Origin of the sequence: [Clostridium] ammoniilyticum (assembly GCF_025566905.1) — a bacterium.
GTDB classification, from domain to species: domain Bacteria; phylum Bacillota_I; class Bacilli_A; order Erysipelotrichales; family Coprobacillaceae; genus Faecalibacillus; species Faecalibacillus intestinalis.
This window is the reverse complement of the sequence record NZ_JAOQJR010000018.1, coordinates 1-48,274: the sequence shown is the minus strand read 5'-3', so window position 1 is coordinate 48,274 and position 48,274 is coordinate 1. Positions and strand designations below refer to the sequence as shown.

50 protein-coding genes are annotated in these 48,274 nt (G+C 28.0%); 6 read left to right on the top strand and 44 right to left on the bottom strand.

The annotated features are described in order from the left end of the window. Window positions 1-364 (bottom strand): PLP-dependent cysteine synthase family protein (locus OCV55_RS12865; RefSeq protein WP_147580819.1); only part of this gene is annotated, 364 nt, incomplete at its 3' end. 163 nt (window positions 365-527) lie between these two features. On the opposite strand from OCV55_RS12865, the gene OCV55_RS12860 reads away from it, so the two are divergent. Further along, window positions 528-1,433, top strand: coding sequence for a serine O-acetyltransferase (locus OCV55_RS12860; protein WP_032089919.1), 906 nt, complete (start codon window positions 528-530; stop codon window positions 1,431-1,433). A 27-nt stretch (window positions 1,434-1,460) separates the two neighbouring features. On the opposite strand, the gene OCV55_RS12855 is transcribed toward OCV55_RS12860, so the two are convergent. The 23 genes from OCV55_RS12855 to OCV55_RS12745 form a co-directional block, all read right to left on the bottom strand. Beyond that, window positions 1,461-1,970, bottom strand: coding sequence for a GNAT family N-acetyltransferase (locus tag OCV55_RS12855; protein WP_052010845.1), 510 nt, complete (start codon window positions 1,968-1,970; stop codon window positions 1,461-1,463). Window positions 1,971-1,979: 9 nt separating this feature from the next. After that, the gene (locus tag OCV55_RS12850; RefSeq protein ID WP_147580818.1) at window positions 1,980-3,338 is read right to left on the bottom strand and encodes a sodium-dependent transporter; all 1,359 of its coding nucleotides are present in this window, start codon (window positions 3,336-3,338) and stop codon (window positions 1,980-1,982) included. Window positions 3,339-3,425: 87 nt separating this feature from the next. Next, window positions 3,426-4,790, bottom strand: a complete 1,365-nt coding sequence (locus OCV55_RS12845) for an aminopeptidase (protein ID WP_032089917.1) — start codon at window positions 4,788-4,790, stop codon at window positions 3,426-3,428. A gap of 43 nt (window positions 4,791-4,833) precedes the next feature. Further along, complete coding sequence (locus OCV55_RS12840; protein ID WP_147580817.1) at window positions 4,834-5,988, bottom strand: hypothetical protein; 1,155 nt, start codon at window positions 5,986-5,988, stop codon at window positions 4,834-4,836. Between the two features lie 50 nt (window positions 5,989-6,038). Further along, window positions 6,039-7,724 carry a phospho-sugar mutase gene (locus OCV55_RS12835; RefSeq protein WP_032089915.1) on the bottom strand — a complete coding sequence of 562 codons (1,686 nt, stop codon included), beginning with the start codon at window positions 7,722-7,724 and terminating at the stop codon, window positions 6,039-6,041. Between the two features lie 73 nt (window positions 7,725-7,797). Then, window positions 7,798-8,280, bottom strand: a complete 483-nt coding sequence (gene ybaK, locus OCV55_RS12830; protein ID WP_032089914.1) for a Cys-tRNA(Pro) deacylase — start codon at window positions 8,278-8,280, stop codon at window positions 7,798-7,800. 70 nt (window positions 8,281-8,350) lie between these two features. Next, window positions 8,351-8,620, bottom strand: a complete 270-nt coding sequence (locus tag OCV55_RS12825) for a phosphocarrier protein HPr (RefSeq protein WP_032089913.1) — start codon at window positions 8,618-8,620, stop codon at window positions 8,351-8,353. Window positions 8,621-8,784: 164 nt separating this feature from the next. Beyond that, window positions 8,785-9,843 (bottom strand): class I SAM-dependent methyltransferase, encoded by a 1,059-nt coding sequence (locus tag OCV55_RS12820; RefSeq protein ID WP_032089912.1) that lies wholly within the window; start codon window positions 9,841-9,843, stop codon window positions 8,785-8,787. A 3-nt stretch (window positions 9,844-9,846) separates the two neighbouring features. Beyond that, window positions 9,847-11,286: a hypothetical protein gene (locus tag OCV55_RS12815; RefSeq protein WP_147580816.1), complete on the bottom strand. Its 1,440-nt coding sequence runs from the start codon at window positions 11,284-11,286 to the stop codon at window positions 9,847-9,849. Window positions 11,287-11,385: 99 nt separating this feature from the next. After that, window positions 11,386-12,573, bottom strand: a complete 1,188-nt coding sequence (locus OCV55_RS12810) for an ATP-grasp domain-containing protein (RefSeq protein WP_147580815.1) — start codon at window positions 12,571-12,573, stop codon at window positions 11,386-11,388. A gap of 18 nt (window positions 12,574-12,591) precedes the next feature. Further along, window positions 12,592-13,329 carry an esterase family protein gene (locus OCV55_RS12805; protein ID WP_032089909.1) on the bottom strand — a complete coding sequence of 246 codons (738 nt, stop codon included), beginning with the start codon at window positions 13,327-13,329 and terminating at the stop codon, window positions 12,592-12,594. A gap of 46 nt (window positions 13,330-13,375) precedes the next feature. After that, window positions 13,376-14,524: a hypothetical protein gene (locus OCV55_RS12800; protein WP_147580814.1), complete on the bottom strand. Its 1,149-nt coding sequence runs from the start codon at window positions 14,522-14,524 to the stop codon at window positions 13,376-13,378. A gap of 85 nt (window positions 14,525-14,609) precedes the next feature. Beyond that, on the bottom strand, window positions 14,610-15,098 hold the full coding sequence (locus OCV55_RS12795) for a GNAT family N-acetyltransferase (RefSeq protein WP_052010844.1): 489 nt from the start codon (window positions 15,096-15,098) through the stop codon (window positions 14,610-14,612). Between the two features lie 9 nt (window positions 15,099-15,107). Beyond that, on the bottom strand, window positions 15,108-15,806 hold the full coding sequence (locus OCV55_RS12790) for a DUF554 domain-containing protein (protein WP_032089906.1): 699 nt from the start codon (window positions 15,804-15,806) through the stop codon (window positions 15,108-15,110). A gap of 91 nt (window positions 15,807-15,897) precedes the next feature. Next, the gene (locus OCV55_RS12785) at window positions 15,898-16,293 is read right to left on the bottom strand and encodes a hypothetical protein (RefSeq protein ID WP_147580813.1); all 396 of its coding nucleotides are present in this window, start codon (window positions 16,291-16,293) and stop codon (window positions 15,898-15,900) included. A 1,614-nt stretch (window positions 16,294-17,907) separates the two neighbouring features. Next, a complete protein-coding gene (locus OCV55_RS12780; RefSeq protein ID WP_147580812.1) occupies window positions 17,908-19,230 on the bottom strand; it encodes a sensor histidine kinase in 1,323 nt (440 codons plus the stop codon). Between the two features lie 4 nt (window positions 19,231-19,234). Beyond that, the gene (locus OCV55_RS12775; RefSeq protein ID WP_032089903.1) at window positions 19,235-19,888 is read right to left on the bottom strand and encodes a response regulator transcription factor; all 654 of its coding nucleotides are present in this window, start codon (window positions 19,886-19,888) and stop codon (window positions 19,235-19,237) included. A gap of 97 nt (window positions 19,889-19,985) precedes the next feature. Then, complete coding sequence (locus tag OCV55_RS12770) at window positions 19,986-21,362, bottom strand: ABC transporter permease (RefSeq protein WP_147580811.1); 1,377 nt, start codon at window positions 21,360-21,362, stop codon at window positions 19,986-19,988. After that, window positions 21,362-22,018 (bottom strand): ABC transporter ATP-binding protein, encoded by a 657-nt coding sequence (locus OCV55_RS12765; RefSeq protein WP_032089901.1) that lies wholly within the window; start codon window positions 22,016-22,018, stop codon window positions 21,362-21,364. Before OCV55_RS12765 ends, OCV55_RS12770 begins: the two co-directional genes overlap by 1 nt. A 9-nt stretch (window positions 22,019-22,027) precedes the next feature. Beyond that, a complete protein-coding gene (locus tag OCV55_RS12760) occupies window positions 22,028-23,305 on the bottom strand; it encodes an ABC transporter permease (protein WP_147580810.1) in 1,278 nt (425 codons plus the stop codon). A 19-nt stretch (window positions 23,306-23,324) separates the two neighbouring features. After that, the gene (locus OCV55_RS14165; protein WP_227352146.1) at window positions 23,325-23,432 is read right to left on the bottom strand and encodes a 4Fe-4S binding protein; all 108 of its coding nucleotides are present in this window, start codon (window positions 23,430-23,432) and stop codon (window positions 23,325-23,327) included. A 265-nt stretch (window positions 23,433-23,697) separates the two neighbouring features. After that, window positions 23,698-23,808 carry a CD1871A family CXXC motif-containing protein gene (locus OCV55_RS12750; RefSeq protein WP_267309944.1) on the bottom strand — a complete coding sequence of 37 codons (111 nt, stop codon included), beginning with the start codon at window positions 23,806-23,808 and terminating at the stop codon, window positions 23,698-23,700. A gap of 326 nt (window positions 23,809-24,134) precedes the next feature. Next, window positions 24,135-24,542 (bottom strand): hypothetical protein, encoded by a 408-nt coding sequence (locus tag OCV55_RS12745; protein WP_227359649.1) that lies wholly within the window; start codon window positions 24,540-24,542, stop codon window positions 24,135-24,137. A 519-nt stretch (window positions 24,543-25,061) separates the two neighbouring features. Between OCV55_RS12745 and OCV55_RS12740 the strand changes: the two genes are divergently transcribed. Both OCV55_RS12740 and OCV55_RS14160 read left to right on the top strand, forming a co-directional pair. After that, a complete protein-coding gene (locus OCV55_RS12740) occupies window positions 25,062-25,352 on the top strand; it encodes a transposase (protein WP_106987888.1) in 291 nt (96 codons plus the stop codon). A 113-nt stretch (window positions 25,353-25,465) separates the two neighbouring features. Next, entirely contained in the window at window positions 25,466-25,762 is a 297-nt protein-coding gene (locus tag OCV55_RS14160) for an IS3 family transposase (protein WP_147580809.1), read from the top strand. On the opposite strand, the gene tnpB is transcribed toward OCV55_RS14160, so the two are convergent. Beyond that, window positions 25,718-25,912, bottom strand: coding sequence for an IS66 family insertion sequence element accessory protein TnpB (tnpB, locus tag OCV55_RS12735; protein WP_081918897.1), 195 nt, complete (start codon window positions 25,910-25,912; stop codon window positions 25,718-25,720). The two genes, OCV55_RS14160 and tnpB, sit on opposite strands and share 45 nt — an antisense overlap. A 53-nt stretch (window positions 25,913-25,965) precedes the next feature. On the opposite strand from tnpB, the gene OCV55_RS12730 reads away from it, so the two are divergent. After that, window positions 25,966-26,139: a hypothetical protein gene (locus OCV55_RS12730; protein WP_267309943.1), complete on the top strand. Its 174-nt coding sequence runs from the start codon at window positions 25,966-25,968 to the stop codon at window positions 26,137-26,139. A gap of 130 nt (window positions 26,140-26,269) precedes the next feature. Here the strand turns inward: OCV55_RS12730 and OCV55_RS12725 are convergent, their stop codons facing one another. From OCV55_RS12725 to gmk, 17 genes are all read right to left on the bottom strand, one after another. Continuing rightward, complete coding sequence (locus OCV55_RS12725) at window positions 26,270-26,860, bottom strand: rubredoxin-like domain-containing protein (RefSeq protein WP_022000839.1); 591 nt, start codon at window positions 26,858-26,860, stop codon at window positions 26,270-26,272. 155 nt (window positions 26,861-27,015) lie between these two features. Beyond that, window positions 27,016-27,876: a YitT family protein gene (locus tag OCV55_RS12720; protein ID WP_147580808.1), complete on the bottom strand. Its 861-nt coding sequence runs from the start codon at window positions 27,874-27,876 to the stop codon at window positions 27,016-27,018. Beyond that, window positions 27,864-28,760, bottom strand: coding sequence for an AEC family transporter (locus OCV55_RS12715; protein WP_147580807.1), 897 nt, complete (start codon window positions 28,758-28,760; stop codon window positions 27,864-27,866). The genes OCV55_RS12720 and OCV55_RS12715 overlap by 13 nt, the downstream gene beginning before the upstream one ends. Window position 28,761: 1 nt before the next feature. Continuing rightward, entirely contained in the window at window positions 28,762-29,877 is a 1,116-nt protein-coding gene (locus OCV55_RS12710; protein ID WP_147580806.1) for a M20/M25/M40 family metallo-hydrolase, read from the bottom strand. Window positions 29,878-29,907: 30 nt separating this feature from the next. Next, window positions 29,908-31,194, bottom strand: coding sequence for a PTS sugar transporter subunit IIC (locus OCV55_RS12705; protein ID WP_267309942.1), 1,287 nt, complete (start codon window positions 31,192-31,194; stop codon window positions 29,908-29,910). Between the two features lie 9 nt (window positions 31,195-31,203). Next, window positions 31,204-32,610 carry a 6-phospho-beta-glucosidase gene (locus OCV55_RS12700; protein WP_147580805.1) on the bottom strand — a complete coding sequence of 469 codons (1,407 nt, stop codon included), beginning with the start codon at window positions 32,608-32,610 and terminating at the stop codon, window positions 31,204-31,206. A 113-nt stretch (window positions 32,611-32,723) separates the two neighbouring features. Continuing rightward, on the bottom strand, window positions 32,724-33,617 hold the full coding sequence (locus OCV55_RS12695) for a MurR/RpiR family transcriptional regulator (RefSeq protein WP_147580804.1): 894 nt from the start codon (window positions 33,615-33,617) through the stop codon (window positions 32,724-32,726). A 185-nt stretch (window positions 33,618-33,802) separates the two neighbouring features. Beyond that, entirely contained in the window at window positions 33,803-34,237 is a 435-nt protein-coding gene (locus tag OCV55_RS12690; protein ID WP_267309941.1) for a hypothetical protein, read from the bottom strand. 132 nt (window positions 34,238-34,369) lie between these two features. Continuing rightward, complete coding sequence (locus OCV55_RS12685) at window positions 34,370-34,969, bottom strand: thiamine diphosphokinase (RefSeq protein WP_147580803.1); 600 nt, start codon at window positions 34,967-34,969, stop codon at window positions 34,370-34,372. Further along, window positions 34,966-35,616: a ribulose-phosphate 3-epimerase gene (gene rpe / locus OCV55_RS12680; protein ID WP_032089896.1), complete on the bottom strand. Its 651-nt coding sequence runs from the start codon at window positions 35,614-35,616 to the stop codon at window positions 34,966-34,968. The genes OCV55_RS12685 and rpe overlap by 4 nt, the downstream gene beginning before the upstream one ends. Beyond that, entirely contained in the window at window positions 35,609-36,484 is an 876-nt protein-coding gene (gene rsgA / locus OCV55_RS12675) for a ribosome small subunit-dependent GTPase A (protein ID WP_032089960.1), read from the bottom strand. Before rsgA ends, rpe begins: the two co-directional genes overlap by 8 nt. A 1-nt stretch (window position 36,485) precedes the next feature. Further along, window positions 36,486-38,387 carry a Stk1 family PASTA domain-containing Ser/Thr kinase gene (pknB, locus tag OCV55_RS12670; RefSeq protein WP_147580802.1) on the bottom strand — a complete coding sequence of 634 codons (1,902 nt, stop codon included), beginning with the start codon at window positions 38,385-38,387 and terminating at the stop codon, window positions 36,486-36,488. A gap of 3 nt (window positions 38,388-38,390) precedes the next feature. Next, window positions 38,391-39,122 (bottom strand): Stp1/IreP family PP2C-type Ser/Thr phosphatase, encoded by a 732-nt coding sequence (locus OCV55_RS12665; RefSeq protein ID WP_032089894.1) that lies wholly within the window; start codon window positions 39,120-39,122, stop codon window positions 38,391-38,393. Continuing rightward, on the bottom strand, window positions 39,122-40,144 hold the full coding sequence (rlmN, locus tag OCV55_RS12660) for a 23S rRNA (adenine(2503)-C(2))-methyltransferase RlmN (RefSeq protein ID WP_032089893.1): 1,023 nt from the start codon (window positions 40,142-40,144) through the stop codon (window positions 39,122-39,124). Before rlmN ends, OCV55_RS12665 begins: the two co-directional genes overlap by 1 nt. A 3-nt stretch (window positions 40,145-40,147) precedes the next feature. Beyond that, complete coding sequence (rsmB, locus tag OCV55_RS12655; RefSeq protein WP_147580801.1) at window positions 40,148-41,398, bottom strand: 16S rRNA (cytosine(967)-C(5))-methyltransferase RsmB; 1,251 nt, start codon at window positions 41,396-41,398, stop codon at window positions 40,148-40,150. A gap of 2 nt (window positions 41,399-41,400) precedes the next feature. Further along, window positions 41,401-43,590, bottom strand: a complete 2,190-nt coding sequence (gene priA, locus OCV55_RS12650; RefSeq protein ID WP_022001657.1) for a replication restart helicase PriA — start codon at window positions 43,588-43,590, stop codon at window positions 41,401-41,403. A gap of 99 nt (window positions 43,591-43,689) precedes the next feature. Continuing rightward, on the bottom strand, window positions 43,690-44,253 hold the full coding sequence (gmk, locus tag OCV55_RS12645; protein WP_147580800.1) for a guanylate kinase: 564 nt from the start codon (window positions 44,251-44,253) through the stop codon (window positions 43,690-43,692). 99 nt (window positions 44,254-44,352) lie between these two features. Here gmk and OCV55_RS12640 point away from each other — a divergent pair, with 99 nt between their 5' ends. Continuing rightward, window positions 44,353-45,993, top strand: coding sequence for an Rqc2 family fibronectin-binding protein (locus OCV55_RS12640; RefSeq protein ID WP_147580799.1), 1,641 nt, complete (start codon window positions 44,353-44,355; stop codon window positions 45,991-45,993). A 17-nt stretch (window positions 45,994-46,010) separates the two neighbouring features. On the opposite strand, the gene OCV55_RS12635 is transcribed toward OCV55_RS12640, so the two are convergent. Next, window positions 46,011-46,289, bottom strand: coding sequence for a hypothetical protein (locus tag OCV55_RS12635; RefSeq protein WP_147580798.1), 279 nt, complete (start codon window positions 46,287-46,289; stop codon window positions 46,011-46,013). 69 nt (window positions 46,290-46,358) lie between these two features. Here OCV55_RS12635 and pgeF point away from each other — a divergent pair, with 69 nt between their 5' ends. Next, the gene (gene pgeF, locus OCV55_RS12630; protein WP_032089887.1) at window positions 46,359-47,105 is read left to right on the top strand and encodes a peptidoglycan editing factor PgeF; all 747 of its coding nucleotides are present in this window, start codon (window positions 46,359-46,361) and stop codon (window positions 47,103-47,105) included. A gap of 29 nt (window positions 47,106-47,134) precedes the next feature. On the opposite strand, the gene OCV55_RS12625 is transcribed toward pgeF, so the two are convergent. Continuing rightward, entirely contained in the window at window positions 47,135-48,034 is a 900-nt protein-coding gene (locus OCV55_RS12625) for a hypothetical protein (RefSeq protein WP_147580797.1), read from the bottom strand. Between the last annotated feature and the right edge of the window lie 240 nt (window positions 48,035-48,274).

Genomic DNA, 48,274 nt, shown 5'->3' with positions numbered 1-48,274 from the left:
TTCCTGGTGTTAAGACTAATTCTGCTCCATATGCCTTCATAAGATTTCTTCTTTCTACCGACATTGTTTCTGGCATTGTAATAATGATCTTTAGATTCAATGCTGTCGCTACCGCTGATAGTCCAATTCCTGTATTTCCACTTGTTGGTTCAATCAATGTTGTATTTTCATTGATCAATCCTTTTTCTAGTGCATCTAGGATCATTTCTTTTGCAATTCTGTCTTTGACTGATCCTGCGGGATTGAAGTATTCTAGTTTTGCGAGTACATCTGCTTTCAATTCATCTTTCTTGATTAAGTTGTTTACTCTTACTAGTGGCGTATTCCCTACTAGGTCTAAAAAACTGTTTTTTACTTTGCTCATATTTACTTCTCCTTATTCCTATGGATTTAGTATGATTTAACTATATACTATCATTTCTTCTTTGTCAATAAAGATTGTATACATTTTTATATTTTATTATTCAATAATTTGAACATAATCCTATTTTTTGATACTATATTTATAATAAAAATGGAGGTTAACTATGAAGTTAGATACTGTTATTGATGATATTGTTGAAAGTTATCAAAAACACAATGATATTTCTAAGGTCGATACAATTAGACAGCCTGATAAAACAATTATCATTGATATTCTTGAACGTTTACAAGATATTATTTTTCCAGGCTTCTTTGGAAGAAAAGGTCTTAAAAGTGATTATGTTAAATATTATTTAGGTGATCAAATTCAAATTATTTATAATGATTTAAAAAATCAAATCTTACTTGCCTTTGACTATTGTGAAAACTGTAAAGATGCTTGTAAAGAAGAGGAAGCAAGAGATAAAACATTAGCTTTTTTGAAGACAATTCCCCAAATAAGAGAATACCTTGCTACAGATGCACAAGCAACATTTGATGGCGATCCAGCCGCTATTTCTATTTCAGAAATCGTACTTTCTTATCCAGGATATTATGCAATTATGGTCAATCGTATTGCTCATGAATTATATAAATTGAATATTCCACTAATTCCTCGTATTATGACAGAACATGCGCATAGTTTAACAGGAATTGATATTCATCCAGGAGCAACACTCGGTAAGTATTTAATGATTGATCATGGAACAGGTATTGTTATCGGTGAAACTACCGTGATTGGTGAACATGTTCAAATTTATCAAGGAGTAACATTAGGTGCTCTTTCTACTCATGGAGGACAAAGCTTAAAGAATGTTAAAAGACATCCTACTATAGAAGATAATGTTACAATTTATTCTAATGCTAGTGTATTAGGAGGAGATACTGTTGTTGGTGAAGGCTCTGTTATTGGTGGTAATACTTTTATTATTAAATCTGTACCAAGTGGTACAATTGTCAATAATAAAGCAGTTATGAGATTCAAGTATTCAAAAACATCTGAAGATTTTAATCAAAATGAATTCGAATAAAAAAAAGGTTGTCAATTGACAACCTTTTTATATAAGTCTTTCATAAAGTCCTGCAACAACAGGTTCCCCATAATCCATTGTTTGATATCCTTGTAATAAAAAACCACATTTTTCATAAAGATAAATTGCTGGCTTATTTGTACATAATACATCTAAACGAATCGCTTTTTGATTTAAGAATTTTGCTATTTCAATAGCTTGTTTAATAAGAAATTTTCCACATCCTCGATATTGAGGATGTATACATAAACGATGCAAAATTAAGACTTCATCATCATCCGCAAATATTTGCCATGATAGCTTGTTATAGCATTCATCATATTCATGATTTAATACCATTGCCCCAATAATTTTATTATCCTTTTCTAAAACATACAATTCATGATGACGAATATCTTTGACGATTTCTTTTTTTGAAGGATAAATATCCCTTCTCCACATAATATCATAAATAGTACCTGCCATTTCATCACTGACAATCCCGTATAAATCTTGAACTCTTTTTAAATCTTTAATGATTGCACGTCTTACTTTCATTTTAAACTCCTATATAATTCCATTTACAAATACAAAAATAACAACAATTGGCAAAATAATTGTAACATAAAATTTCATCCAATTTGGAACTTTCATTCCTTGACCAATATTTGCTTCTTTTTGATAATTTTCAAATCCCCAACCATATTTTGAAGTACAGAATAATAAATAAACAAGTGAGCCTAATGGCAACAATAACTGACTAACAATAAAATCTTCTAAATCTAAAATTGTAGAACCTGCACCTAATGGTTGAATATTGCTTAAAACATTGAATCCTAAAGCACAAGGTAATGAAAGTAAGGTAATTAAAACAAAATTAATGATTACAGCATTTTTTCTTTCAATATTTAATAACTCCATTGTACAAGCAATAATATTTTCAAAAACAGCAATAACTGTAGAAAGTGATGCAAAAGACATAAATAAGAAAAATAATGCACCCCAAATTTGACCACCAGTCATAGAAACAAAAACATTAGGTAATGTAATAAAAATTAAGCTTGGTCCACTATCTGGATTAATCCCAAAAGAAAAACATGCTGGAAAAATAATTAATCCTGCCACAACAGCAACAAATGTATCTAACATGGCAACATTCGTTGCCTCTTTTAATAAAGTTTGATCTTTATTTAAATAACTTCCAAAAATAGCCATAGACCCAATTCCAATGCTTAAAGTAAAGAAAGCTTGATTCATTGCTGAAACAATCACCTTCATCAAACCAATTTCAGAAATTTTTTGAAAATCAGGATATAAATAAAACTTGACCCCTGCCATTCCACCATCCAATAATAAACCATGAATAGCTAATAGCACAATCAAACCTAATAATCCCGTCATCATCACCTTGGTAATACGTTCAACACCATTTTGTAATCCTTTAGAACAAACAAACATTCCTATCGCTACAACAATAATCATCCAAAAAACATTTGTAGAAGGACTTGCTAGTACTTGTGAAAAAACATTTTGTACATCAGCAGTGGTTAAACCATTAAATTGTCCTGTTAAAAAATTATAAAAATATTTTAACATCCATCCTGAAACTGTCGTATAAAAAATCATTAAACAAATATTTCCAACCAATGACATATAACCATGTAAATGCCATTTTTGATTTGTTTTTTCTAAAGCTTGGAAAGATTTAACAACACTCTTTTTACTTGCTCTACCAACTGAAAATTCCATACTCAATATTGGAACACCAATTAAAAGAAGGAAAAACAAATAGAACAATACAAAGATTCCCCCACCATTTTCTCCTACTACATAAGGAAATCTCCAAACATTTCCTATTCCTATTGCACATCCTGCAGAAAGCAGGATAAATCCAATTCTTGATTTAAATTGTTCTCTTTCTTTCATAAAAACCTACCTTTTCTAACAACACAATCATCATATCATATTGATGAAAAAATAGATAATAAAAAATACTTCAAAATGAAGTATTTTTTAAGCATCTTTTAAGAAAGCTTTATAAGCTTGATATGTTTCATAAACATCTACTTTACTTACAATTTCCATTGGTGCATGCATATTTAAAACAGCAATTCCAGCATCAATAACATCCATATTATAATTACCTAAGATATAAGCGATTGTTCCGCCTCCACCTTGGTCAACACGTCCAAGTTCAGCAGTTTGATAGTGAATATTAGCATTATCCATCACTGCACGCACTTGTGCTACATATTCTGCAGAAGCATCGTTACTTCCACTTTTACCTCTTGAACCAGTATATTTATTAAAAACAATACCATTTCCAAGATATGCTGCATTTTTCTTATCATTAACATTTACAAATAATGGATCAACACCAGCTGAAACATCACTTGATAACATTTTTGAACGAGACATTGTAAGTCTTGTTTGTACAAAACTATCAATTCCCATTTTTAATAATAATTCTGCAACTGTATTTTCAAAGAATAATGAATGCGCTCCAGTAGCTCCTACTGAACCAATTTCTTCTTTATCTACTAAAATAGCACAACTTGTATATTCACTGACATCACTATCTAAAATAGCTGTAAGTGAAGTATAAGCACAAACACGATCATCATGACCATATCCAGCAACCATTGAACGATCCAAACCATAGTCTCTTGCTTTACCACTTGGTACAACTTCAATTTCAGCAGACACGAAATCTTCTTCTTCAATATCATATTTTTCTTTTAATAATTTTAAAACATTCGCTTTAACAGCATCTTTTTCTTCACCAAATAATGGCATATTTCCTAAAGTAACATCTAAGTTTTCTCCTTCAATTACTTTAGCTGCTTTTTTATCTAATTGATCTGCAGATAAATGAATTAATAAATCACTGATTCCTACAACTGGATCATTTTCATCTTCACCAATGACAACATCAACAACTGTTCCATCTTTTTTACAAACAACACCATATAAAGATAAAGGAATTGTTACCCATTGGTATTTTTTTATTCCACCATAATAATGTGTATCAGCTAAAGTAAAACCTTCTGATTCATATAAAGGATTTTGTTTTAAATCCATTCTTGGTGAATCAATATGAGCCCCTAAAATTCTCATACCTTCAGTAAGAGGTTTTTTCCCAATAATAAATAAAGCAATATTTTTTCCTCTATTTGTTACATAAACCTTGTCCCCTGATTTTAAGGTATCAAATGATTCTAATGGTTTAAAACCTTTTTCTTCAGCTAATTTAATAGAATCTTTAACACAGGCACGTTCAGTTTTATTTTTTGAAATATAATGTTTATAATCTTCATTATAATCAAATACTTCATTTAATTGATCTTTATACTTTTCCCAAGTATTTTTAGCGTACATAATCTCCATCCTCTCTTTAATACTCAAAAATTATAACACTTATTTATTCAAAATGTTCAATTATTTTTATTTTTAATAGATGTAGATTTTGATCCGTTATCATTTGATAATGACAATCAAATTCATAATCACGGTTCACAATCTCTTTTACTTGATTTTCATCAACAAAATCATATTCTGCACTTATTTGTATAAGTTTAACAAAACCATCTTCTTTTATTAATAAACTTACATCTTTTGATTCAATCAAATCTAACAATGATAAAACAAACTCAATAAATTGAATATGATTATAAAATTCATCTTTACTAATCATAATACACATATTGACTTTAGATGACATTTGACTCAAATGCGTTGTAAGTGATAAATCAAATAAATCATTTCCTGTATAAATGACAATATTCACATTAGATACGCGTTCAATATACGAATCAATGATTTTATATACTTCATCTTGATTTTGTGTCTCTAAATATTTTTTTATAGATAACATATAATAAGTTAATGAATGTTCTAAACGATAGAGTTCTTCTTTTGTCCTTTTCATCATATCATATGTAATATTTTGATATTTACGTTCTTCTAACTGTTTTGTAACTTTTTCTTTTTCATTATTAGATTCTTCTAAAAAAGCAAAAAATGTTAATGATAAAAAAACAACAAATATACACAAGAAAATAGTCATAATTGTTTTAAATGTATAACTGCCTTCCATGATTATTCTACCCTGTAAATTTAAAATCAATAAACAAGCTGTCAAATTCATCATCACTAAAACCCAATATTTATTAATAAAATAACGATATCTCTTTTGATATCTTATAAAAAGAACAGATAATAATAAATGATAGATTTTAGCTTCTACGGCTGCTAATAATAGATAATAATGACTTATAAACATCAAGGGTAACAATGCACTCAAGGTAATTAAGAGTTCATTAAATATACACATAAATAAATTATATATATATTCTTTTCGAGTAAAAAATAATAATAAAATATTCCAACATATAATATAAGCAATGGCTAATGGTGCATAATTCGCATCAAAATAGTCACTTATTATTTCTATAGAAAAGGTCATTAATGTATTCAAAACAAAATAGAGTTTTTGGTTTTTAACATGACATAATCGACTTAAAGAATAAGAAACAATAAGTGCTTCTACTAAATTAATTATAAGCTTAATTAGCATTTTTATAAAAAAAGCAATTCATTTTTTATGAATTGCTTTTCTTTCATTTTCTATTCACCAATAATTTCCATCATTGCTTTATGGAATACTTCTGTTTTACTAGCGGCATCATCAGCATCGCTGCCTTTGATTGAGAAATAGAATTTACATTTAGGTTCTGTACCTGATGGTCTTGCTGCAATCCATGAGCCATCTTCTAAGTAATATTTTAATACGTTAGATTTTGGTAATTGAATAGTTGTTCCATCAGAACAAGTACTATTTCCATAGTCTTCAACTTTTACAACTTTAACACCACCAATTTCTTGAGGTGCATCTTTTCTTAAATTATCCATGATTTCTTTAATACGTGCAGCTCCTGCAGCTCCTGCTTTAGATAAAGCAATTTGAGTTTCTTTAAATGTACCATGTTTAGCATATAATTCATTTAAAACATCAACTAAATCTTTACCTTGTTTTTTATAGAAGTTACCTGCTTCTGCAGCAGTTAAAACAGCTTGCACTGCATCTTTATCTCTAACGAAATCTTTAATAACACATCCATAAGATTCCTCATAACCAAATACAAATGTTTTTTCATGAGTTTGTTCATATTTACGAATCTTATCACCAATAAATTTAAATCCAGTTAATGTTTTTTCTACATCAACACCATAACTTCTGGCTACTAATTCACCTAAATCAGAAGTTACGATTGTATTATACATAACTGCATTATCAGGCAATGTTCCTTTTTCTTTCATTTGGCTTAAAATATATTCCAAATAAACAGCTGCTGATTGGTTACCTGACATTAAAACATATTCACCATTATGTTTAGCAACAACTCCTAAACGGTCACCATCTGGATCTGTAATAACTACAACATCTGCATCTACTTCTTTAGCTTTTTTGATAGCTAATTCATAAGATGCTGGAACTTCTGGGTTTGGAGATTTTGTATTAGAAAAATCTGGATCTGGTGCACATTGAGCTAATACTGGCACAAGATCATATCCAAGTCTTGTTAGACATGTTCTAACTGCAATATTTGATGTTCCATGTTGTGGAGAGAAAACAATTTTAAAATCACTTTTATCCATTCCTGGATTAACTTCAATTGCCATAACTTCTTTATAATAAGCTTCATCTACTTCTTCACCAATCCATGTCATATATGGATAAGCTTCTTCATCAGAGAACACTTTAATATTTAATTCATCTTCTACTTCATTTACATATTGTACAACTTGATCAGCTGCTTCTGGTAATAATTGGCATCCTGTATCATCATATACTTTATATCCATTATGTTCTTTTGGATTATGACTTGCTGTAATCATGATACCACCAGCACATTTTAAATAACGCACTGCAAATGATAATTCTGGTGTTGGACGTAATGATTCAAAGATATATGATTTAATACCATATGTTGCTAATACTTTTGCTGATTCAATCGCAAATTTATAAGACATATGTCTATTATCATATCCAATAGCTACACCTCTTTCTTTACCTTCTGGTAAAGATGCAATGTATTTAGCAAAACCAACATTTGCTTTTTGAATAACATAGATATTTAATCTATTTGTACCTGCACCTAAGATACCTCTCATCCCTGCTGTTCCGAATTCAACATCTGTATAAAATGCATCTTCCTTTGCAGTTTCATCCATTGATAATAATTCTGCTTTTAAAGCAGGATCTAAATCTTCTTTACTAACCCATTTTTGATACTTTTCGTTATAATTCATTTTTACCACCTCTTAATATAAGTATATCAAAGCTCTTTGTCAAAAACTATAGAAAAATGTAACCGTTTTCAAATTATTTTCGTATAATATCTCCCGTTTCGACATTTAAGTATGTCAAAATATCTTGAACCTTGACAATCATTTGAAAACCACGCTTTCCTGCTGAAAAAGCAACTTCATCAACTTTTAAAATACTTTCATCCATATACGTTGGAAACTGTTTTTTCATTCCTACTGGGGAACATCCTCCTCGCATATAACCTGTTACAGGTAATAAGTCCTTTTGATGGATCATTTCTACATTTTTTCTACCTGCTAATTTAGCAAGCTTTTTTAAATCAATTTCTTCTAAAACAGGAACACAACATACAAGATACTCATTATGGTTATCATGTAAAACAAGTGTTTTAAAAATAGCTTCTGGCACCATATCTACCTGACTTGCTACATGTCTTCCATCTAAATGATCTTCATCATATTCATATTCCTTTATCAAATAAGCAATCTTTGCTTTATCCAACATTCTAAGCGCATTTGTTTTAAACTTCTTAGCCATGATTTACACCTCTGAATTCATTATAGCATAAAAAAAGGGAATCATGTTGATTCCCTTTTCATTAATGCTATTATTCAGCAACTTTTTGTTCTTTGATTACTTTAGCAATTGAAGCAACTACATCTTCTTCGTCATCACCTTCAGCTACGATAGTAACTGTAGCTTTAGTAGGAACACCTAAAGACATAACTCCCATGATAGATTTTAAGTTTACTTCTTTATCATTATAAACTAATTTAATATTGCTAGTGAATTTGCTAGCTTGGTTTACTAAGATAGTAGCTGGTCTAGCATGTAATCCAACTGGATCAGATACTACGAAAGATAATTCTTTTGCCATTATATGACTCCTCCTTAAAAATTTCTATGATACAATTATAGCATCATATTTTTAGAATTTCTAGAGATTTTCTAAAAAAATAAAGCGTTTACATATTTAAATCAAATTTAGTCGATATATACTACATTTTTTTAATTTATAAATTAAAAAAACAGGAAATTTTTTTAATTTTCCTGTTTCATATCATTTTTTCTTGCTATTACCATAAATTTATGAGTAGTAATTTCATAAAATTGATTCTTTTTGATTTTCTTTAATACATCGGCATAGAAGTTCATAAATTGCTCATATTTTTCCACTCTTTCAGGAGAAATACTCTTCATAAAAGCAAGAACTGCTGATAAAGAATGAAAACGAATATGTCCTACATCTTCATAACTATCAACAATATCAAATCCTATCTCTGTAAGAGTTGACTGACAAGCCTCTTTATTCCATTGTCCTTTTAATTTAAACGGAATAAACATATTAATAATTTCTTTATAATTGTCACTTCCTAATTGATCAACAACTAAATAACCACCTGGTTTTAAAATACGATACATTTCAAATTTATCATAATTAGATAACTCATTAACAACAACATCTAATTTTTCATCTTTAAAAGGCATTTTCCCTTGTGAAGTAAAAGTTGTTACTTTGACACCTTTTTCTTCTAAGGTTTCTCTTGCTTTTGTTGGATTTAATTCTACAGAATACGTAATTGGTGGTAATTTTTCAAATTGTGAAGTAAAATTTCCACCATCTACTGATATAACAGCTAAATGATTTTCTTCATTTAAATAATCTTCAATTATTCTATGTGGTTCATAACTAGGAATTGTTTGTTGCATGAGCTCTTCGCCTTGATTTAAAACAGCTTGTTCTATTTCATTTTTTAATTCTTCACTTTCAACAATATCCTTTTTAAAACGAAAATTAATATAATAATAATAAACAATTTGTGAAAGAGCATCACTAATAACTCCTACCGCAATAAAACCTAACAATTGTAAAAACCACATTGTAGAAAATGCTTTTTCCACAGAAACAATCATATAACAAAGAAATGCTACAAAAATAATTGAAAACTGATTACGATAAACAAACTTTGAATGGTATCTTAAAAAATAACGTACATTTGACATCTTTCTTGCTTGTCTACCTTCAATTTCAGCAAACACTAATCTTAAAAAGATAAGTGTAATTGCATAGAAAACTAATAATACAATATAATATTCCATAGATTACCCCTTATAAATTAAATTTCCTTCCAAATCATAATATGCTTTATGATTTTTCTTCCTTAAATATTTACCATTATATAATTGATATTCTCCTTCAAGAGAAAATACAGATTCACCTTTTTCCATATCATATAAATATGTTGTTCCACTTTTATTTAATAAAGCATAAACTTTACCATCAAATTCAAAAACTTGACTTTCACCCATGAAATAATCATGAATATCTATTTTTCCTTTAGTATTAATAATTTCATACTTACTATTTGTTTCATAGGCTGCATAATATCCTTCTCCAATAGATTCAATCTTTACATAATTTTTAGATTGTTTTGCTCCTTTAGAATTCATTAAATAATACTTTTCACCATCTTTAGAAACAACCGCCACTCCATATTGATCAAAATCTTGAGCATCTTTATAAATTGTTTTAATTGCTTCTTTACCATTAAAACCATAATATTGATATCCTTTATTTTGAACATATACTGGGAAAATATGACCGTGTACCGAAGCAACATTAGGATTTAACTGAATACCTTTAACATCTTTTTCTTTACCATCTTTAGTAAATTTATGTGGACCATAAATATAACTTGCATTTTTAGATAAATAATTATTTACATCTTTATAATAACTTGTTGCTACAACATCCTTTTTACCATCTAAAGATAACAATCTTATACCATCCTCATTTTTTAAAATAAGTGATGAATCTTTGAATTTTACAGAATCTACTTCTACATTTTTTTCAAATTTAACTTTTCCTTTTAAATTAACATAAGCTAAGTTTATTTGTTGTTGATCATATAAAACAAAACCTTTTTTATAATCATTAGCAACAACCTTATATTGTCCTTTTAATTTAATAGTTAAGCCTTCTTCATCATTTTGACTATTTGAAGAAGTATCAAAAAGTACAGTTTTATCTTTATATGCTACTGTAATAAATGAATCATGATAAATTCCAGCATAATTGATTGCTTTTTTAGAAGTAGTTACAACTTCACCTTCACTATTTAAAACAGAATATTTTTTATTCTTATAGATAACAGGTAAATCATACATATAAATTTTTACCTTTTTACTATCTTTATATAATTCCTTCCCTTGTTGATCATAAATTGTATACTTGCCTTTAGCATCTTTAGCAACAATCATATTTTCAACAACGGATAATGTTGTTCCTTTTTTATATTTAATTAATTTTTTACCAGTTGTTGAAATATATTCATATTTTTTATCATGAACGACTACGTATCCTTCATTTTCTACCTTTTTATAAGAAGAATAAATAAACTTTGTTTTTAAATCTCCTTCTGATGTACATAAAGCATATTTATTATTTTTTTCAACAAATAATGTTTGTGTTATTGATTTACTTGAACAACCTGTTATTGTAAGCATCATGATAAGCATGCATGCTAGAAACTTTTTTTTCATAACGATGACCTCCTTGGTATGTTTATTATAACATAATAATGAGTTTATGAAATATTTATTAATTGTTCATGAACTATAAAAAAGGATTCAAAACGAATCCTATTTTTCTAATACATATTTAATCATTTCTTGAATTTCTTTTTCATTTTTTGCTCTTAATAAATAAACTTGATTTCCCATTGCCGCTGCTAATGCATCAGGTACAATTTCATGAGAAATAAGTTGATCTTTAAATTTCATACGTATTTGTTGACTATGATGTTTATATTTTAAAACGTCTCTTCTTCCAGCATATCCAATACAATATTGTTGTTTAGGTTCAATAAAACAACGATCATAAATCAACATGTCCGCAAAAATATCATAGACATTTGCGTTATATGAATAATTCATCATATCTGGAATATAGGCTCCAGGTGCTCTCATATTGACTTCTAAACCAACAAGATCTCCTTTTTTTCCTAAACCCCCTTTATCTTTACCTAATCTAAAGAATTCAAAATGGAAGAATTTTTGTTTAGCGTCAAAAGCCTTAACAACACGACTTCCTACTTCTTTAATATCACTACCTTCAACAATTTGTCCATAAAAAGCAGTATCTCCACCTTCATTGACCGTATCCATAATAGATTCCATCATCACATGACTTGTACAAATCAAAATATTTCCTTGACTATCAGTAATACCATCAAAAGTTTCTACAAGACCATCAATATATTCTTCTGCAATAAAGCTAATATTTCGATCCCAATTCTTTAAAAATTCCTTAACTTGTTTATTATTTTTTAATTTATATGTAGAAGAAGCACCCACACCATTATCTGGTTTTACAACAATTGGAAAACCAACTTCTTTACAAAAATCTAAAAGTTCTTGATCATCTTTAAATACTTTATATTTTGCTGTTGGAACATTTGCTTTCTTATAAACATCTTTCATTTTTGATTTAAATTTCATCACTTCTAATTCTTTTGGTCTTAACCCATGATGAATATTAAAATCTTCTCTTAACTGAGCTTCTAATTCAAGCCAAAATTCATTTTGTGATTCAATATAATCAATGCGTCCATATTTCCCAATAAAAAATCCCATTGCACGATAAACTTCATCATAATTTTGAAGATTATTGACACGATAATATTCTACTAAGCTTTCCTTTGTTTCATTTACTAAATCATCATAAGGTGCATCTCCAATCCCTAAAACTGTAACACCTCTTTCTCTAAGTGATTTACAAAAATTCCAATAATATGTTGGAAAATTTGGTGAGATAAAGACTAAATTCATATTTCGATTTCCCCCCCTTTATAAAATATGTCCTAAAAAATAGGGTAATTGTTTACGCCACCAAGGCCAATCATGGTTGACATCGCTTCCCCAAAAGTCACACCATGCATTGACACCTAAACGATCAAATGTTTCTTTCATTAATCCTGTTGATTTAACCATTTCATCTTCCCATGCACCTTGTCCACAACAAAGAATAATATGTCTTTGATTGTATAAATCAACATAAGGATGATTTCTTGACATCCCATTTAAGTACTTTAAAGGACTATTATTATAAATATTTTCATCAACATATTGTCCAAAGAAAAGATCAGTATCATAATATCCACTTAAAGCAATACATCCCATAAATAAATCAGGTCTTCGAAGCATCATATTTGCTGCATGTGTTGCTCCTAAAGAACATCCTGTCGTATAAATCATCTTTCCTGTACCATTAATTTCTTTTATTCTAGGCACTATTTCATCACAAATATAGTAATAAAATTGTTCTAATAAATAACTACGACGTGCTTTGTCTCCCATTTCATCAGAATAACTTTCTTCATCAATGCTTCCGACACAAAACAATTGTACATAACCATTTTCTATTTTATCTTTGATCACATCGACCATTCCAAAATTTTCATAATCTTGAGGATGACCATCTTGTGCTGGAAAGACAAGAAGTGGCACACCACTATGTCCATAAACGATAAAATCCATATTTCTATCTAAACATTGACTGTATTCACTATAGTATCTTTTTTCCATAAAAATACCTCCTACTACTTTTATTGTAGCACAAAGTATTTCCTATTTAAAAACCAAATATTTTTAATCTTAGTTTTTGATTCATCATCAATGATAAAGTTAATTTAACTGTTTCTCTTCCTAATTTTGCTTCTTGACAATCCTTCATAACTATTTCTAATAATTTCATTAAAATATAATATTCTTTTGAATAATGAATCTTTAATTCACTAACAAATGATTCAAAAGGATAAAGTTGGTAGTCTTTTTCCATTAATAAAATTATTCTTTCTACTTCTAAAAGAGATTGATTAAATGATTGTTTTTCTTTTAAATCATCATATACTTCTTTCAAATTATTGAAATATTTCATTAACCCCGCTGGTATTTTTTCTATTTTATCTTTATAAACTAAAACATCTGTAATATTTAAATCTAAATAATCTTCACTTTCAGTAAAAGGTATATAGGCTATTTGTTCTTTTAAATAATTACGATCAACTTCTTTAGAGATAGTAGCCCATTCTTCATCAAAATCCTTTTGATAAAAATCACACAATAATAATAAAGGTAATACAATTGATTTTAATTCGATGATTTCTTTTAATAATTGGAAAACAATTTCCTTATGTTCTACTTCTACTTTTTCTAACTGTTGACTAAAAATCAATACTAAAAAGTGTTTTAATAAAGCATATTGATCGTCTTGACATTCCTTTTGATATTGTTTAATTAATTCTTCTATTATTTTTAAAGAATGTTCCAGCTCTTGATTTTTATCTTCTAATAATCGAAATGTTTCCTCTTTGCCAAATAAATAAAAATAGACCTCTATCGCTGATAAAAAATCATAATGTTCTTCTAAATAGCACTTATCCCAATTACCTTTATGTAAATACCAAAGGTCTGTTTTATATGCGGAATAATGTTGATCCAAGACCGTATTTAACCAACCTACAGTTTTCATTTGATCAACAATTATCCCATTTTCTACTTTTTTTAAAACAGCTAAAGCATATGTAATTTTATGATAAATACAGCTCTTTTCTATTTCACAATTTTCAAAATAACTATAATCAAAATCTTGATAATCTTTAACATCCTTTAAAACAATTATTTCTTGATTTTCAAAAAGAACATTTTCTTTTTTCATGATTCCTGCATAATGCAATATATGTTTATATTTTTCACTATATTCTCTATATATTTGATCCATATTCATTCCCCTTTATTCTATATTCTTATTCTATTCCTAAATAACCTTTTCGTCATTGGACAAATAGTACAAAAAAAGAGAAATATTATATTTCTCCACGACAATCAATTACCATATCATTCCATTTAGCATTTCCATGAGTAGATGCTGAAACTTTTACAAATTTAAAACCGCAACTTTCATAAAAAGGAATAAGATGATCTTTACATGTCAAAATAAATCCGTCTACATCATTTTTTCTTTTCTCTACATATTCCTTTACCATTTCTCTAGCATAACCATGTCCTCTATATTCAGGTAAAATACAGACTGAAAAAATCATTTGATATTTTCCATTTTCTTGATGTAAAAAAGCATTTTCGTACATACTATCTGGTAGATTACATTCATTATTTCTTAGACCACCAATATAACCGATTGCTTGATGAGCAATATAAAAAATTTCAAATCCTTCATGATAAACTGCTAATCTTTCTTTTAATGATTGGTAACTTGCTGCCTCTTGTATAGGAAAACAGGTTGTTTCTATATGATAAAGTAATTCTAAATCTTGTATCGTTACTTGTTTTAACATGATTTTCTCCTAAATCATGGCATAAAGACCAACAAAAGGCATGACTAAAATAAGTGCAGGAACAAGATTCATCGCTCTTACATCTAATATTTTAGAAACAGTTAACCCTGTAATCATTGTAATGACACCACCACAAGCCTTAAAATCAGCAATCATTGTTGAATTTACAAATGGTAAGATTGCTTTTGCTAGAAAGAAACATGCAAGTAAAATAAGTAATTGTGGAACACATATTAAACTTTGTGCATAACCTAAAGCAGCTCCAAATAAAACAGCTGTAAAAAAATCTAAAACCGATTTAGAAATTAAAACAGATGCATCACCTGACATTCCTTCTGTAAGAGCTCCAAATAATCCCATTCCAGACATTGAAAACATCAAAACAACTAATAAATAAAGATGCATATATTCTTCTTGATTACCTTCTATATGAAAAGGTAGCTTATCTAATAAAAATGCAAAGATATCATGAACATGATCATATAAATGACATAGTTCACCAATAACAAAACCTAAAATAATAGCCATAATAACCATAGGCAATGTTTTTACATTTAAAATAGAAGTAATCCCAATCGTAACTGAACAAATCCCAAATACTTTTGGAAGTTCTTCAATAAGATGTTTTGGTAATATTTTTTTAATAAATCCTCCGATAAATGTACCAATAAAGACAGCACATACATTTGTTAGAACGCCAACTGGCATAAAATCACCACCTTCTGTCCTATTATAACAAAACATAAATGAGTTGCACATAGAAAATTATGTACACCAACATATAAAAAAATTGTTAGATCTATATAAGATTTAACAACATGTAAAACAATTCTTTAATTTTATAAGTATTTAATATACCCCATATAATCAAATAAAAGGAAATACAAATGATCGTAAAACCTACTAATCCACCAATTTGAAAATAATACCAAAAGCCAAAAACAATGCATGCTATTAATAATATTATAAATCCACATTTCTTTTTGTACTTCTTTATATAATCATTTACTATTGGTAAATGATAGATATTTATTAATAAAGCAAAAATGACTAACCCATTAAACATACAATTTATAAAATTATCCGTTCTAATAATAGAAGTAGACAATATCAAACAACATAGAATAATCATTGTAATCTTAAATAAACTATTATTTAATATTCCATTAATCTTCACTTTTACATGATTTTTCATATAACACTTTCCTTTTTATTTTGGTAGTGTCAAAAATCTATATTAAATAGCGTAAATACACTACCTTCCAATTTATCTATATAAACAGTAAAATGATTACTGAGTATATCTTAGTAATCATCTTTTTTTGTTTTATCATAAAAAAATAAATAATCATCTAAAACATTATTAAAACAAATTAATTTATTATTCATTTTTTTATCTACAAAATCTTTTACTGAATGAATCATAAATGCCTCCTTATTATATAAATGAAAAAAGAATTATAAAATTTGATTCGGAATTGTTACGTCTTTCATTTGGGAGAATGAATTTTATTTTTAATCAAAAGTTATAATTCTTTAAACTACTTAGAATTAAGTTACCAATTTATAAAAGTACGTATTTATGTGTGCATAAAATATAATGATTAAGCATGTATAGAAATGATTTACAATAAAATTATCTTTTTTATGAGGTTTTAATATTTTTGGGGAAGTTATTATTAAAATGAAAATACCTAATATCATATTCTCATAGATACACCCTATTGTTTCTTTTATAAATTATTCATTCTACTTAAATTCTTTTTTTACAACTACTCAATATTAAATAAGAATTGTTATTTAAACACTTAATGTTTATTGGAGAATGCCTCCTGTCTATAAATTTAAGAGTTAGGATCATTAAATGGATTATAATATCTATAATTGTGCAATGTACCAAAATTAATTTTTATCTAGACATCTTTAACAATAATCTTATTTTTAACTTTTAGAATATTAACTTATAAGCCTACCCTCTATCTAAGATTAACAAGCGATTTATAATATTAAGTTTTATAGAGTGGTAGCTTTTTAGATTGCTATTAAAATCTAAAAGCTTTCATTATTTTGTGTTGTATCACCTTCTATAAATATTTTAATGAATAAGGTTTATATGTAATAAAAATTTAAAGAAGTATTAAAAAACGAGCTTGTACCTATTCATTAATAATTAACTACTTTAGATAGCAAACTCAACCGATTGAGTTTAGCTTACCTAAGCTACAATAAATGCTTTAATATTTTGAACACATTTATTTATAACTTGATGGTATGATAGCATACAATTTTATGCGTTTTTTCCCATATTTTTTATTTATCTATTTAATTTTTTGAGAATATTAAAATAAACAGTCCCTATCAAATTTTTAATATAGAAATTATTGCAAGAAGAATATATTAAATCCTTTTGACTTTATCAATATTTTGGTAAAGTAGACTTATTCAACGTATTGAATGGACTTTTCTAGCGTAACATTCAACTCAGCAAGTCTATGTTTTCAATTTATGAATACAGGATAACTTAGTAAACTTTTGTATAAGTGCTTTAGCTGATATCTAATAACCAAAACTTTTCGATGGTCAGGTTCATCGTAATGATTGATCCACCCCATCGAAATTTAATGAAAAATAGCAGTTGATCAAGTCTATCGGAATACTTGGTCAACCTAATCGGAATAAGTGATCAATTAGAGTGGAATAATCATTTATCAATTATTTTCTTTTCACTTTCAATAAGAAAAAAGTTTTTATTTCCACAATTAATAATAAGTCTCTATTTTTCAATAACTATTGTAAAATTATATCTTACTTAAGATAATATTTTAATTTTAAAGATAAAAAATTCTTCATCCTGCAATGCTTTATATTCTATATTGTAATTATTCAGAATATTACTTACAATATATAAACCTAATCCATTACTATTTTCCTTATTTAAATCAAATTTAACATCAAATATTTCATCCATATTCGAAATTTTATTGTTACCGTATGAATTTTCTATATATAACCAATCATTAACCATCCCAATATTAATTACCCCATTTACATCAGTATATTTTACCGCATTACTAATCAAATTAGATAAAATAATCTTTAAAGCTGTTTTTCCTATATAAACATTCTCATCTAATATATAATTATTGACAGTTATTTTCTTTTGATGTGCTAATATTTCATACTTTTTTAATACATCTTCTAATGTATCATTTATTTTCAAATATTCTTCATCATTATTCAAATTTTCTATAGAATGAACTGATAATATTTGAGAAATATTTTTTGTTAAACTATCAACGATTTCAATGCATTCATTAATATAAATATCTTTTTCTTTATATTTTCCAATATTGTATTTCATGTTTTCCAGTATTATTTTAAGACTAGCAAGAGGAGTTTTAAGTTCATGGGATGCACCTTTAAAAAAGTCATATTTTAACTTTTCTAATTTTAAAATTTCTTTATTTTTAAATTCTAAATCGTCAATTGTTCTTAATAAAGTAGAATACAAATCATTAATTTGTTGTTTTAATTCTCCAACTTCATCATTAGAGCTAACTTCTAAACGTATTTTTTTATCAAGTTTCATCATTTTATCAGTAACAATTTGTATTTCTTGTACATTGTTTTTTATTAATTTTGCATAAATTAAAGAAATAATAGAAGAAAATAAAATTGATATTAACAAAGAGTATGGTAAAAATTTAAGACTTAAATCTTTTGCATCTTTTTGCATATCAGCTGTAGAGACAAATTGTAGATATGTTTTTTTACCATCATTAAGCTTTATTTCTCTTTCTTCAATTATCAAAGAATTACTATTACTTTCTAAATTAGTATCTATATTATCTTTGATTTTTATTTCATTATTATTATTATTTCTTTCTTTTATAAATGCCTTTATTTCGCTACTTTTAGAATAAAGTTCCAAGGTTTGTTCTATATATTTTATTTCTTTTCCATTCATAATACTGGAAATTTCATTTGCTTTATTATAGACCTCTTCTTTTCTGGTCTCCAAATATGTTTTAGGAAAAATAAAGAAAACTAATAAATGAACTAATATAATTATTATTCCAAGAACTGAAAATATTTGTATGAACATTTTGGGAAATATCTTTAATTTTTTCATTTTCTCATTTTATCTCCAATTTATATCCCACATTTCTTATAGTGGTTATGCAGTCTAATTGTAATTTTTTTCTAAGTTCTTTTATGTATACGTCTATTACTCGATCGTAAGGAATTTCTTCGCTATCTTTCCATACATAATCAATAATTTGCATTCTAGTTAATACTTGTCCATTATTATCCAATAGACACTTTAATACATCTAGTTCTTTTGCATTTACATCTATTTCTTCATCATTTATTTTAGCTGTATAGCTATTAAAGTTAACCGATAAATCCTTATATTCAAACGTCTCTAAATGTCCATAATTCTTTTTAATCAAAGAATCTATTCTAACCTTTAAGACTGGCAATGAAAATGGCTTTTCTATATATCCATCTGCTAAATTAGTAAATGCATCAATTTTATATTCTTCATCACTAAATGCAGTCAAGATTAGAATTGGTAAATTGCTTTTCTTTCTAATTTCTTTCAACACTTCTAAACCATTTATAAAAGGTATCTGAATATCTAAGATAACCAAATTTATAGCGTTATTAAATTTTGACAAAGCTTCTATTCCATCTTTAGCTTGAATAACAGTATATCCAAATTCCAAAAGATATTCACTTATTCCCTCTCTGATCATATTATCATCTTCAACAATTAATATTTTCATAAATACCTCCACTTAAGCCTATACACTTATATTATACAGAATATTATTTGATATTTAAAAGTCAAAAAAATTTCGGTGCTAGAAAGCACCAAAACTTTTAATTATCATCAATTAATAATTCTTTTGGGTTTCTTCTTAATATATTGAATGAAGAAACAATCAATGAAACAAGTAGTATTAAACTCATAAATATAACTACATAAATTATGAACTTAGGTACTACATTTATATCTAAACTTGATAATGTCTTATTAAATCCTTCAGCTTCTGCCCCACCACCTAATTGGCTAGATGCAGATTGTCTAGCTATTTGTTTAGCTATATCACCAGTAACCTTATTCAATATATTATTCCCAAGTTTGCTAGCTGTGTATTGAGCTAAGAAATAAGAACCAACGAATGCGGGGATTGATATAAATATCATCTCAATTAGGAATTGACCAAAAATTTCTAATTTTGATATACCTAATGATAGTAATACTGCTATTTCTTTCTTTCTAGCATTCATCCATAAGAATAGTAATAATGAAACTACAATTCCTGCAAATATTAATGAACCTACAAATAATTTATTTGAAATTGAGTAGATACCTGATATAGATTGTTGTAATGCAGGGTAATTTGATGAACTTTTAATCAAATTATATTCTCTCCAATTTATATCTAATTTCCCAAGATCTTTTATGACACTATCAAGATTCTTATCACCTTTTACAAAGAATGTTGCATCTTGGTATACAGCTGTATCTTCTGTATTACCATAAACTTTAGCGGCCGTATCAATATCAGTGATTAATGTATTTTCGTATAGTTCCTGTGCTGCACTTACTCCACCACTATTATGCCCATCGAATAGACCTTTAATTTCTACTTCTACTGTTTCATCTGCACCTTTTTCATTATCAGCATCAAATAAATTAGATTTTAATTTTATCTTATCTCCAACTTTAAGATTATTTTTTTTAGCTAAATCTTTATGCATTAAGATTTTATTTTTATCTTCATTTTCTAAATGCTTTCCTTCTACTAATTTATATGCTTCTGATACAAATTTTGTTTCTTTTGATGAGTCATTAACCCCAGTTAACATAACTGTTCTTTTGAAATTCTTCGCTCTTTCAGGCGATTGATTCGCAAGAGTCTCTTGAGTTTCAATAATATCATAATCAACTAAATCTGCAACACTGTTTATTCTTTTTACATAGGATTCTACACTATCTGTTTGAGATATCTTTTTTATATCTTCACCTTTTACATTTCCCCCACCTCTAGGTGTTCCTGGATTAACTTGTCTATTTATCTCCATAGAAAAACTATTTGTTATATTAGCCAATGTTTCTTTTGAAGCTCTGTCCGTAGCATCTTTAATAGATAAACTAATAAAACTTAAAATTGACATAGATAAAATAACTAACATAATAATTAATGATTTTAAGCTTTTTCTAGTTACATAAGCAAATGCATTTTTTACCATTATTCAACCTCCAAATTCATTTTATTTACTTTTTTCAAATTTTTACCACTTAGTTCTAAAATAATATCCGCAGAATCTGCTACTTCCTTACTATGTGTTACAACTATTACACATTTATTTTTGTCTTTAGCCAACGTCTTTAATATATCAATTATTTCTCCAGCAGTAACACTGTCTAAATTACCAGTAGGTTCATCAGCTAGTATTATTGGCGCATTTGATACCAATGCTCTAGCAATTGCTACTCTTTGTTGCTGTCCACCAGATAATTTCATAACATTTCTTTTTATTTGTTTTTTATCTAAACCTAGTTCAAACAAGATACTTTCATCTGCTGATTTGTTTACTAATCTAATATTTTCAATCGGTGTTAAATAATCTATTAAATTGTAGTTTTGAAATACTAAAGATATATTATTTTTTCTATGATTGTTATATCCTTTCTTTTGTATATCTTCATTCTTAAACAATATTTTTCCTGTTTTAGGTTTATCAAGTCCAGCAAGTAAGGAAAGAAGTGTAGTTTTTCCTGTTCCTGACTTTCCTACGATCGCATAAAACTTCCCAAGTTCAAATTTTTGATTTACTCCTGACAAAACTTTTTCTTTAGAATTTACATAACTATATGCCACATTCTTTATTTCTAATATATCCATTATTTTCTCCTAACTTATTTTTGATAATATTTCTTTAGGCTTCTTGATTAATATTAATGAAGAAGCAAATACAACTGATAAAACAATAATACTTATTAATATTAAATAACTTTGTCCAAGTGCTACTATATTTAACATAAAACCACTATTATTTATTAAACTTCCACCGGAAATTATTGAATCCTCTGAGTTAATGAATCCATCTACAATTACTTTTAGTAACACATTTCCTAAAAGTAAGGAAGATATTATACTTGGCATCGATATGAATATTAACTCGAATATAAATTGCATTATAATTTGCATCTTAGATGTTCCAATAGATAAAAATATACCTATTTCATAAATTCTTTCTCTTAACCATAGAACTAAGATTAATGAAAGAACAATCATTCCTCCTAACATAATAGAATAAGTCATTACTTTTATTATATGTTTTATTCCACTTACTGACTCTAAAGATTCTTCAAATACATTAGAATCTTTTTCAATGGAATACTTTGATTCATCAATTTTAAGCTCTTTCAATTTATTTAAGACTAAGTTTGTAGATTCTAAACTACCAGAATACATTAAAATTTTATTTGCAATTTTATTATTTTCTAAGTTATTTAATATCTCTTGGCTTGTTGAATAATCCACAAAAACCATATTTTCACTAAAATCAGAAGATAGACCTGTATATGTTTCCTGTTTTTTACCAGAAAATATTCCTATAATTTCAAATTTATGACTCTTTATTTTTCCACTTTTTTCAGTATCTAGTAATTCAAGATCAACTTCATCACCTAATTTTAGATTGTTTTGTTTAGCGAATTCTTCATGAACAATAATTGAGTTTTTATCATTTTTCTCTATATTTTTACCTTCTTTAATTGTAAATACTTCACTATTAAATAAAATGTTTCTTTTAGTATTATTTGTAGCTTCGAGTGAAACAACATTCTTAAATTTATCAGATAAATCTTCTCTATTTATTTTTTGCTCTCCACTAACTACTTTAGCACCTTTTAGTTTTGCTAATCCATCATATTGAATTATTATTTCTTCAATTTCTTTTAATTTTTCAATATTCTTAAATTGATTAACATTAAAATATTTACCATCTTTTTTTGTTATTGATATTGAAGAATTAGAACTTTCGTATAAAGTCTTTTCTATTTCATTGCTTGATTTCATTATTGTTAAACAAGAATACAAACAAGAAAGAACTATTGTTAAAATAACAAAAATAATAAATGTTCTATTTTTTTTTCTTGTAATGTATGCTATTGCGTTTTTTATCACTTTTTTAATAAGCTCCTCTCTATTTTTTTATTCCACAACTAATTGTATCCACAGGACAAGCATTTTTGCATCGTCCACATCTGATACATTCTAGATGATTACAATTTTCAACTGGATCTATATTCATTTGGCAAATTTTTTCACATTACCGCAACTGATGCACTTTTCTTCGTCTAGTCTATGCCTGAATACTGAAATTGGGCTAATAACTGAATAAATAGCTCCCAAAGTCCAAGCATGCCAATTGGACTAATAAGCTTACAAAAATATGGAGACCCTTGTCCTAAAATATCAACTAAAAATAGAGGAAGTATTATTACAAATACAATCGATATTATATATTTCAATTTTCTCAAATTCTTATCAAGCTTAAATGTCTTACTTTTTTGATTCTATCCAATTCCAACACACTCCAAGCAAATTCTTATTACCTTCTCCAATTCAACTCTAGTCGCTCCATGACCATATCCATAGTAAGTCATAGTCATATTAATAAAGACAATTACTAAAGAGAAATTACGGCCTTTTTAAAACTAATTAACCATATACCTTTCACCGCTTTACATTTACTTGTTTTTTATTTTTGTTAATTCTTTTTTCAATTAATCACTTGTTTTCACCGCTATCATCAACATTATCTATAGCAACACTAACAATATTAAAACATTTATTTTTTATTTCGTTCTAAACCTCAACTAAATTTGGAATCTCTTTTACACAAACTTTACGCTAAATTGTAAATACGTTTACCATACTTCTCAAAATATTTACTTGTAAAATCCTAACCATTTATGTCTTTTAGTAATAGTTTACGTAAATTCCTAACTGATTATTTTTTAAATGCTTCTGTATTTTCTAAATCAGTTTTTTCTGATAGAACAAAACCGTTTTTAGGACGTTCTTTTTTTTCTATAATTTGAATCTCAGTTTTTTTAAATTCATTCAGAAGTTTAATTTCAGATCCGCTGTTTGTACTAAAATAGCAATCGTATTTTCCATCACTTGAAACTCCTATTTTAGTATGAGTATCACATTTTGTCATTTTAGATATTTTTTCTTCTGATGTATTTTTTTCAAAGATACCAATAGTTCCAATTCTTTTAAGCCCATTTTCCCATTTTTCATAACCACCTTCCTTTTTATTAACAACTGCTTTTTTTTGCTCTTTAGTCATTTTATTAAAAGTTAAAAAAGCATATTTTAATTCCTTATCTATAGGACTTTGATCATCTAACATCGCTATCTTTTTATCATTCATATACTTTTTAAATTTATTTGAAAGTTTAAATTTAAGACCTAAATATTCATAAACATATTCTTTTTTTGTTTTTAAAGTATAATCTGATGGCTTAAATGTTACATTTTTATCCTTTTTGTTAGTTGACGTACCCTTCTTTTCAGAACTTATTGATTGTCCTTCTTTAATTTTATTGCTTTCATTACTTTTTTTACACCCAACTGTACTTAAGCTCAAACATAACGTAAGTAATAGGAATGCACCTCTGGCTACTTTTTTTCCATAATTTTATCCTCCTTTATTCCTCCTTTTTTTTAAACAAAAGCCTTTTATAACTACTTTCAATAATATTATACACACCATTTATGAAACGTTGATGAAATACAATTTTTTATTTTTCCAAACCACAGTATAATAATATAAATATTGATGTTAGTATAAAAACTGTACAAGTTAAATGGAAGAATTAAACATCATTTGGTCCAATGTCATAAGTAAAAAAAGAAATGAAGAAAGACTATGACAAAACCAGTATTTGATGATGAATTTAAACAAGGAGTTGTAGATTATGCTAACCAACATCCTGAAGAATCCAAAGTTTCTATTGCTAAAAGATTTGGTATTGCAGACAGTACAATTCATAAATGGATAAAAGATGCAAACAACAATGGCAATAAAATTGAATCTCGAGGATCCGGTAATTTTTCTAGTGATGAGGCTAAAGAAATTGCAAGATTAAGAAAGGAATTAAAAGATACACAGGATGCGTTAGAAGTGTTAAAAAAGGCTATTGGCATACTGGGAAAATAAACAAAACAGATATTTATAAAGCAGTTAAGGAAGAAAAGCAAAAAGATTCTACAGTTTCTGTTTCTAGTGTGCTGAAAAAATTAGATGTAAGCAGATTATGATTCTATGATTATTTGAAAAGAGTTCCAAGCAAAACCAAATTAAGAAAAGAAAGAATTATAAAAGAAATCAAGAAAATCCATAAGGAATCGTATGAAATATATGGATCACCAAAAATAACAGAACTACTGAACAAAAAGGGTGAAAAGGTAAGTCAAAAATATGTTTATTCGATCATGAAGGAAAACAATATCAAAGCAAAATATATTAAGCCATATATTCAAACAACAGTTAGTCATGATTTCTCTGACAAATTAAAAAATCTATTAAACAGACATTATGATCCTACGAAGCCAAATGTAGCTTGGTGAAAAATCAGTAAAAATAAACAAGCTATGATCCAAGACATTCATGCTGAACTGAGATGTAACAATCAAAGCAAGACCATCAATTTGTTTTCTCATGTCACAAAACTGCTTGGCAACATAAATATTTTTGATTTCATCGGTATTGATAATCATAGCAGGTTCTCCAATAAAATCTTGAGATTTTGTTTGGTACAGGAAATATGATGATGATCAATATCAAAATCAATAACATCATTACTTTTATCAATGATGACAGGAAGAAAAGTATTTTCTTCTTCAAGAATCAAAGCCTTTTGTTTATAGAAGCTGGAAATACTAATATGATTGTCATTACAATACTTTTTAATGGCGTTGCTAAATATTTATATCTAGCAACTTAATACTATCATACTTCAATAAATATCTTTCACATTTTTTTGATTATAATATTTTAATTTTTGAGAATTTAATTACTACTGTAGATAAAAAGAGCTCATTTCAATTGAGCCCTTCTATAATTCAATAATTCTATTATTTCCCAAAATATCTATCTAATAAACCTTTTAAAGCTTTACCATGTCTAGCTTCATCTCTAGCCATTTCATGAACAGTATCATGAATTGCATCTAAGTTATTCTTTTTAGCACATGTAGCAAGTTCAACTTTACCAGCAGTAGCTCCAAATTCACAATCAACACGCCAAGCTAAATTATCTTTAGTTGTTGCTTTCATATTTGGTTCTAAATCTTCTCCTAACATTTCAGCAAATTTAGCTGCATGTTCTGCTTCTTCATAAGCAGCTTTTTCCCAATATAATCCAATTTCAGGATAACCTTCTCTATGAGCAATTCTTGCCATACATAAATACATACCAACTTCTGAACATTCACCTTCAAAGTTAGCTTTTAATTGATCAAAGATATATTTTTTATCTTCATCACTGATATCAGGATTATTTTTTACAGTTTTAGCGTAAATACCATATTCATGTTCAGCTGCTAATTTCATTTCACCTTTTACTTCTTCAAACATGTCAGCTCCTACATGACATACTGGACATTCAGCTGGTGCTGCATCTCCTTCATAAACATATCCACATACTTTACATACAAATTTAGCCATATTTCTTTTCTCCTTTTTTTAATTCCTTATTAGGAATGATTACTACTTAAGTATAACATATAATTTCCTATTGTCAATCCATTTAGAAGCATAATTTGTATCTTTCTATTATTATAACTCTTTTTTAAAAAGAAAAAAGCAATCTTTCAATTGCTTTAATCTATCGGTGGGCGATAAAAGCCACCAAAAAAATTTTCAGTTTTTATAACATTAACAATAATATGAGAATCTACTGTTTTCATTAACTCTACAATATCTAAAACCTCATAACTAGAAACAACTGTATGTAATAAATACATCTTTTCATGACTATATCCTCCAATAGCTTCAACACATGATATTCCATGTCGATAATTTTTAATATATTTATCCATCACAGCTTGTGCTTTTTTTGTTGTTACCTGTAAAGTAACGCGTTCATAACGATGATAAAATGAATCTATTGTTCTAGTAGAAATAAATTGAAATAAAATAGAATATCCTGCATGGATCCAACCAAACATAAATCCAAAAATCAATAATATAATTGAATTAAAAATAAAAACATAGCTCCAAATAGATTTTCCTTTTTTATTAGAAATATATAAAGCTACAAAATCTGTTCCTCCTGTTGAAGCATTCATTTTTAAAATACTTGCTGTCATTAATCCATAGAGAGTGCCACCAAAAATAACATTCAATAAAGTATCATTAAAAATAGGTGAAAAATGAATAATTTTTAAAAAGAAACTTGCTAGAAAAACTTCTAATAAAGAAAAGAACGTAAATCTAGGACTAATACTTTTATAACATAAAATAGCTACTGGTACATTTAATACAATCATTCCTAAAGAAGTAGAAAATGAGAAATGAAAATAAGTTGATGTAATCTTTTCAATCAATATCGCAACTCCTGTAAATCCACTTGATAATAAATTAGCTGGTTGAATAAAGACTTTGATGACATAAGCTTGTACAAAAGCACCTAAAATAACTGTTATCAATGTTAAAAAATATTTTTTATTTAAATGAAACATAGAGCCACCACCGGTATTGTTATAATTGATAATAAAGTTGATAGAAAAACTGTTTTTGCTGCTAAAAATTCATTTTGTTGATATCTTTTCGCAAATAAAACAGCACCATTAGCTACAGGCATTGCTAGAATGATCATTGTCATTGCCTGAATCATAGTATCTTTAATCAAGAAATGGACAAGCGGTGAAAAAAGCATTGGTATCAATAAATCAATGAATAATGTAAACAAATAGATTTTTCTATCTAATAAAATTTCTTTAATAGGATATTTAGAAAGTGTTGCTCCAATAATAATCATTGCTAATGGTGTTGTCATATTACCTATCAATTGAATAGGTTGTAACAATGTTTCAGGTAATGATATTGAAAAAATATATAATAACACTGCAATCAATGAAGCAATAATCCCTGGCGTAATGAGTTTTTTTATTTGAAATGATTTATTATTTGACATAATCATCATTCCTAAAGTAAACAATGATAGATTAAAAGGCATATTGATTAAAGCTGTTAATAAAAGCGATTGTTTACCAAATAATGATTGTAATAGAGGAAAACCAATGAAACCTACATTAGGGTAGATTATCATAAATAAATAGAGTGATTTATCTTTTAAAGAACTTATTTTCAAACACAAATAAGCAAAAATAGGTAATATAATAATTAAAATAATCATTGATAAAAATAAATCTTGATAAGGAATACCATTTTTATTGGCACTTACAGATGAAATAATTAAACAAGGCATTGTCATATTTAAAACAAAACGATTCATTTTATCAATAAAACTCTCATCAAAATCTTTCATTTTTCCTAAGATAAAACCTAAAACAATCATCATAAACAATTGTAAAATTTTATTAATTACTAAATAAACATTCATTTTAATCCCTAAAATATTCTAAAATAATATTCATCATGACTTTAAAACCTATCTTATAAGAATCTAAATCAATCCATTCATCATAAGTATGTGCTTTTTCTCCCATTAAAGTTCCAATCGTATTAGCACATATTCCATAAGATAAAGGAATATTTGAATCTGTACCATTAGCACATTTTTCTACATCATCTAAATAATATTCTTTAATCAATCTCATATTATGATCTGTAAATTTTTCAAATTTCTCTTGATTTAATAAACCATTTCCAGGTCTTACTCCTAAAATTTCAATTTCTACATTTGAATAGTGTGAAACAATTTCTTGAAATTGTTTCTCCATGATATCTAAACAGTTTTGCATAGAAGAACGATATTCATAAAATAATGTAGCTGTAGAAGCAATTGCATTAATTGTTGTTCCACCTTCTATTTTTCCAAAATTATAAGTTGTTTTAGCTTCTGTTGGTATTTGTTGATGACTTAATTCATACATAATTTTACTTAAAGTCTCAATAGCATTTTCTTTGCCAAAATCAGCATAAGAATGTCCTCCTTGACAATGAACAGTCAAACGATAACGTTTAGAACCTACAGCACTATTTGTACACTGATTCAAATATCCATCAAAAGAAATAAATGATTTAATACGATTTTTATACTGTTCAACAATATAACGACACCCATTAGAATTTCCTAAACCTTCTTCACATGTATTTAAAACAAACAAAACACCTGTCTTTCCATGTAAATGATGAAGGTGAATATAATGAATCACTTGCATTAAATGAACAACATTAGCTGTATCATCTCCTACTCCTGGTCCATATAAATAATTCCCTTTTTGTGTTATTTTTAACGGTTCCATATCAGCAAAAACAACATCAAGATGCCCACAAAATACAGCAATATCTTGATTATCATCAAACATTTTAATAACAACATTATTCATCTTATCAATTGTTGTCTCAATACCTCTTTCTTTAAACCACTGTTTACAAAATTGTGTTCTTTTTTCTTCATGATAAGATGGTGCTGGAATAGTTGCTAACTGTTTTAAAAGTTCTATAGAATAATCAGCTTCTTGTTCAACATAATCTTCTTCATATTTATATAACATATTTTTCCCCCTATATTAAAGAAAAGGCAATTATGCCTTTTCAATAGATTCCTTTTTGACTTCTTGTTTATCTAACATTTTAAAGAATGGATAATAGATAGCCATTGAAATTAATAATAATACAATTTGTAATAGAGCTCCTCTAATACCACATAATAAGAAACCTGAAATAATTGGTGGTGTTGTCCAAGGAACTTCAACCCCAATACTTACTGGGACTAATCCAATATATGTAGAAGCATAAGTGACAATTGCCATTGTAATATTAGCAATCACAAATGGAATAGCCATAATTGGATTTAAAACAATTGGCATACCAAAGATCAAAGGTTCATTAATATTAAATAATGAAGGAATTAATGATAATTTACCTAAAGCTTTATATCTAGATGATTTAGCAGTAAAGACAATAACAAGTGCTAATCCTAAAGTAGCTGCAGTTCCTCCTAATTTAACAAAGTTAGCAATAAATTGATAATTGATAATATGTGTAGCAGCTTTTCCAAGTCCAATTGCTGCAGCATTTTCAGCAGATAATGATCTCCAAATAGGATTCATTACTGAAGAAACAATACTTGATCCATGTAAACCAAAGATCCATAAAATTGATTCTATTAATAAAACTAAAATTGTAGCTGGTAATGTACTACCAATAGATTGTAATGGTTGTTGTAACATTGTAAAAATGAAATTTTGTGCACTTTTGAAACTTGTCATTTCAAAACCAATTCTTACAAAGTTAAAAATAATAAAGATAATAGCTACTGGAATTAAAGCTTCAAATGGCTTAGCAACATTTTGAGGTACTGAATCTGGTAATTTAATTGTCCATCCTTTTTGAACAACAAATCTAAAGATTTCTACTGCTAAACAAGTTGTAATAATTGCTAAAAATAATCCTGATGCACTAAAATTATCAAGTGGTAATCCTTTTAGTCCATCTTCTGTTACTAAAACAGGTGTTAACATGAAGATAGCAATAAATGATACAACAATTGATTCTCTTGTATCTACTTTATAAAAATGTGCAAGAGAACGTGCAATTCCTACAACTACATAAATTGACATGATTCCATAACTCATACGATAAGGAACCATAAATATTTGACTCCAATTTTCCCCTAAAAGTCCTGTCATAAATTCACTATAACCATTAATAGGAATACTTGTAAAAAGCAAGAATAAAGAACCAACAATAATAACTGGCATCACGCCAAAGAAACCTTCTTTAATCGCATTTAAATAACGATTAGTACTTACTTTAGATGCAAATGGCATCAGTTTTTCACCCATTTTATCAAAAAAACTATTCATCATTTTCTCCTCCTATTCAAATTTTGTTTGTCCATTGGTTTCAATTACTTTCTTATACCAATAAAATGATTTCTTTCTATATCTTTTTAAACTTCCATTTCCTTGGTCATCTTTATCAACATAAATAAAACCATATCTTTTCTTCATTTCTCCTGTTCCAGCAGAAACTAAATCAATACACCCCCATGTTGTATAACCAATAACATCAACATGATCAACTTCTATAGCTTGTTTTAAAGCCTCAATATGTTTTCCTAAAAAATCAATACGATATTGATCATCTACAGTACCATCTTCATTAAGTTGATCAACAGCCCCTAATCCATTTTCAACAACAAATAATGGTATTTGATAACGATCATATAATTCATTAAGTGCAACTCTTAATCCTAAAGGATCAATATGCCAACGCCAATCCGTAAGTTCTAAATAAGGATTACGTCCTTTAGCATTAATTGAACCATCTCTTTGATAAGAAACAATAGAAGAAAAATAATAACTAAAGCCAATAAAATCAACCGTTCCCTTTCTTAATATTTCTTCATCACCCTCATCAATAACCAATTTTCCTCCCAATTGTTCTTGTTTAGCCAAACATGTATTCGTATAAAATCCTCTACACATCACATCTAAATAATAATGTGTAAACAACATATATTCTCTTTTAGCTATTTGATCTATTGGTTGGCAAGTTGCTGGGTAGCTTTCTGGATATTGAACCATACAGCCAATTTTAAAATTTGGATTAATTTGGTGTCCTAAAATAACTGCTTTGGCACTTGCTACAAACATATGATGACTTGCTTGTAAAACAGTTGATGCCTTATCTTCTCCTTCTTGAAAAAGAATACCAGCTTGATGATAAGGATTTTTCTTATTCATCGTTTCATTAATTTCATTAAAAGTCATCCAATATTTTACTTTATCTTTATAACGTTTAAAAATTGTTTGACAATAATTCATAAAGAAATCAATCATTTTTCTATTTCTCCATGAACCATATTTTTGAACTAAATGTAATGGTGTTTCATAATGAGAAATCGTCACCACTGGCTCTATATGATATTTTAATAATTCATCAAAAACTTGATCATAAAATTTCAATCCAGCTTCATTCGGTTTTTCTTCATCTCCTAGAGGAAAAATACGTGTCCAATTGATAGACATTCTAAAGCATCTAAATCCCATTTCCGCAAACAAAGCAATATCTTCTTTATAATGATCATAAAAGCCTGTTCCTTCATGACTTGGATAATAGGTATGAGGATGAACACTCTCATGGATTTCTCGAGGATGATCAATATTTCCTCCCATCTCTACATCGGCAATACTTAATCCTTTTCCATCTGCAAGGTAACCACCTTCATATTGATTAGCTGCTGTTGCTCCTCCCCATAAGAATTGATCTGATATTTTCATTTAAAAAGCCCTCCTTCTATGGTTATTAAAACATAGAAGAAAGGCTTTTATAATTGAATAGCTTTCGTTTTTAACAATGTTTAAAAATTTTAGAATTAAATATTTTTTATTATTTAACACTGTTTAGATTCATCCATTAATATTGGATTTGAAGAATGTCTTGTACTTTCTGATTTAGATGTAAGTTGTAATTTTTTATTAAAATTATTTTCATAATCTAAAGAAAAATAAGAAGCATACAATAAATCCAATAAAAAATAAATAGATAAATTACTATTAAAATTTGCAATATTATGCGTTAAATTTTCTCTTGTAGAAATATACAATTTAGCATCACTCATTTGACTTAACGTATTTTCTCCAAAAGAAGTTAAACTTAAAAAAGGAATATTTTTCTTTTGACATGTTTTTGCCATATTGATAAGTGTCTTGGTTTCTCCAGAATAAGAAATAAAAATCACACAATCCCCTTTAGGAATACAATTTACTTCATAACGTTGATAATTTAAATTATTAGTAATATATACATTCTTTCCTATTTTCATCATTTTTTCTTTAAATGATTCTGCTATATTTAAAGCTGTTCCATATGAATAAATATGAATATTGTTATTATTATTTAATAATTGAACAGCTTTTTGAAATAAATCATGATGTAATAAAGATAACGTATCTTTAATTGTTTCTTCATATAAAGAACCCATTTTATTAGCAATTTTAAAAATAGTATCTCCTTGATCAAAGGGTAAATTAGGATCAACTGTCCCAAATTGCTGATTTAAATACTCAATTTCATTTAAATAAGCCTTCTTAAAATTATCAAAACCTTCAATTCCAATTTTCTTACATAAATTTAAAACAGTCGCTGGTGATGTATAAGTTTCTTTAGCAATACTTCTTGCTGAATAATTTTTTATCTTCTCTCCTAATTGAATAATAAAATCAGCAATTATAATTTCACTTTTAGAAAAATCAACTTTATTTGTTAGTTTATCAATTAATAACATACCATCACATCCTTTTTGATATCATAGCATATAATAAAAAAGAAAACAAAAACACAGTTTTTCTACAAAAAATCTTTTCATGTTATTATATAAAAACAAACACCCTCCATTAATTTATTTTATATAAGAATTATTTGCTTCTCTTATAAAACATTTCTAATTTTGAAATATTATCAAATCAAATCTTATTTTCGCCAAAAAAGGCCTTCTGAACAAGCTATCTTTTGCATAAGTGCCTGTATTTCCTTTGATGGATTATACACTGTTAAATTTAAGCTATCCCATTCAAAAACCACAAGAACAGTTTCATCTGGAAGCAATATATTCAACCAACCTGAATGGTTATTCATGATTGTATTGATTGCATCCTCTAATATTTGTAAAGATGGTCGGTCAATCCAATCATCCAATTGTATAGATACATGATAATAACACATTAATTTTATAATGATATTTACAAATTTATCTTTCAGCAAAAAATGTTTATCACTATTGAGTAAATAACATTCCACATCAAAAAATTGTGCTCTTGAACTTGGTTTTACCTGTTCAGGAAGAAAATCTATCACATAGCATGGATTCTCTAATAATTCTTCAATTTTACTTACTGTTTGTTCCACTTTAGTTCACCCATCCTCTTTTAAATATTCTTCTTATAATATAACACTTTATTCTAAAAACATCTTTTACACCTGCACAATTATTAAATTTAATATCTTAGTTGGTAAATATTAAGCAATCAAAAAAGATGCCTATTGAGCATCTCTTGATTGAACTAAAATAATATTTTCATTATTTTCAATAATTGTATAATCACCTTTAACTTCATTTGATACACATAATGGATCATCTCTTTTAAGTAAATAATGATCTAATGTATATTCAGCTTGACTAATAGATAGAATACTTTCATTTAAAGCAAATAATGAAAAATAATAATATTCTTGATTATATATATGATGAATTCCTGGTTTTAATAATTGAATACAGTTTTGTTGATCAATAACCTTTATAGAAACATCTTGATATTTTTCAAGCAAACACATAACTGCAAAAAAATGATCTAAACGTCCTCCGGTAACACCATATAATTCAATTTCATCATAACCTTTAGAAATTGCATATTCGATAGCAGCATGCGTATCTGTCACATCTTTTCTTTCTGGTAAAATTTGAATATTTAAATTTTCTAATGTCTGTCTATTTTGTAAGGAATCAAAATCACCGATGGCAAACTTTGGTGTAATTCCTTGTTTCAATAATTCTTCCACACCATGATCTACCCCAATATATTCTCTGTCTTGAGGAAGTATCATCTTTTCTAAATGTGTGGCACATAACGCTATTTTCATTTTAAAGAAGCAATCCTTTGTGAACAATCTTCACTATTAAATACATAGCTTCCAGCAACAAGAACATCAACACCTGCTTCTTTACATTGTTTTCCTGTTGATTCGTTGATTCCACCATCAACTTCAATGAGATAATTGTAATTATTATCTTTTCTTCTTGAAGCTAGATCTTTAATTTTATCAAGAGCAATTTCCTTAAATGATTGTCCACCAAACCCTGGTTCAACGGACATCACTAAAACAACATCTAATAAAGATAAATAATCTTGAATAGCATCAACCGGTGTATTTGGTTTAATACTTATTCCTACTTGTACATTATTTTCTTTAATATGATGAATAAGTGCTAAAGTATCTTCTTTATTTTCCATTGTTTCAATATGAAAAACAATTAAATTTGCTCCACTTTTAATAAATTCATCTACATACTTTTGAGGTTCACTGATCATTAAATGAACATCTAAAAATAAATTTGTTACTTTAGAAACATCTTTTAAAATACTATATCCAAAAGAAATATTAGGTACAAAATGTCCATCCATAACATCATAATGAAGCCAATCAGCTTTTCCATTTTCGATTTTTTCAATATCATCTTTCAAACAAGCAAAATTTGCTGAAAGAAGAGAAGGTGCAACTTTAACCATATCGTTTCTCCTTTTTTTCCTTTAATTCTTTTAACATTGTTAAATAATGTTCATAACGTTCTTTAGAAATCTTTCCTTCATCAACAGCCTCTTTAACAGCACAATGAGGTTCACTATCATGCAAACATCCTCTAAACTTACAAGCAGTAGCATATTCATCAAAATCATGATATGCTCTCGCTGCTTCTGTTGGTTCCATCTCTAATTCAAGAGATGAAAAACCAGGAGTATCTGCTACATAACCATCATATAAATTCATGAGTTCAACATGTCTTGTCGTATGTTTCCCTCTTCCAAGAGCTTTCGATATTTGATTTGTTTCTAAATTTAAAGAAATATCTAACGCATTTAAAAGCGTTGATTTACCAACACCACTTTGTCCAGTAATCACAGTCACTTGATCTTTAAAAATTTCTTTAATCTCATTTATTCCTTTATTTTGTTTAGAACTTGTTTCAATCACAGTATATCCTGCATTTCTATATTCTTGAATATATTGATAAATAGAGTCATCCCCTTCAATATCCATTTTAGAAATAACAATGATTGGTTTAATGTGATAGTGTTCTATCAATAATAAGAACTTATCTAATAATACTGTTGAAAAATCAGGCTCTTTTCTTGAAAAAACAAGTAATGCTTGATCAATATTTGCAATCGGTGGTCTTCTTAAAACATTTTTTCTCTCTAATATTTTGAGAAGGTAACCATCATCATGGTTACCTTTTTGAAATTCTACAAAATCACCAACAACTGGTTTTATATCTTGTTTTCTAAATTTTCCACGGGCACGACATTGATGCACTTCATGACCATCATCAATGTAATAAAAACCAGCTAATGCCTTGACAATACGCCCTTCATCTATGTTAGTCTTCATAATAATAGATTGTAATTGTCGTTCCTTTTTTATCTACTTTTGTTCCAGCAGCAATACTTTGTTTGTAAACTGCACCGATATAACGTTCATCTCCACCTGATTCAGGGAATTGTGTCCCTTCCATTGAAACAGTAAAGCCTAAGTTTTCAAGATTAGATTTCGCACTATCTGGTGTTAAACCAACAACAGAAGGCACTGTTTGACTATAACCAGTAGAAACAGTCAACGTAATATTTCTATTTGTATCTGTTGGGTCTACTTTATAGCCTTTCGCTAAATTTTGATCAATAACGGTACCTGCCGGTTGATCAGAAGTTTGTTCACGTTTTGTAACATTGAATCCTAAACCACTCAATTTATTATAGGCATCATCATAGCTCATACCTGTATAATCATCTAAAATCACATAGGATCCTTTAGAAATCGTAAGTGTAATTGTACGATCTTTATCTGTAGGATCTTGTTTATAACCTTTTTCTAAACTTTGTTCTAAAACTGTTCCCGCCTTTTTATCAGAAACTTCACGTTTTATATCAACTTTAAAGCCAATCTTATTTAATTTCTTTTTAGCTTCATCATAACTTAATCCCTGATAATCATCTAAAACAATATATTTACCTTTTGAAACAGTAATTGTGATAACATCTCCTTCTTTAATAGAAGAACCTTTTTCTGGATCAGTTTTTGTAATTAAACCTTTTTTATAATCATCAGATAATTCTTTAAAAACTGTCTTATTAATTGTAACATCATAATCTTTTAATATTTTTTCTGCTTCACTTTGTTTCAATCCAACTAAATCTGGCATTACATTTGGTTGTTTATTTCCACCAAAAAGTAAGAAATAACAAATAATTCCAATAATCAAAACAACACCTGCAACGACTCCTGCAAGAACTTTAGGATTTTTTAATTTTTCTAAAATTTGTTTTCCTTTACCATTATTATTCTTCTTTTCAACAGCTCTTTCTTCAACTTCTTCTGGTTCTTCTTCATCAAAGATTTGTCGTGGATTTGCAACAATCGTAGGATCATTCACTTCATCACTATGATCAAAAACAAGTTTTTCTTCATCTGTTCTAGATAAACATGTTTGTAAATCTTCTAACATTTCCGTAGCACTTTTATAACGATCATTTAAGTTTTTAGCAGTTGCTTTAATAATAATATTTTCTACTGATTGAGGAATAGATGGATTAAATTCTCTAAGTGATGGTAAATCTTCTTGCATATGTTTTAAAGCAATATTCACTGGAGATTCCCCATTAAATGGTACTTGTCCTCTTAATAATTCATAAAAAACAATTCCTAAAGCATAAATATCACTTTGAACTGTCGCTTTTTCTCCTCGTGCTAATTCTGGTGCTAAATAATGAAGAGAACCCATAATCACATCTGTTTGTGTAAACTGTGTAAGTGATTGAATAGAAGCAATTCCAAAATCAGCAATCTTAGCTGTTCCTGTATCCGTTACTAAAATATTTTGTGGTTTTAAATCACGATGAATAATTCCCATTTGATGTGCTCTTGCTGTTCCTGAAAGCACTTGTTTCATAATGTCAATAGCTTCCATTACATGTAGAGCACCTCTTTTAGCAATTAATTCTTTCAATGTTCTACCAGGTACATATTCCATGACAATATAGTATTGATCATTATCTTCACCAACATCATAAATTTCAACAATATTTTTATGTGAAAGCGCAGCTGCTGCTGAAGCTTCTCTTTGAAATCTTGCAATATAAATTGGATCTTTCGCTAAAGATGTACGTAATATCTTGATAGCAATTGTACGATTTAAAATCGTATCATTTGCTAGATAAACATCTGCCATTCCTCCTTGACCAATAATATCAATCAATTCATAACGTTCAGCAATGATTTTATTCATTTTTTAACGTCCTCCTTCTATTAACACAGCAGCAATATTATCATGCCCACCATGTTCATTTGCTTGTTCAATTAAAAGATGTACTTTATCTCTAACATTCATATTTTTTTTAACAATATTTAAAATTTCCTCATCTTCTAAAGAATTAAATAACCCATCACTACAAATCAAAATATTCTTCCCATTTAATTTATACTTTTGAATATCTGGTACAATATTCATCTCAACACCAATAGCTTGCATTAAAACATTCTTTTGACGATGATTCTTTCCTTCTTCCTTTGTAATTGCTCCTCTTTCAATCAATTCATTGACTAAAGTATGATCCCTTGTCATTTGGGTAATTTCTTGATCATCATAAATATAAATACGACTATCACCTACATGACAAAAGAAAGCATCATCACCATCAACCACCGCAATCGCTACAGTTGTTCCCATTCCTTTCGTATCTTCTTGCATATTAGCCATTCTTTTTACAATTTGATGAGCTTCTAAAACAGTATCCATTAACCAATTTGTCACTTCTTCATCATCCAAAAAAGGTGGATTGGCTTTAAAACATGTAAGTACATGTTCTTCTACAACATGAGATGCAATTTCTCCTGCCTTATGTCCTCCCATACCATCACAAACAACACCTAAAACCTGATCTTTTAAATTGATGGCCGTTGCTGCTTGATCTTGATTTTTTTCTCTGATTTTCCCAATATCAGTCAATGCATAATACTCCATTATATCACCCCACTACGTTTTGCTCTTAGCTGACCACATGCTCCATCTATATCTCTACCATGTTCTTTTCTAACCGTACAGTTAATATGTAATCTTAATAGTTCGTCTTTAAATTCCTCTACATGACTACTTGGTTTAAAACCATGTTCATCAACACTATTATAAGGAATTAAATTCACATACGCATTCAATCCTCTCATATAATGAGCAAGCTGTCTAGCATGTGCAAGTGAATCGTTGACATCATCTAATAAAATATATTCAAATGTCACTCTACGATTCGTTTTTTCGATATAATCTGCAACACCTTTTCTTAAAGCATCCATATTAAACGCTTTATTTACAGGCATTAATTGGTCTCTAATTTCATCATTAGGGGCATGTAAAGAAATAGCAAGGTTTGTTTGAATTCCTTCATTGCTATATCTTTCAATCATATTGACAAGTCCACATGTAGAAATCGTAATATGTCTTGCTCCAATAGCTAAACCATGAGGATGATTAATAATTCTAACGAATTTCATCACTTCATCATAGTTATCAAAAGGTTCACCTGTTCCCATGACAACAACATGTGAAACACGAATACCTGTATCTTTAGCGACTGCCATGACTTGATTGACCATTTCACCAGCTGTTAAGTTACGTTGTTTTTTTAAAAGCCCACTAGCACAGAATGCACATTGCATATTGCATCCTACTTGGCTTGTTACACATAATGATTGACCATAGTCATGTCTCATTAAAACGGCTTCTATTAAGTTACCATCAATCATTTTAAATAAATATTTGATAGTTCCATCACTTGATACTTGCTTTTCTTGTATTTCAAAGGTATCAATGATGCATTGTTTTTCCAATTTTTCTCTTAAATCTTTTGATATATTAGACATTTCTTGAAAATCAAAAGCATTTTTTTGATATAACCATTGAAAAACCTGCTTTGCTCTAAAAGGTTTTTCATTGATTGATTTAAAATATTCAGTTAATTCTTCTAAAGAATAATTATATAAATGTTCCATCTTCTATCCCTTTTTCATTTTACACATATAAAATCCATCTGTGTGATATTCATAATTCAAAATTGTACGTTGTTCAATAACTTTCATATCAGGATGTTTTTGAATAAAATGTTCAATCATCATCCCATTTTCCTTTTTATTGATTGTACATGTACTATAAACCATTGTACCATCATTTTTCAATAAATTATACGCATTTTCTAATAAAAGTGCTTGTAATGGGATTAAACCATCCATCACACTCGAATCATGATATTTAATTTCTGGTTTACGTTTTAAAACTCCAAATCCTGAACAAGGTGCATCTAATAAAATACAATCAAACGTTTCAGGAGGATAGCGTTCTATGAGCTTTGTAGAATCACCTGCTTGAACATGTACATTTTTAACACCTAAACGTTTTAAATTATGTTCTATTAATTTTACTTTGTGCTTATATAAATCATAGGCTTCTATTTTTCCTTGATTTTCCATTAATGCTGCAAGATGTGTTGTTTTACTTCCTGGAGCACTACACATATCTAAAACGTAATCTGTTTTTTGAGGATCTAAAAGTCTTGCTACTAATTGACTTGATTCATCTTGAATCGTTACTTTACCTTCTTTGTAATAAGAAGTATAGGCTAGATTTCCTCTTTTATATAAAAGAGCATCTTGAGACAATGTTCCCTCTTCAAAACAGCTTTCTTTTAATAACTCTTCTTTTGTTGTTTTTAATGTATTGACTCTCCCACTTCTTGTAGGAGGCATGTTATCTTCTTCACAAATCATTTTTGTTTTTTCTAAACCATATTGTTTATTAAACATTTTGACCATCCATAAAGGATGTGATGTCATAATCGAGATTTTTTCTAATTCATCTAATTCCTCTAACGATCTTCTTTCGTTTCTTGTAAAATTCCTCAATACCGCATTTACAAATTGACTTGTTTGATAACCTTCTTTTTTAGCTATTTTAACCGCTTCATTAATAATGGCATATTCAGGTATTTTATCTAAATATATCAATTGATATAAAGACATATAAAGAAGTGTCCTTATTTTTTTCTTTACTCTTTTTCCTTTAATATAAGGTTGAAGTTGATATTGAATATATAAAAGATTTTGAATTGTTCCATAAACAATGGTTGTACATAAATCTTTATCTTCTCTTTTTAAATTACTTTTCTTTAATTGTTCATTTAAAGCAATATTTAAAAAACTCTCATCTTCAAAATATTGATTTAAAATCATATATGCATTTTCTCTTGCCATAACTATATCGTTGTGTATGGATTAAAATCACATATCACATTTACCTTTCTTCCTTTTTTATTATAATAATCACTCATTGCATGCAACACCTCATAAACATGTGTTGTATTCGTTATTTTAAGTGTCATTCTCTTTCGATAAATATCATTCATCTTATAAATCGTACAATTAGCAGGTCCTAAAACAATTGCCTTCGGTAATTGTTTTACTAAATATTCCTTTATTTGTTGACTACAAAAAGTCACATCATCTTCTTTTTTACCTTGCACTAAAATACTTATTAAATAACAATAAGGTGGATATTTCGCAAGTTTTCTCATTTCCATTTCTTTTTGATAAAAACTTTGATAATCATGATTTTTAACACATTGTAAAACAAAATGATCAGGATTATACGTTTGAATCATCACTGTTCCTTGTTTCTTCCCTCGACCACTTCTACCAGAAACTTGTTCTAATAATTGAAATGTTCTTTCATTTGCTCTAAAATCAGGAATATTTAAAGAAAGATCTGCATTAATAACTCCTACAAAAGTCACATTTTCAAAATCTAATCCTTTAGCAATCATCTGTGTTCCTATTAATATATTTGCTTCTTGGTTTTCAAATTGTTTAAGCAATTGATGATGTCCTTGCTTCTTCCTTGTAGAATCTACATCATAGCGAATCACTCTTGAATTTATAAAATTATTTTGTAAATATTCTTCTATCTTTTGTGTCCCACTGCCAATAAGTTTAATATTGGTACTTCCACAATGACTACATTTTTGCTGGTAAGGTACTTGAAAGTCACAATAATGACAACGCATTGTATGGGTATCTTTGTGATAAGTTAAAGATACATCACAATGAGGACATTTTAATACCTCATCACAATCTAAACAACGAACATAACTTGAATAACCTCTTTTATTAAGCAATAAAATCACTTGTTCATTTTTATCGATTGTTTCTTGTATTTTAGCTTTCATCTTCCTTGATAATACTTCATAATGATGTGCTTTCATTTCTTCGACCATATCAATCAATTCAATTTGTGGTAAAGGTTTTTGATTGACTCTTTGTGAAAGTATACATAATTCATATGCACCCTTTAAAGCACGACTATAGCTTTCAAGAGAAGGTGTGGCACTACCTAAAACAACTGGACATTGATGATAAGCACCTCTTTTTCTCGCTACTTGAGATGTTAAATAACGTGGTGGACTTTCTTGTTTATAACTAGCATCATGTTCTTCATCCATAATAATCAAACCTATATTTTCCAGTGGTGCAAAAACAGCACTTCTTGCTCCAACGACAATTTTTACTTCATCATCAATGATTCGACGATATTCATCATATCTTTCTCCCGCTGATAATTTTGAATGTAAGATAGCGACGCTTTTTCCAAAACGGCTTTTAAAAGCAGAGACCATCATTGGAGTCAAAGCAATTTCAGGGACAAGCATCAAGACAGTTTTTCCTTGTTCAATCACAAATCTAGAAAGGTGTAAATAAACTTCTGTTTTTCCTGAACCTGTGACTCCATAAAGTAAAAAGGTTTTAAATTGATGAAAAGATGCTAATATTTGATTAACAACTTTTTGTTGACTAGTAGTCAAGGGATAATCTTCTTGTTGTAGATGTTCATTATAAGGATTTCGATAAACTTCTACTTGTTTATAAATAATTGCTCCTTGTTTTTCTATATTATTTAAAAGAGCTGTTGAAAAAGGATAATCCTTTATGGGTAATAAATCGTGTTCTTTTATATAATTTAAAGCTTCTTGTTGTTTTGTTGTTTTAAGGGGAATATCTTTTACAAAGGAAACAACTTTTTGATATTTAATACCAACACTATGATTGGTACTTGGTTTTAATTGAGGTGGTAACATACATTGTAAACAACTGATTCTTGTAGAAAGCGTTTGTTTTGAAAGATAGTTTGCAAGTTCTTGTAATTCTTGATTAAGTAATGGTTTTTGATCAATGACATCTTGGATAAAAGAATATTTAAAACCATTTTTTTCTTCTAATTGTTTTTGAGTAAAAAGTGTTTCTTGACACTCAACGACATAACCTACAAGTTGTTGATAACCAAAACGGATATGGACTCGACAACCTGCCAAAACTTGATATTTAGATAAATAGTCATAGGTCGTATCTAATTTATAGATTGCATGTTCCACAAGAACCTTAACAATATACATATTTCCACCTCTATACATATTTCCACCTCTCTTTTGTTTGTATTTTACCACATCTATTGTAGCTTTATCAAAAAAACTGTCAGTTATAAAAACCAACAGTTACTTTTGATGTTCTTTAATAATTTTTGCTATTTTATCTTTTGCTAGATGAACATCATCATTTTCTACAACATATTTATATTCATCTTTTGTTTGAATTTCTTTACGTGCTTTATCCAAACGTTCTTTTACGATATCTTCGCTTTCAGTACGTCTACCACGAATACGTCTTTCTAATTCTTCTAATGAAGGTGGTACCAAGAAAATCGTAAGGGCATCTGGACACTTTTTCATGACTTGCAACGCTCCTTGAACTTCGATTTCTAAAACGACATTTTTCCCTTCATCTAATAAACGATCTACATTATCTTTAGGGGTACCATAATAATTACCTACAAATCTTGCCCATTCTAATAATCCACCTTGAGCAATTTTATCTACAAACGTTTTTTCATCAACAAAGAAATAATCTACACCTTCTGTTTCGGCAGGTCTAGGTTTTCTTGTTGTCATTGAAATAGAATAACTTAAATTTAAACTTTCATCTTTGAACAATTCTTCTCTTACTGTTCCTTTACCAACACCACTAGGCCCACTAAGAATGATTAACATTCCTCTTTTCAATTTTTCCACACCCCTTTTTTTATAAAAATAACTCTACAATAACAAAGAGATAATGTCAATTAAATTTCAAATATGTTATAGTATTTTGGGGTGATAACTATGGCATATGATGGCATTATGATGCATCAAGTAAAAAATTTATTGATAGAAACAATAAAAGGCGGTCGTATCAATAAAATTTATCAAATATCAAAATATGAACTTTTATTTCAAGTTCGTGCAAATAAAAAGAATTATCAGTTATTGATTTCAAGTCATCCAATGTATGCACGTGTTCAATTAACATCTTTATCTTATCCAACACCAGAATCTCCTAATCCGCTTACTATGCTTTATCGTAAGCTTTTAGAAGGTGGTTATATTAAAGATATTGAACAAATCGATTTGGATCGTATTTTTAAAATCACTTTTAGCTGTCACAATGAATTAGGTGATTATATTGAATATGTTCTCTATGTAGAAGTCATGGGAAAACATTCAAACATTATTTTAGTAGGTCAAAACGATAAAATCATTGATTGTATTAAACATATTTCACCAAGTATGAACAGTGAAAGATTTTTACAACCAGGAGCCCTTTATCAATTACCACCAATGATGGAAAAACTCGATCCTTTTACAAATGAATTTGTAGAAGATAACCAACTTACTAAAATCTATCAAGGAATGTCTCCTATTTTATCTAAAGAAATATTATATCGTATTGATCAAGATGAATCTTTTAAAGAGATTATGAAAGAAATAGAAAATTCTCAAAATCTCTATATTACGAAAGTCAATGATAAAGAATATTTTCATGTTATTGAACTGACACATTTACAAGGAGAAACGTCTAAATATTCTTTATTTGATGGTTTAGATACTCACTTTAATGAAATAGATCAAAAAGAAAGAATTAAACAACAAACAAGTAATCTTTTAAAATTTATACAAAATGAATATCAAAAAAACACTTCAAAATTAAAGAAATTAAAAGCAACCTTAGATGATTCACATAATAGTGATGATTATCGTATTAAAGGAGATTTATTATATGCTTCTTTACATTTAATACAAAAAGGAATGACTCATGTTGTTGTTGACAATTATTATGATAATACAAAATTAGATATTACTTTAGATCCTAAATTAGATCCAAAAGCCAATGCTCAAAAATATTATCAAAAATATCAAAAAGCTAAAAATTCAATCAATGTTCTTTTAGAACAAATTGATTTAACTGAAAAAGAAATTGAATATTTCGATTCTTTAATAACCGCTATGTCACAAGCAACATATTATGATGCTTTAGAAATCAAAGAAGAATTAGAAAACGAAGGATATTTAAAAAAGAAAAAACAAAAAAATACAATTCGTAAGAAAAAACGTCCTCAATTTCAACAATATCTTACAAAAGATGGAATTGAAATCGATATTGGTAAAAATAACTTACAAAACGATTATTTAACATTTAAATATGCGCATCGTTATGATATGTGGTTCCATGCAAAAGATATGCCAGGAAGCCATGTCATTGTTAAAGCACAAGATTTAGATGAATATACGATTCGTTTAGCTGCTAAAATTGCTGCATACTATTCAAAAGGAAAAAATTCAAGTAGTGTTCCGGTAAACTATACACTCGTCAAAACACTCAAAAAACCTGCGGGTAGTAAACCAGGAAAAGTAATTTTAGATAATTATAAAACAATCTATATTGATCCAGATGATGAGTTTTTACAAGAACTTACAAAAAAATAGATGCTAAGCACCTATTTTTAATAACGATTTGTTTGTGTATAACATGTTTGTTCATAGCGAGGATAATAACGTGGAACATAAACAATGTTATTGACACGACGACATTCAATTGGACAAATAATAGGTTGTTCTACATATTGATTTTGAAATGTTGTACATACTTTCTTAGGAGCGACAATTGGTTGTGGAGTAAAACTATTTCCTATATTTGAATTAAAATAATTTGCATAACCGTTATTATCAAAGTTTCCATATTGTCCTTGACAGCATGTATTTTGTTGACAATTACAGCTCATAATAACACCTCCTAATATAAGGTATGGTCATGTATTAAAAAGAATTGGACTTTTGTAAAGGAGAAACAAATGAAATTAATAAAATGGAATTTACATGAAGATGTAGAAGCATATACAACAACTAGGAAATTAGGTGATATTTCTTTAAATAATCCAAATTATTTAAAAGTATTAGAAAATAGACAAGAACTTGCTTCATTACTAAATACAGATTTAGAACATATGGTAGCCCCTAGACAAACACATTCTACCAATTTAAAACAAGTCTTTTTAATGAAAGATGGTGGTACCAATATGTTAAAACAAACAGATGACCTCTATGAAGTAGATGCAACTTATACGAAAGATAAAGATTTATTCTTACTGTCATTTCATGCAGATTGCACACCAATTTTAGTCTATTGCAAAGATCAAAAAATCGTTTGTGCTATTCATTCAGGATGGCTTGGTACAGTTAGACAAATTGTTGATCATACAATTCGTTATCTTATTGAAAAAGAAAATTGTAATCCAAAAGAAATGTATTGTTTAATAGGTCCTTGTCTTTCTAAAAAGCACTTAGAAGTGCAAGATGATGTGATTAATCAAGTTAAGAAAATGAACTTTGATACTTCACCTTTTTATCAAAAAACAGATGAAACTCATTATTTGTTAGATAATAAAGGATTAAATAAACAACAATTATTAAATTTAGGGGTTTTAGAAGAAAATATTCAAGTTTCTTCTTATTGTACAAATGAGAATAATGATTTATTCTTTTCACATCGTGTCAATCATGATGGTCAAAGAAATGTAACAATCATTAAAAGAAAATAGGCGATATGAAATTCATATCGCCTATGATTTTAAGATTTATAATATTCTTCAACATCTTTTCTTTCATCAGCTGTCAATTTTAAAACATCCATAGCTCTTTGCATGGAACATTGCAAACTTTCCATCATATTTTTAATTAATGTAATTCTTTCCAATTTTTGTCCTTGTACCAGTCCCATAGAATGTCCTTTTTCTATATTTTCTCTGGCTATCATTTCCCCTAAATTACACATCTTTTTAACCTCCTTCTCTATTTCTTCAAATCCATATTCTTTCATAACTTCTTTCTTTATCAAAAGATCGTATGTATTATTTAAAAATATGACTAATGGTGTCTTGATCCAATCACTATCTTCATACTTATCTTTGATATCATGATCTTTATTTAAGTATATCATAATCTGTTCGCTTTTATCATAACTTTCTAACCTTTCAATAGTACTTCCACTGATATTGTGTTCATTCGTTTTATAACAATTGACATGACCATCTCGCTTTTTAGCTGCCTGTGGAAATATCCATATGACATAGGTCTTTTTCATCCCATCATAGTTTCTATAATCATATTCCTTTCCATTTTGACTGGTAATCATTCTTGAAAGATAACCATTTCCTCTTGTTAGTGGGGCATAGCCTGGATTTTCTACATTTTGTATCTCTACATCTAGATAAATTCTTTTCATTGTTCCATCAGCTTGTGGCAGATTGATACAGCATAAATAATCAAATTCCACTCTTCCATGATGAGCAATATCGATGACATTATTTAGCTGTTGGAAATAAGAATTTCCTTCCTGATCCTTCTTTCCTTTAATAAGTTCAATAATTTCTTCTAAAGATACATCCTCAGCTTCTTTAATAAATCCTTTAATGATTCTTCCTAAGATTTCAGGATGTCCTAATATTCTTTTACAGAGTTTATCGATCATGATAATATGATCATTTGATGTGATTTCTAATACTTTTTCTATTTAATTTTTCCTACTATTATATAGACAATTTTTTGATCTTTTTCTTTTTATTTTTTAAAAAAGGTAAAAAAAATTACGAAACGTGTTCGTTTCGTAATCAATCTTGTGTGAACTACTCCGACTTACACTTCGTTTAGAAGTCGGAGATTCTTGCTTCAACCACGACTGCCTCTAATGACAATACATTATAGGTCTTAC

What these genes read in the sequence shown, in the direction of transcription:
- OCV55_RS12790 (WP_032089906.1), bottom strand. Translation starts at nt 15,806, where the DNA reads ATGCCAGTTGGCGTTCTAACAAATGTATGTGCTGTCTTTATTGGTACA.
- OCV55_RS12855 (WP_052010845.1), bottom strand. Translation starts at nt 1,970, where the DNA reads ATGAAAGTAAGACGTGCAATCATTAAAGATTTAAAAAGAGTTCAAGAT.
- OCV55_RS12640 (WP_147580799.1), top strand. Translation starts at nt 44,353, where the DNA reads ATGGCATATGATGGCATTATGATGCATCAAGTAAAAAATTTATTGATA.
- OCV55_RS12745 (WP_227359649.1), bottom strand. Translation starts at nt 24,542, where the DNA reads ATGTTAGATGATCAAAGTCCTATAGATAAGGAATTAAAATATGCTTTT.
- OCV55_RS12835 (WP_032089915.1), bottom strand. Translation starts at nt 7,724, where the DNA reads ATGAATTATAACGAAAAGTATCAAAAATGGGTTAGTAAAGAAGATTTA.
- rsmB (WP_147580801.1), bottom strand. Translation starts at nt 41,398, where the DNA reads ATGGCAAGAGAAAATGCATATATGATTTTAAATCAATATTTTGAAGAT.
- tnpB (WP_081918897.1), bottom strand. Translation starts at nt 25,912, where the DNA reads ATGATTATCAATACCGATGAAATCAAAAATATTTATGTTGCCAAGCAG.
- OCV55_RS12685 (WP_147580803.1), bottom strand. Translation starts at nt 34,969, where the DNA reads ATGAAAATAGCGTTATGTGCCACACATTTAGAAAAGATGATACTTCCT.
- OCV55_RS12795 (WP_052010844.1), bottom strand. Translation starts at nt 15,098, where the DNA reads ATGTTAAAACAAGTAACGATACAAGATTTAGAATTACTTTATCATATA.
- OCV55_RS12725 (WP_022000839.1), bottom strand. Translation starts at nt 26,860, where the DNA reads ATGGCTAAATTTGTATGTAAAGTATGTGGATATGTTTATGAAGGAGAT.
- OCV55_RS12700 (WP_147580805.1), bottom strand. Translation starts at nt 32,610, where the DNA reads ATGAAAATATCAGATCAATTCTTATGGGGAGGAGCAACAGCAGCTAAT.
- OCV55_RS12805 (WP_032089909.1), bottom strand. Translation starts at nt 13,329, where the DNA reads ATGGAAAAAAGATACTATAGTGAATACAGTCAATGTTTAGATAGAAAT.
- ybaK (WP_032089914.1), bottom strand. Translation starts at nt 8,280, where the DNA reads ATGGCTAAGAAGTTTAAAACAAATGCGCTTAGAATGTTGGATAAAGCA.
- OCV55_RS12780 (WP_147580812.1), bottom strand. Translation starts at nt 19,230, where the DNA reads ATGAAAAAATTAAAGATATTTCCCAAAATGTTCATACAAATATTTTCA.
- OCV55_RS12825 (WP_032089913.1), bottom strand. Translation starts at nt 8,620, where the DNA reads ATGGCAAAAGAATTATCTTTCGTAGTATCTGATCCAGTTGGATTACAT.
- OCV55_RS12810 (WP_147580815.1), bottom strand. Translation starts at nt 12,573, where the DNA reads ATGAATTTAGTCTTTATCTCACCAAATTTTCCAACATATTATTGGAAT.
- OCV55_RS12850 (WP_147580818.1), bottom strand. Translation starts at nt 3,338, where the DNA reads ATGAAAGAAAGAGAACAATTTAAATCAAGAATTGGATTTATCCTGCTT.
- OCV55_RS12730 (WP_267309943.1), top strand. Translation starts at nt 25,966, where the DNA reads ATGATCAATATCAAAATCAATAACATCATTACTTTTATCAATGATGAC.
- OCV55_RS14165 (WP_227352146.1), bottom strand. Translation starts at nt 23,432, where the DNA reads ATGAATATAGATCCAGTTGAAAATTGTAATCATCTAGAATGTATCAGA.
- OCV55_RS12860 (WP_032089919.1), top strand. Translation starts at nt 528, where the DNA reads ATGAAGTTAGATACTGTTATTGATGATATTGTTGAAAGTTATCAAAAA.
- rpe (WP_032089896.1), bottom strand. Translation starts at nt 35,616, where the DNA reads ATGGTTAAAGTTGCACCTTCTCTTCTTTCAGCAAATTTTGCTTGTTTG.
- OCV55_RS12775 (WP_032089903.1), bottom strand. Translation starts at nt 19,888, where the DNA reads ATGAAAATATTAATTGTTGAAGATGATAATATGATCAGAGAGGGAATA.
- OCV55_RS12820 (WP_032089912.1), bottom strand. Translation starts at nt 9,843, where the DNA reads ATGGAATATTATATTGTATTATTAGTTTTCTATGCAATTACACTTATC.
- rlmN (WP_032089893.1), bottom strand. Translation starts at nt 40,144, where the DNA reads ATGGAACATTTATATAATTATTCTTTAGAAGAATTAACTGAATATTTT.
- OCV55_RS12665 (WP_032089894.1), bottom strand. Translation starts at nt 39,122, where the DNA reads ATGGAGTATTATGCATTGACTGATATTGGGAAAATCAGAGAAAAAAAT.
- OCV55_RS12715 (WP_147580807.1), bottom strand. Translation starts at nt 28,760, where the DNA reads ATGAATGTTTATTTAGTAATTAATAAAATTTTACAATTGTTTATGATG.
- OCV55_RS12625 (WP_147580797.1), bottom strand. Translation starts at nt 48,034, where the DNA reads ATGATCGATAAACTCTGTAAAAGAATATTAGGACATCCTGAAATCTTA.
- OCV55_RS12800 (WP_147580814.1), bottom strand. Translation starts at nt 14,524, where the DNA reads ATGGATCAAATATATAGAGAATATAGTGAAAAATATAAACATATATTG.
- OCV55_RS12720 (WP_147580808.1), bottom strand. Translation starts at nt 27,876, where the DNA reads ATGTTTCATTTAAATAAAAAATATTTTTTAACATTGATAACAGTTATT.
- OCV55_RS12845 (WP_032089917.1), bottom strand. Translation starts at nt 4,790, where the DNA reads ATGTACGCTAAAAATACTTGGGAAAAGTATAAAGATCAATTAAATGAA.
- OCV55_RS12840 (WP_147580817.1), bottom strand. Translation starts at nt 5,988, where the DNA reads ATGCTAATTAAGCTTATAATTAATTTAGTAGAAGCACTTATTGTTTCT.
- OCV55_RS12710 (WP_147580806.1), bottom strand. Translation starts at nt 29,877, where the DNA reads ATGTTATATAAATATGAAGAAGATTATGTTGAACAAGAAGCTGATTAT.
- OCV55_RS12695 (WP_147580804.1), bottom strand. Translation starts at nt 33,617, where the DNA reads ATGTTATTAATTGATAAACTAACAAATAAAGTTGATTTTTCTAAAAGT.
- priA (WP_022001657.1), bottom strand. Translation starts at nt 43,590, where the DNA reads ATGTATATTGTTAAGGTTCTTGTGGAACATGCAATCTATAAATTAGAT.
- pgeF (WP_032089887.1), top strand. Translation starts at nt 46,359, where the DNA reads ATGAAATTAATAAAATGGAATTTACATGAAGATGTAGAAGCATATACA.
- OCV55_RS12705 (WP_267309942.1), bottom strand. Translation starts at nt 31,194, where the DNA reads ATGATGAATAGTTTTTTTGATAAAATGGGTGAAAAACTGATGCCATTT.
- OCV55_RS12635 (WP_147580798.1), bottom strand. Translation starts at nt 46,289, where the DNA reads ATGAGCTGTAATTGTCAACAAAATACATGCTGTCAAGGACAATATGGA.
- OCV55_RS12770 (WP_147580811.1), bottom strand. Translation starts at nt 21,362, where the DNA reads ATGGTAAAAAATGCATTTGCTTATGTAACTAGAAAAAGCTTAAAATCA.
- OCV55_RS12765 (WP_032089901.1), bottom strand. Translation starts at nt 22,018, where the DNA reads ATGGATATATTAGAAATAAAGAATGTGGCATATAGTTATGTAAATTCT.
- OCV55_RS12785 (WP_147580813.1), bottom strand. Translation starts at nt 16,293, where the DNA reads ATGAAAAATCATGTAAAAGTGAAGATTAATGGAATATTAAATAATAGT.
- pknB (WP_147580802.1), bottom strand. Translation starts at nt 38,387, where the DNA reads ATGAATAAAATCATTGCTGAACGTTATGAATTGATTGATATTATTGGT.
- OCV55_RS12815 (WP_147580816.1), bottom strand. Translation starts at nt 11,286, where the DNA reads ATGAAAAAAAAGTTTCTAGCATGCATGCTTATCATGATGCTTACAATA.
- OCV55_RS12740 (WP_106987888.1), top strand. Translation starts at nt 25,062, where the DNA reads ATGACAAAACCAGTATTTGATGATGAATTTAAACAAGGAGTTGTAGAT.